Origin of the sequence: Rhizobium tumorigenes (genome assembly GCF_003240565.2) — a bacterium.
Taxonomy (GTDB): domain Bacteria; phylum Pseudomonadota; class Alphaproteobacteria; order Rhizobiales; family Rhizobiaceae; genus Rhizobium; species Rhizobium tumorigenes.
In genome coordinates, this window is sequence record NZ_CP117255.1 from 1578219 (window position 1) to 1633700 (window position 55482).

Below are 55482 nucleotides of genomic sequence, written 5' to 3' on the forward strand. Positions count from 1 at the left end.
CGGACATCAACCGGCTGCACCGGACGCAATTGCGTGAGGTAGCGCCAATCCCATGTTTTGCCGTTGCAATTCATCGCGGCAACCGAATACTGCCGCTAAGCAACATCGGAGCCGCGCATGCCCAACCTCCCGAACTTCTTTCACTCGCACTTCGATAAATCGTCGGACGACCTCGGCGTCATCGAGAAGCGGGTGCTCAAGCGGGCCCGCGAACGCAAGGTCATCTCGACGGACGTCAACGCTGCCTTTTCCGCAAACGCCTCCGTCGGGGAACGGCTCGCAGACGGGATCGCGCGCGTCGGCGGATCATGGGCGTTCATCGTCTCCTTCCTGCTATTCCTGGTCGCCTGGACGGTGCTGAACACCATCCTGCTGTCGTCGCGCGCCTTCGATCCCTACCCGTTCATCTTCCTCAACCTGATCCTCTCGATGATAGCAGCCATCCAGGCGCCGATCATCATGATGTCGCAGAACCGCCAGACCGAACGCGACCGCTTCGAGGCTGCCAAGGACTACGAAGTCAACCTCAAGGCCGAGCTGGAAGTCCTGTCGCTGCACGAGAAGATCGACCTGCAGGTGTTGACCGAGCTGTCCGCCCTCAGGGAGGAAGTGGGCCGCATTACGAGGCTGCTGGAGGCAAAGGCCTAGCGTCGACGGGACTGACGTTGAGGACGATGGCTAGTCGGATTGCGGGAACTGGGGCAGACCGTCGTGGAGGCCGTAGAAGCCTGCCTTGTCGGCGCAGTAGATGTGATGCCCCATCTTCAGGTCGTTCGGATCATCGAACAGGCCGGCCATGATCGAGATCTGGTCAGCATCGTCGGCAACCCAGAACAGCGCGGAACCGCAGGTCTTGCAGAACCCGCGGCTGGCAGCGGGGCTGGAGCGATACCAGCTGACATTCTCACCGCCGTCCACGGTGACGTGGTCGGTCGCCACGTTGGTGGCGGCGAAGTAGAGGCCGGTCTGCTTGCGGCATTGCGAGCAGTGACACCCGACGACATCCCTGAGCGGACCTGTCGTCCGTATTTTCACGGCGCCGCAAAGGCACGAACCGTTGTTCTCTTCTGTCATCATGCAGCCCCTCGATTAACCCCGGCCTGCAGCATCGGATGGCGACGGGATCGGGTCAAATTTAAAATCATCATCGCAGCATCAATCCAGCTCACAGGCGACCGGGAGACCTGACCGGCCTACAGGATTGGCGACACACCAAAACAAAACGGGCCGGTCTTGCGACCAGCCCGTTCCGATTGGGATGTCGACGCTGCTCAGCCGGCGGCAACGAGACGCTTTTCGTCCCGGCCGCCCTTCATGCGCTCGGCCAGCAGGAAGGCGAGCTCCAGCGCCTGGTCGGCGTTGAGACGCGGATCGCAATGGGTGTGATAGCGATCCTGCAGGTCGTCGGCGGTGACAGCGCGGGCGCCGCCAGTGCATTCGGTAACGTCCTTGCCGGTCATCTCGATGTGAATGCCGCCGGGATGCGTGCCTTCGGCGCGGTGGATCTGGAAGAAGCTCTCGACTTCCGACAGGATGCGCTCGAATGGCCGTGTCTTGTAGTTGTTGAGCGTGATCGTGTTGCCATGCATCGGATCGCAGGACCACACCACCTTGCGGCCCTCGCGCTCGACGGCGCGCACCAGCTTCGGCAGGTTGTCGGCGACCTTGTCGTGGCCGAAGCGGCAGATCAGCGTCAGGCGCCCGGCCTCGTTGGCAGGGTTGAGCACGTCGATCAGTTCCAGCAGGTTGTCGGCCGTCAGCGACGGGCCGCATTTCAGCCCGATAGGGTTCTTGATGCCACGAAAATACTCGACATGGGCGTGGTCGAGCTGGCGTGTGCGGTCGCCGATCCACAGCATGTGGCCCGAGGTCGCGTACCAGTCGCCCGACGTCGAATCGATGCGCGTCATCGCTTCTTCATAGCCCAGCAGCAATGCTTCGTGGCTGGTGAAGAAATCGGTTTCGCGAAGGCTCGGATTGTTTTCTGCCGAGATGCCGATCGCCTTCATGAATTGCATGGTTTCGCTGATACGGTCGGCAAGCTTGCGATAGCGCTCGCCCTGCGGACTGTCCTTGACGAAGCCGAGCATCCACTGATGGACGTTTTCGAGGTTGGCATAGCCACCCATGGCAAACGCGCGCAAAAGGTTCAGCGTCGCGGCGGACTGGCGATAAGCCATGATCTGCCGTTCCGGATCGGGAATGCGGGCCTTTTCAGTGAACTCGATGCCGTTGACGATGTCGCCGCGATAGGCCGGCAGTGTCACGTCGCCCTGCGTCTCGACATTCGACGAGCGCGGCTTGGCGAACTGCCCGGCGATGCGACCGACCTTGACGACAGGCAGTTGCGCACCGAAGGTCAGCACCACGGCCATTTCCAGAAAGGCGCGGAAGAAATCGCGGATGTTGTCGGCGCCGTGTTCGGCGAAGCTCTCGGCACAGTCTCCGCCCTGCAGCAGGAAGGCGTTGCCCTCGGCGACATTGGCAAGATGCTTCTTCAGGCGACGCGCCTCGCCGGCAAAGACCAGCGGAGGATAGGTCGCGAGCTGCGCTTCCATGACCGTCACGGCGTCCTTGTCCGGATATTCCGGAGCTTGGCTGATAGGCTTCTGCCGCCAGCTGCTGGGGGACCAATTCTGTACCATCGTGCTCACCTGTTTCCGCCCGGTCTCCGCCGGTTCTCCCGCTATTTGGAAATAAGCGCGGCTTATATCCCTTTGCGCGCGCCTTGCATAGCGGGACTACTCGATGCGCTTTTGGATGCAGATCTTAACCGAATGCAAACCACGGCAATTGCCGGATTGTTGATGAAACTACCCTATAAAGCGCGCACACGCCGCGACGATGATAGCCGCGACCGATCGCCATGACGGCAAAGCTGCGAGCGGGCTAGCGACAATGCGCATTCAAAACCTCTGGAAAGACAGATCCGGCAATTTCGGCATCATGACGGCGCTGCTGCTTGTGCCTATGGTCGGCACGGCAGGCATGGCCATGGACTTCGCCAATGCGCTGAATATCCGCAACCAGCTGTATGCTGCGGCTGACGCCGCCGCCGTCGGTTCACTTGCCGAGAAAGCGGCTGGCGTAAGCGCTGCCATGGCAATGACATCGGATGGCACTGTCACGGTTGCCCAGACCGATGCAAATTCGCTGTTCTTTGCCCAGAACAGCGCGGCGCTCACCAGCAGCAACGTCAAGGTGGCCATCGCCGTCACCAAGACCGGCAACACGCTTCAGTCGAACGTCAGCTTCACGGCAACAGTGCCGACGACGTTCCTGCATGTCATCGGCCAGGACACCATCTCCATCGCAGGCAAGGCCACAGCGCAAAACCAGACGCAGACCTACATGGATTTCTACATCCTCATAGACAACACCCCGTCCATGGGCGTCGGCGCGACGCCTACCGATGTGGCGCTCATGGAAAGTCATACCTCGGACAAGTGCGCCTTTGCCTGCCATGAGACGGGCGTGAATAAAGGCAACGACAATTATACGCTGGCAAAAAGCCTCAACGTGACGATGCGAATCGACGTCGTCCGTGAGGCAACGAAGAGCCTGACAACCACTGCAACGACGCAGCGCAGTACCTCCGACCAATACCGCATGGCGGTCTATACCTTCGGTAAGGCGGCGGAAACGGCGGCGCTGACGACGATCTCCCCCCTGACATCCGACTTGGCGCAGGTCCAGAGCTATACCAGCGCCGTCGACCTCATGACCATTCCTCAGCAGAACTACAACAGCGATGCTCAGACCAGTTTCGACACCGCCCTGACTGCGCTCAATACCACAATCCCGACACCGGGAAATGGCTACACCAGCAGCAGCCCCCAGAAGACCTTGTTCTTCGTGACGGATGGCGTCGGCGACAGCATCAAGCCGGTCGGCTGCACCGCACCGCTGAATGGTACCCGCTGCCAGGAGCCGATCGACACATCTTTCTGTACGCCCCTGAAGAACCGCGGCGTCAAGATCGCAATTCTATATACCACCTATCTGCCGTTGCCGAATAATCCCTGGTATATGGCGTGGATCAATCCGTTCAGCAAACAGATCCCTGCCAAGCTGCAAAGTTGCGCCTCGCCGGGCCTCTACTTCGAAGTCAGCCCAACGCAGGGCATCAGCGATGCCATGAATGCGCTGTTCATGCTCGTCGTCAACGGGTCCAGACTGACGAGCTGATAGCGCTGAGATCAAGGGCAAGGGGCGAAATCACGCCCCTTGCCCTCAAACGTTTCCCTGTCAGACACGCACGCCGTTCTTGATGAGATAGCTCGGCGTATACATCGTCACCAGCTCTTCGGATGCCGTCGGGTGGACGGCCATGGTGCGGTCGAAATCGTCCTTGGTGCAGCCCGCCTTCAATGTGATGCCGAGCAGCTGCGCCATCTCGCCGGCATCGTGGCCGAGGATATGGGCGCCGACCACCTTGCGGTCAGCCGCATTGACGATCAGCTTCATGATGCTCTTTTCGGCCCGCCCCGACAGCGTCGCCTTCATCGGCCGGAACTGGGCCCGATAGACCTCAAGCGCCTCATATTTTTTGGCGGCCTCCTCCTCGCTCAGGCCGACGGTGCCGATTTCCGGCTGCGAGAACACGGCGGTGGCGATCAGCTGGTGATCCGGCTTAGTTGGATTGTTCTTGTATTCGGTCTCGATGAAGCACATCGCCTCGTGAATGGCGACCGGCGTCAGCTGTACCCGATCGGTGACGTCGCCGAGTGCAAAGATGTTGGGCACCGAGGTGCGCGAGTAGTCGTCGACGACGATGGCGCCGCGACCGTCCACCTTGACGCCGGCGGCCTCCAGCCCGAGCCCCTTGGTATGGGGATCGCGACCGAGCGCCAGCATGACCGTGTCGACCGTCAGCGTATCGCCCTGCTTTGTGCGCGCCTGCAGGCCCTCCGCCGTCTTGGTGACTTCCTCGATGACGTCATGGCAGCGGATCTTGATGCCCTTGGCGACCATTGCCTCATGCAGGCCCTGGCGCATGTCGTTATCGAACCGTGACAGGATCTCGGCACCGCGATAGATCAGCGTCGTATCGACGCCGAGGCCGTGGAAGATATTGGCGAATTCAACGGCGATGTAGCCGCCGCCGGCAATCAGGATCGACTTCGGCAACGTCTTCAGGTCGAAGGCCTCGTTCGAGGAAATGCAGAATTCGTGGCCGGGAAGCGACTGGTGGGCATTCGGCATGCCGCCGACGGCAATGACGATGCGCTCCGCAGTCACCGTATCGCCGGTTTTGATGAGGCGCACGGTATGGGCATCGACAAGCTCGGCGCGGCTGTCGAAAATCTCGGCCTTGGCGTTATCGAGGCCCTTGCGATAGAGGCCTTCGAGCCGGGTGATTTCCCTGTCCTTGGCTTCGACCAGCTTGCTCCAGTCGAACGTGCTCTTGCCGACAGTCCAGCCGAACCCTTCGGCATCCTCGAAATGCTCGTGGAACTGCGAGGCATAGACGTACAGCTTTTTGGGAACGCAGCCGCGGATGACGCAGGTACCGCCATACCGGAATTCCTCGGCAATCCCGACTTTCTTGCCGAGCGACGCCGCCACGCGGGCGCTGCGCACGCCGCCGGAGCCTCCACCGATGACGAAAAGATCAAAATCGAATGACGGCATGGGAGCTCCTGGAATTTGGATGCCGGCGGGCCGGCTTGATCGATGCTGATATAGGAATACCGGCGACAAAAAGAAAAGCCCGGATGAACCGGGCTTTGGAATAGCAGATATGCGAAGCGATTAGGGCTTCGGAGCAGGTGCCGGCTTTGCGGCAGGCGCCTTTGCGGCCGGAGCCGGTGCGGCGTCGGCAATTGGCGGAGCCGGCGGAACCTTGACGATCTTCTCGAGTGCCTTGTTGCTCTGGTTGGCGAGGTCGCGGGATATGCCCTGGCCCCAGATGTCGGCAGCCTTGTAGAGTTCGCGGGTGGCAATCGGGCCATCCTTCAGCAGCTTCTTACCGGCTTCCGAATTGTAGAAGTCAGCCATCGCCTTGAGTTCGTCCGTCGTGAAGGATTTGGCATAGGTTGCAGCCGCTTCCTTCTCGAGGTCGGCGCGGCGGGCAGCCAGCGCGAGCGCCTGCTGGTCAACGGTCGAGCTGATAGCTTCCTGGAAATTCGGGTTGGCTTGGATCATCGTGCTTTTCAGCTGCTCGGCCAGCGTCGGCAGGATGGAATCGAACTGATTGGTGATGCCGAGCGCGTTGATCGCGGCCCGGGCGGCCTTCATCTGTTCTTCGGAGATTTCCTGCGCGCTGAGCGAACCGAACGCCATGCCGGAAAGAAGAACGGTTGCCGCGGCCAGGCGGCCGAAACCCGCTATTTTGATCATGTGTTCAATCTCCTGTATGATGCGCGTGAAGCGTGTGCGCGCCTGCCGGGCCGGCAATGACCGCAAGCGTCGCCAAGTTGATAAAGAGCCCGTGTTCGACAACACCGGGTATGGAATGGAGTGCGGCTGACAGCGCCTCTGCATCAGCAATGCGGCCAAAAGATGCATCGAGGATGTAGTGCCCGCCATCGGTCTTGAAAGTCTGGTCGCCCGCTTGGCGCAATGCTAGGGCGCCAGATAGCCCAAGTCTGGCCGCAGCCTTTTCGATCATCAGCCGCGTTGCGGTCAGCCCGAAAATGTTGACCTCGATGGGCAATGGAAATGCACCCAGCGTTTTGACAAGCTTGCTTTCGTCAGCAATGACGATCATCCGGCCGGATGCGGCAGCGACGATCTTTTCGCGCAGCAACGCGCCGCCACCGCCCTTGATCAGTCGCAAGCTGTGGTCGAGTTCGTCGGCGCCGTCGATGGTCAGGTCCAGCTCCGGGCACTCGTCCAGTGATTTGAGCGGCACGCCGAGCTCCATGCAGAGCCGCGCCGTCCGCTCGGATGTCGGAATGCCTTCGATCCGCAATCCGTCGGCGACTTTTTCGGCAAGCAGCCTGACGAATTCCTCGGCGGTGGTGCCGGTGCCGATGCCAAGCCGCATGCCGCTCTCGACATAATCGAGAGCCACTGCCGCAGCCTTGATCTTCATTTCGCGGGCGTCCATGCGCCACGTGCTCCCACCGTTTCGATGGAGTGCTGTTTACACGGCCCGCCTGGCAAACGGAAGCCAAAATTCGGCGGTACGGAAGAATTGCGGCAGCATCCTGAGAGGCGTTCACGAGGCAGCCGGAGATCGCCGGCGTTGCATTGGCGGACGTGATCTTTTACTGGAAAGGCTCGTTTTTCCCTCCCCGTTAGCCAAGGCGGTCTGCCCGTGAAAACTCCCACTGTAGTCTTCGATCTCGATGGAACGCTGGTCGATACCGCGCCGGATCTTGTCACTAGTCTTAACCATACGATCGCTGCCCTCAACCTCGAGCCGGTCGGTTATGATGACCTCACCTATCTTGTCGGCCACGGCGCCAAAACGATGATCGAGCGGGCCTGCAAGCTCGGCGGTTACGATCTCCAGGAAAAGGACATGCCGCCGCTGATGGAGCGGTTCATTGACTTCTACGGCAAGACCATGCCGGGCGACAGCAAACCTTATCCCGGTCTCGTCTCCGCCTTGGACCGCCTCAGGGCCGAAGGCTTCGGGCTTGCCGTCTGCACCAACAAGATGGAGGCTCTGGCTGTAACCCTGCTCCGGAAGCTGCAGCTCGACCACTACTTCGCAACCATCGTTGGCGGCGATACCTTCCCCGTCCGCAAGCCCGACGGCCAGCATATTCTCGGCACCATCGAGAAAGCCGGCGGAGATGCGACGCAGGCGATCATGGTTGGCGACAGCATCAACGACATCCTCGCCGCCCGCAACGCCGCAGTCCCGTCGATCGCCGTCCCCTTCGGCTACTCCGACGTCGAGATCGCAAACCTGTCGCCAGACCATATCATCCAGCACTACGACGAACTGACGCCCGAACTGGTCGCAAGGCTGCTCGCAGCACGCTGACGCATCCCCCGAAACGAAACAGGCGACCCGAGGGCCGCCTGTCGAAAGTCATTGTCCGGGGCAAGCGATCAGATCTGCGCTTCGCGAACCTTGGTCGTCGTAGCGAACGCCTTCTTGGTATAGCTGTCGCGATCGTAGACATCGTCGAAGTAGCGAACGACGCCATCTTTGTCCGGCCACGCCGTGAAGTAGGCGATGTAGACCGGGAAGCGCTGCGGCACCGGCACGGCCTTGTTCTCGCCGGTTGAGATCTGCTTGGCGACATCGGCAACGGTCGTGTTCAGCACTGCCGCTGCCATGGCGCGCGGATCGGCCAGGCGGACACAGCCGTGGCTGAGGGCGCGCATGTCCTTCTTGAAGAAGCTCTTCGACGGCGTGTCATGCATGTAGATCGCATGGCTGTTCGGGAACAGGATCTTCAGTTCGCCCAGCGCATTGTCGCTGCTCGGTGGCTGACGCACGGCGATGTTGGTGGTCGATCCGTACCAGTCGACGCTGGACGAAGGAACGGCGCGACCGTTGACCTCGACCTGGTAGCCGGTCTTGTCGAGATAGTTCGGATCGGCCCTGAGCTTCGGCAGCATCTCGTTGACGATGATCGACTGCGGCACGCCCCAGTAGGGGTTGAACTCGACGGTCTGGATCTGGTTCTCGAAGAAGTTCGTCTGGTGCCCCTTGGCGCCGACGACGACGCGCATCGACAACGCTTCCTTGTTGTCGTTGTAGTAGTAGACCATGAAGGCCGGCTGGTTGATGAAGACGTAGCGCGGACCGAGCTGGTCCGGCAGCCAGCGCAGCTGTTCCATGGCGATGGTCAGCTTCTGCAGCTTTGCATCGCTGTTTTCCCCGACGATCGCACGAACGGTGGACTGGCCGATGACGCCATCGGCCGTCAGGCCTTTTTCCTTCTGGAACGCTTCGACCAGCGAGACCAGTTCCGGCGTGTAAAGCGGCGTCTGCTGATAGGACGAGAACACGTCGGCATGCGATGTCGTCAGGGCGTCGGAGCCCTTCAGCTGGATACCCTTGACGATGTTGGCAATCTGCGGCGAGGTATCGCCGGGCTTGATGATACCGGTGAGGGTAATGGCCACGCGGTTGGCATCGTTGGCGCTCTCCCCCTTCAACCGTGCATATTCGGCCTTCAGCGCATCAAACTGCGGGTTCTGCGGGCTGCGACTGTTGAGATAGGCGGTGACGTCAGGGCTGAGCGACAGGTTGCCCAGCACGGGCATCAGGTTGACGTCCTTGCGCTTGAAGTCGTGATAGCCGGAGAGCTTGTTCGGGTCGATGCGGCCGCGCTGGTTGTCCTGCACGAAGGCAAGCACCTTGGCAGACAGCGCCAGTTCAAACTGTGTCAGGGCCCGGTCACGGTCGGCAGGATTGACGCTGCCCTCGTCGATGACGGGAACGGCAACCTTGTAGTCGTCGGGATCGAGACCGATGAGATCGGCCTGCGCCAGCACGGCCATGGCGGCCTTGGCCTTCTCGGACACCGCGTTATCGGCAACCCAGACCATCGGCTTCTTGCTGTCGGCGTAATAGTCTTCCAGAGCCCTGGCGACGTCGTTGGTCGCCGTCACCCGGGCTTCTGTGAGGTAGCGACGCTGGGCGCTGGACGGGTCGACGGCGACAGGAGCAGCAGACACATCTGCGACGGCACCGGTGACGACCGGATCTGCGAATTTGCTGGTGGCAACCAGGCGCATCGGCTCGGGCTTGTAGGTGTAGTAGGTCGGCGAGGAGACCTTGGGAGCCGGACCGCCGCTACCTGCACCTTCTCTCGGCACCGGAGCAATCGGCATGCTCGGTGGCAGGATCTGGTTGCTGTCAACCTGCTGCTGCGACCGACCCTTGCCGCCGCGAATAAAATCCATCAACGTCATGGCATGCGCAGACGTGCCAACGATCGTCAGGCCACAGGATAGGGCCAGGACGGATGCTGCTGCTTTCGTCAGAAATGTCGTTCTCAATTCAGTCCCCTGTCATGGGTGTGTCGGACAGCCCGAGCTCATGTCAAATAATTCAGCGATACTAGAAGATCGGGCAGTGAATTGGAAGAAAACCACCCGGTCGGAACGACACACAAAAACCCGCATCTTGCGTGGGATTCGGCCGCGTCGAACGGCCAGAAGTTCACACAAAATTATGAAATTATTGGTTAATTTTTTGTGGAATTTTGCGTTGCAATTGAGGCGTAAAAATCGGCCGGAAAACATTAGCAGTGCGCGTGATATAAATAGCACGGGAATTTCCGGCCTTGGAAGATCGTCTCGACTCAACTTTCGAGAGCCTTCTCTTTGCTGTTTTCTTACCGGTGGATCGGCCTTATAACAACGCGGATTTTCGAACGGAGCGTCAGCTCCACGGTCCCACGAAAGGCAGCAGAATGACTTCCACCCGCAAGGAAACCGACACGTTTGGCGCGATCGACGTGGCCAGCGACCGGTACTGGGGCGCACAGGCGCAGCGCTCGCTCGGCAACTTCAAGATCGGCTGGGAAAAGCAGCCGATGTCGATCGTCCGCGCCCTCGGCATCGTCAAGCAGGCAGCCGCCCGCGCCAATATGGATCTCGGCGGGCTCGACGCCGATCTCGGTAAAGTGATCGTCGCGGCTGCGCAGGAAGTCATCGACGGCAAGCTCGATGCGCATTTTCCGCTGGTCGTCTGGCAGACCGGCTCCGGCACCCAGTCGAACATGAATGCCAACGAAGTGGTTTCCAACCGGGCAATCGAAATGCTCGGCGGCGTCATGGGCTCGAAGAAGCCGGTGCACCCGAACGACCACGTCAACATGAGCCAGTCGTCGAACGACACCTACCCGACGGCAATGCATGTGGCCTGCGCCGAGCAGATCGTCCACCACCTGCTGCCGGCCTTGCGCCACCTGCACGAGGCACTGGAAGCGAAGGTCAAGGCCTTTGCCCACATCATCAAGATCGGTCGCACCCACACTCAGGATGCCACGCCACTGACGCTCGGCCAGGAATTCTCAGGCTACGCCGCGCAGGTCGGCTCGGCCATCAAGCGTATCGAGCTGACGCTGCCCGGCCTCTATGAGCTGGCCCAGGGCGGCACCGCCGTCGGCACCGGCCTCAATGCACCCATCGGCTTTGCCGAGAAGGTCGCAGAAGAGATCGCAGCCATCACCGGCCTGCCATTTGTCACCGCGCCCAACAAGTTCGAGGCACTGGCCGCCCATGACGCCATGGTCTTTGCCCACGGCGCCATCGCGGCTGCCGCCGCCGCCCTGTTCAAGATCGCCAACGACATCCGCTTCCTCGGCTCCGGCCCGCGCGCCGGTCTCGGCGAACTGTCGTTGCCGGAAAACGAACCGGGCTCCTCGATCATGCCGGGCAAGGTAAACCCCACGCAGTCGGAAGCGCTGACCCAGGTCTGCGCCCACATCTTCGGCAACAATGCCGCAATCACCTTTGCCGGCAGCCAGGGCCATTTCGAGCTCAACGTCTACAATCCGATGATGGCCTACAATTTCCTGCAGTCGGTGCAGTTGCTCGGTGACGCCGCAGTCTCCTTCACCGACAATTGCGTCGTCGGCATCGAGGCCCGCGAAGACAACATCCGCAAGGGTGTCGAGAACTCGCTGATGCTGGTCACCGCGCTGAACGGGCGCCTCGGCTACGACGCCTGCGCCAAGATCGCCAAGACCGCCCACAAGAACGGCACCACGCTGCGCGAGGAAGCCGTCGGCGGCGGATACCTTAGCAACGAGGAGTTCGACGCCCTGGTTAGGCCTGAAAACATGATCGGCCCGAAGTAACATTCGACCCTCGCATCCCGGCTTTGGCCGGGATGCCCAACGCAACCAAAACATTTAATTAGGTATATATAATATTAACTTCCGGTAGACATTTCTTACCAACAAGAACAAAATCTGCAACCGCACTTTGGGTAATTACAATTATATTCAATAACTTAACAGTATTCGCAGGTTTTCATTACTAATTTCCAGCAAGGTTACCCTTAATCTTTTCAAAAGAAATTTAGGCTACATAAACCATAGTCATTTAAATCCTTTAGGAGTTCGCCAATGAGCACGGTGATTGCGTCCAGGTCGCAAATTCCCGACGTGGCAGGACAGATCATCTATGCTATGCGAGCTATGGGCGTTGCTCCTATCCCGCGCAATTACGAGCTATTCTACGAAGCCTATATTGGCTCCAACCCCGCCCTCACCCGTGACCTGGCAGCTCTTGGCAGCAACGCCACGCAGGAAGAGATCGACCTTCTCGGCAGCCAGTATTTCTCCCATTCCACACGAATCTACGACGACGCCCATTCGCGAATAATAAATGAGCTGGATGGCGTCCTGCGCACTCTGAAGCAGGAACAAACATCGCTTTCCAGCTACAACAAGCTCCTCGGCGAAACCTTCGTCCGCATCACCTCGAAGACCGCCAACAGCGCCGACCTGCTTCGCAATGCCATCGACATGCTGACCGAAGCCACCGGCGACACGATGGCGCGCGGCGAAAAGACGGTTGAGGATGTTGCCCAGCGCTCTCAGGAGATGGATCAGGTTCGCAAGGAACTCGACGAATACAAGCGCATCGCCAACACCGATTCCCTGACGCGCCTCTCCAATCGCCGCGCCTTCGATGACCGCCTCGCGTCGGTGTTCGACAATCCGATGGCGAAGTCCGTCACGGCGCTGGTGCTGGCCGACATCGACAATTTCAAGAAGGTCAACGACAGCTTCGGCCATCCGGTCGGCGACAAGATCCTGGCGACAGTCGCCTCAGTAATCCGCGCCAATGTCCGTCGTGACGTCTTCGTTGCCCGCACCGGCGGCGAGGAATTCGCCCTGATCATCGATGGCAATACGGCTGACGAGGTTATGGCGATCTGCGAGCGGATCCGCCGCACCCTCGAATCGACCCCCTTCCGCAACTCTCGCACCCGCGTCGAATACGGTCCGATCACCATGTCGCTTGGCGTCTGCATGGCGTCGGAAGCAAAGGATCCGGGCGAACTCTACAGCAACACCGATATTGCGCTCTATCAGGCCAAAAATTCCGGACGCAACTGCACGTCACAATACCAGAGTGGCATGCAGAAGGATTTCAGCAAGAGCTGGCTGATTTACAAGAACTGAGCCTCGATACCGGGCCACTCAGGCTGCCGGAAGGTCTGTGAACTCCGCGACAGCGACACGAATTCCCGCAGCACCAAGCCGACAGGAATGCCGGTCGCAAGGATCGCGAGGCCGAAACCGTCAGCCCGCGACGCACGCAACATCGACACTACGAGAATGGCCGCACATTCTCATCCGCCTACGACCGGTCACGCTCTATTCCCCTGCCCGATGTTCTCAGCGCTGGGCGACCCTGTCGCGGCTCAGGCCTTTGTCGGCCAGTTCGTTCTCGTAGGCTGCCATCAGCGCCTGCCCATTCTCACCCAGCTCGCGCAGATAGGTCCATGTGAAAATGCCGGTATCGTGAAGGTCGTCGAAGCCGATGCGGACCGCATAATTTCCGGTCGGCGTAATCGTCATGATGCCGACATCGCGCTTGCCGGCAACCGTCACCTTCTGGCCGGGTCCGTGCCCCTGAACCTCGGCAGACGGGGATGTCACCCGCATCAGTTCGGCTGCAATGTCGAAACTGGCGCCATCGTTGAAGGTCACCAGCAACCGCTGCCGATCCTTCGATACCCGCAACTCGGTTGGCCAAATTCCGCTCATATGCGCCCCACTCTTTGTCACAACCGCAGGACTAGGCTGCGGCAGCGCGGTGCGCAAGACTCTTTTCTCGAGCATTTGCCTTGACGCAACAAGCCAGTCGTCCCAGTTATGTGCAATCACGGAGATATATTTGTGAACAGCATCGTCGGCGCTATCGCCAGCGCCTCTCCACTTTCGACAAGCCCTTCCTCCATGATCGACCCCTTCGGTCGGATGGTCAGCTATCTGCGCGTTTCCGTGACGGACCGCTGCGACTTCCGCTGCACCTATTGTATGGCGGAAAACATGACGTTCCTGCCAAAGAAGGATCTTCTGACGCTGGAAGAGCTGGACCGGCTCTGTTCCGCATTCATCGCCAAGGGCGTGCGCAAGATCCGGCTCACCGGCGGCGAACCACTCGTCCGCAAGAACATCATGCAGCTGATCCGCAGCCTCGGCGACAAGGTCAAGTCCGGCGCCCTCGAGGAGCTGACGCTGACCACCAACGGCTCGCAGCTTGCCCGTTTCGCAGACGAACTCTACGCCTGTGGCGTGCGCCGTATCAACGTCTCGCTCGACACGCTGGATGCCGACAAGTTCAAGGAAATCACCCGCTGGGGCGATATAGCCCGGGTGATGGAAGGCATCGATGCCGCCCTTGCCGCCGGCGTCAAGATCAAGCTCAATGCCGTCGCGCTGAAGGGCTTCAATGAAACCGAGATCCCCGACCTGCTGCGGTTTGCCCACGAACGCGGCATGGACCTCACCGTCATCGAGACGATGCCGATGGGCGAGATCGAGGAAGACCGTACCGATCGCTATCTTCCCTTGTCCAAGGTGAAGTCGGATCTGGAGCAGCAGTTTACCCTGACCGACATCGGCTACCGCACTGGCGGGCCTGCCCGCTATGTCACCGTCGAGGAAACCGGCGGACGGCTGGGCTTCATCACCCCGCTGACCCATAATTTCTGTGAAAGCTGCAACCGCGTCCGCCTGACCTGCACTGGCACGCTGTATATGTGTCTCGGCCAGGACGACGCCGCCGACCTGCGCGCCGCCCTTCGCGCTACCCCCGACGACGACCTTCTCGGCATGGCAATCGACGAGGCCATCCGCCGCAAGCCAAAAGGCCACGACTTTATCATCGACCGCACCCACAACCGCCCCGCCGTCGCCCGCCACATGAGCGTCACCGGCGGGTGACATTTCTCTTGACGGTCCTCCGTCAGGCTCCGGCCGTCTCCGGTTCTGGAAGCGAGCTTCGGATTTCATCGAGCGATACCGCATCGCACAAACGATTTTGCCGATAACCTTTCCGTCACAGATTCCCAACCGCCGCTTTCCCGCGTAGACACTGCCACGCAAACCGATGGAAGTGTCTATGGCTCGATCGAAGAATACGGAAGGTGCGCTCTATATGGCGGCTGCCATGGCGGCTTTTTCATGCAGTGATGCCCTGTCGAAATCGGTCATCTCGGTCATGAATGCCGGCGAGATCATGTTGCTGCGCGGCCTCCTCACCAGCATCATCGTCTACCTGCTCGCCAGACACCTGGGTGCGCTCCGTTCGTTCAAGGTCATTGCCCAGCCGATGATACTGCTGCGGGTCGTCTGCGAGGCGATGGCGGCCGCTACCTACATCTCGGCGCTCGGCATGATGCCGATCGCCAATGCCTCCGCGATCATCCAGGCCTTGCCGCTGGCCGTGACGCTCGGCGCCGCCCTGTTCCTGAAAGAGCCGGTCGGCTGGCGGCGCTGGTCGGCGATCACGGTCGGGTTTCTCGGTGTGCTCGTCATCGTCCGGCCCGGGCCGGAGGGGTTCACGCCGGCAGCACTTATCGTCATCGCCAGCGTCTTCATCACCGCCGCCCGCGATCTCGCCACCCGCTGCGTCGACAAGCAGGTGCCGTCGCTGATGGTCACCGTCTGCACGGCCATCGGCGTATCGCTGATCGGCGGGATCCTCGTCGTGCCGCTGGGCGGCTGGCATAACCCCGGCCCGGTCGCGCTGATGCATCTGGCGCTGGCGTCCGTGATGGTCCTTGCCGGCTACCAGACGGCGATCCTTGCGATGCGGACCGGAGACATCGCCGTCGTCGCGCCGATGCGCTATCTCAGCCTGATTTTCGCAGCCCTGCTCGGCATGATATTCTTCGGCGAAATGCCTGATCTGTGGACGGCTGTCGGCGCAGCCATTGTCATCGCCTCAGGCCTCTATACCTTCTACCGCGAAAGCCGGCGCAAACACGCCAGCCGGCTGGCACAAAGATCGGATCCGCGCGTTCCCGTCTGACAGAGGAACAAGATACGATGGTGTTCGCGACAGAAAAGCTGCCCTGCGTCATACTTGCGGGCGGCCGCTCGAGCAGGATGGGAAGCAACAAGGCATTGGCAACCGTCGGCGGCGTGCCGCTTATTGCGCACATCGTTGCCCGCATGATCCCCCAGTCGAGCGAGGTTGCCGTCAACGCGCCGCTGGACTTCGAAGGCGGCGACGGCCTGCGCCGCGTGCCAGACACCCTCCCCGGACAACTTGGCCCGCTCGCTGGCGTTCTGGCTGCCATGCGCGATACGGAGGCGAATCAACCCGGCGCCAGCCATGTGCTGACCGTGCCGACCGACGGTCCGTTCCTGCCGACAGATCTGATGGCACGGCTCGCCGATGCCCGCCACGATGGAAGGACCATCGCCATCGCCTCGTCGAGCGGCGAGCAGCACCCCATCGTCGCCCTCTGGCCGGTGTCTCTTGCCGACGAGCTCGAGAGCTGGATACTGACGGATCAAAAGCGTAGGGTCCGCGACTTCCAGCGACGCTATCCGCTGGCCGAAGTGATCTTCCCGCTGATCCAGACGGAAAGCGGCACCATCGATCCCTTCCTCAACATCAACACACCGGACGAACTTGCCGCTGCCGAACTCTGGCTTCAGGCTCTGCACCGATGACACCGCCGAAGATTTTTGGCATTGCCGGGTGGAAGAACTCCGGCAAGACGGGTCTCGCGGTCCGCCTCGTCACAGAGTTCACCCGTCGTGGCTACCGAATCTCGACGATCAAGCATGCCCACCACGACTTCGACATCGACAAGGTCGGCGCCGATAGCTTCCGTCACCGCGAGGCCGGCGCTCATGAAGTGGCGCTGGTGTCAGGCACGCGCTACGCCATCATGCACGAGATGCGCGGCGCACCGGAGCCGGGCTTCGACGAGATCCTCGCCCGCATCGCCCCTTGCGATCTGGTGCTGGTAGAGGGCTACAAGCGCGAGCCGATCCAGAAGATCGAAGCCCGCCGGTCGGCATCGGCCAACCGCGAACCACTGGCACCGCAGGACCCGTATATCGTCGCAATCGCCGCAGATCATCCGGTCCTCGACGGCAGATTGCCTTTGTTCGATCTCGACGACACGATGGCCATCGCCGACTTCATCTCCAAGATCGTCGGACTGGAAAAGTCCAACCCATAAAAAAAGCCGCCGAATTTCTCCGGCGGCTAATTTTCTCATCACGACAGGTGGTTACCGGACGGCGACAGGGCGAACCAGGGCCGTGACACGGCGGATGGTGACGCGTCGGTTTTCCTGCTCCGGTCCCGGCGTGTTGATCTTCAGGTACTGCTCGCCATAGCCTTGCGTCGCAAGGTTTTCCGGAGGGATGCCGTAGACGTCGGTCAGCACGTTTGCGACGGATTCAGCACGCTGGTCCGATAGGATCAGGTTGCTCTGGGGCGTACCCACGGCATCCGTATGACCCTCGATCAGGAAGGTCTCGGTCGGATCCTTCTTGACGATATTGCCGATGGCATCGGCAATCCCGCGCAAGGTCTTTGCCTGCTCCATCGGGATTTCGGCACTGCCCGTCGCGAAGGTGATCGTATCGAGATCGATACGGCGCACCTTGTCGCGTAGACGAGCCGAATAGCGCACCTCGTTCAGCGAGTAGACACGCTCGACAGGCTCGACTGGAGGCTTGCGCAGGAAGTCGTAGTAGTCCTGGTCCTGATCGGCACTGGTATCGATGATGTACTGGTTGAGCGGAATGCGCAGGCGCATCGGCGGCAGTTCATCACCGGGATCGCGGTAGTAGTCGTCCTGATCCGGCGTATTCTCCAGCTCGGGCGAATAGAACAGCACGTATTCGCGGCCGCGTGCATCGATACGCGAGCGCTGGATGATATCGCCGTAGCGATTGCGAACGGTGATGATGCGGTCGCCGTCGGGACGGTCGATCGTTTCGCGATAACGGTCGCGCGGCAACTGCTCGTAGACCGGGCGTTCGCCGTCGCGCACGAAGCGCTGCGTATCGTCGTGCCGGACGAAGACGTTGTCGCCGAAGTTGACGATGACGCGGTTGTCCTGGCGGTCGTCGATGCGCACGCCCTGGGGCGAGGCGTAGTCCGGCTGCCTGTCCATGCGACGACCCTGTTCGCTTGTGACGGCTTCCATCTTCACAGGTGGTGCCTGGTTGCCGCCGGCTGCGCGTTGCGCGTCAGCATCGGATGTCGGCGCACGGACGTTGGCAGGTGCAGGCGGAGCCGGCTGGCCCGGTGCGGCCGCTACCGGCTGACCGGGAGCCGGGGGCTGACCGGGAGCGCCTGGCTGACCGGCGCCGGGCTGGCCACGGTGACCACGACGCGCGGCATCCTTGTCGCTGTCGAGGACGGCAGTCCCGTTCTGGACGGGCAGGATGACCGGGCCGCTGCCTGCGCCGGCAGCAGCCGGGTTCTCGGCGATCTTCTGGCGACGCTGCAGTTCGGCTGGCGAAACCTGCTCGCCGGCAGTGCTGGGCGCTGCTGGCGCTACGGCTGCCGGTGCAGCACCGTTGGCTGCAGGGGCGACGGCTGCTCCGGGTGCGGGCTTGTCAGGGGCAACCGGCTCGGCGCCGGGGGCAACCGGTTCGGCGCCTGGGGCGACCCGGCGCTGGCCTGCTGCTGCAGGCGGCTGTTCGGCGGCGGGCTTGGCAGGCGCAGCGCCATCAGCGGCCGGTACCGGAGGCTTCTCGGCGTTCGGGGCGACCTTTTCGGCCGGCATGCCTGGCTTTACAGGCTTTTCACCCGGAGTTGCAGGCGCTGGTGCGGCTTCACCATTGGCCTCTGCAGGCTTCTGGTGCTTGCCCGCTGGCTGCTGTGCAGGCGCTGCGGGCTCTGCTGCGGGGGCTTCGGCTGCCTTGGAGCGCACAGCAGGCGCTTCGGCCGCAGGTTTCTTGGTTTCTGGCTGAGCCTCCGGCTCGGCTGCCGCAGGCTTCTCGGCCTTCGGAGGCTTTGGTGCTTCCAGTTCCTGTACCTTCGGCTTTGCGGGGGCAGCTTCCGGCTCGGCAGGCTTTTCAGCCTTTGGCGGCTTCGGTGCTTCCATCTCGACGGGCTTTTCAGCCTTTGGTGGCTTCGGCGCTTCCGGTTCAGCCGGCTTCTCGGCCTTCGGCTCTACTGGCTTCTCGGCCTTCGGCTCTGCGGGTTTTTCAGCCTTGGGAGCCTCGGGTTCTGCAGGCTTTTCAGCCTTCGGAGGGCGTGGGGCTTCTGGCTCGCCATGCTTTTCAGCTTTTGGCGGCTCCTTGCCGGGCTCCTCGGCGCCTGGCTTCTTTTTCTTCTTCGGGTCCTGCTCGTCTTCCGCAGGCTCGGCTGTCGCCTGCGCTACCTCGAACGATGCAGCGTTGTCCGCTTGCCGGACAGTGGTGTTGACGGTGCCGCCGACCAGCATCGCGGCGTGTACCGGCTGCAGCATCAGCGACAGGGACAGCAACGGAAAGGCAGCACTGGCAAACAATCTTGATCTGGTACCCACGGAATTTCCTCTTCGTTTCTTGTCGTTCTGGCGAACCGGACTTCTCGATCCAGCCGCCCTCGGGTGTCTTGTTCCGATACATTCGGGCCAATTTGCGGTCGGGCGCATCCAAAGGGTATCGGCCTTCATTTTGTTCCGCTTTTCTAAAGTCCGCGAAATGAATCCCCGATGAATGTCGCGTGCAGCCACCGTTCACATGGCCTCCGGGCTTCCAAACTGTGCACTGCATCATCGGGAGATGATTCCAGTTGCAATTCTTTCGAAAAGAGGAAAATTATCTCGGCAAGGCGGTCCTCGCGATTTCCGCCCCAGTCAAACCGCGCGCGGAAAACAAGAACACCCCGCGGTCACCAACAGAGAGGATCCACATGCGCAACTCCACCCGTCTCTTCGCCGCAGCGTCGCTCGCAGCGATGTCGCTCTTTTCCGGCGTGGCCATGGCGGCCGGCGACACGCTGACCATCGGCACCGATGCGACTTACCCGCCCTTCGAATCGCTGGACGCAGCCGGCAAGTTCCAGGGCTTCGACATCGACATCGCCAACGCCCTTTGCGACCAGATGAAAGTCAAGTGCACGATCGTAAACCAGGATTTCGACGGCATCATTCCTGCCCTGCAGGCGAAGAAGTTCGACATGATCGTCTCCTCAATGTCGATCACGCCTGAGCGCCTGAAGTCGATCGACTTCACCAACAAGATCTACAACACGCCACCGGCCATTGCCGTGCCTAAGGATTCGAAGGTCACGGAAGCGACCGACGCCGGCCTCAAGGGCAAGACCATCGGCGCCCAGTCGTCAACGACCCATGCCAACTATGCGACGGCGCACCTCAAGGACGTCGAACTGAAGCTCTATCCGACCGCTGACGAGTACAAGCTCGACATGACCAACGGCCGCATCGATGCCGTCATCGACGACGTCGTCGTCCTGTCGGAATGGGTGAAGTCGGACGCCGGCAGCTGCTGCAAGATGCTCGGCACCCTGCCGATCGATCCGGTCATCAATGGCGAAGGCGCCGGCATTGGCGTCCGCAAGGGCGACGACGCACTGAAGACCAAGCTCAACACTGCGCTTGCTGCCATCCGCGCCGACGGCACCTACAAGAAGATCCAGGACAAGTATTTCGATTTCGACGTTTACGGCAAGTAATCGCCGGGCTTAGATGCGATGCAAAATACTGGCGGCGGGAGGCTTGCTCTTCCGCCGTTTTTATTTGAGAACTGTCGGTAATAGTAAGCGACGAAACAGTCGCGAGGGGAAATAAAGGCATGAGCGGAGCGTTTTCCGCCCTCGGATCCCTGTGGGATCGGATGAGCACTATCTTCGATCCTTTATGCGGGCCGGTCGGCCTTTTCAGTCTGTTCGGTTCGGGAACGGTCATCGCCTGCGGCGATACAGGCTGGGGCGACGAGATTGCCCTCGGCATGAAGGTCACCATCGTCGTCGCGCTGTCGACCCTGCCGGTCGGCCTTGCCATCGGCTTCCTCGTGGCACTCGGCCAGCAGTCGGAAGAAAAATCCGTGCGTCTGGCGGCCAGCATCTACACGACGATCTTCCGCGGTCTGCCCGAACTGCTGACGCTGTTCATCGTCTATTACGGCATCCAGATCGCACTCCAGAGCCTGCTCGCCTCCCTCGGCTACGAGGGACGCGTCGAGATCAATGCATTTGTGGCCGGCATGCTGGCTCTCTCGGTGGTGTTTTCCGCCTATTGCGCCGAAGTCCTCCTGTCGGCATTCCGCGCCATCCCCAAGGGCCAGTACGAGGCCGGTGATTCTCTTGGGCTCGGGCAGTTTCGCACCATGCAGCTGATCGTCCTGCCGCAGTTGATCCGCATCGCACTGCCCGGCCTCGGGAATCTCTGGATGAACCTCCTGAAGGACACCTCCTACGTCTCGATCATCGGCCTGACCGACATCCTGCGCCAGACCGGCATCGCGGTGCGCGTCACCAAGGATGCCTTCGGCTTCTACCTGCTGGCCTGCGGCCTATACCTGTTCCTTGCCATTGTCTCGTCGGTCGGCCTCGGCTTTGTCGACCGGTGGACCAAGCGTTCGGAGGCATCGCGATGAGTTATTCGAAGGCCCTGATCCCGCCACGCGCGCCGCCACCGGAAGCCATGACCAGGATGCGACCGGCCCGGATGACGGGCTACATCGTCGTGACCCTCTGGGCGCTCCTCGGTGTTGCCCTGCTGGCGATGATGATTACCAACTGGGACAACGAGAAATTCTTCAAATACGGTCCGCGCTTCGTGCATGGCCTGATAACGACGCTCGAACTGGTGGCCTTCTCGATCGTCTTCGGCGCCTTGCTGTCCGTACCGCTGGCCTTTGCGCGCATGTCGAAGAACCGGCTGTTCAGCGGCTTTGCCTATGTCTACGTCTACGTCTTCCGTGGAACGCCGATCCTCGCCCAGCTTTTCCTCATCTACTACGGCCTCGGCAGCTTTCGGCCCGAATGGCAGTCGGTCGGCCTCTGGTGGTTCTTTCGCGAGGCCTGGTATTGCGGGCTGCTGTCGCTGACACTGAACACCGCCGCCTACCAGACTGAAATCCTGCGTGGCGCCATCATCAGCGTCTCCACGGGCCAGCACGAGGCAGCCTCCTCGCTCGGCATCCCGAAGCTGGTGGCCTTTTTCAAGATCATCCTGCCGCAGGCGCTGATCGTCGCGCTTCGTCCCTACGGCAACGAGATCATCCTGATGGTGAAGGGCTCGGCGGTCGTTGCCATCATCACCGTCTTCGACCTCATGGGTGAAACGCGCTACGCCTTCTCGCAAACCTACGATTACCAGAGCTACCTCTGGGCGGCGATCTTCTACCTCAGCATCGTCGAAATCCTGCGTCATTTCCTGGAATGGACCGAACGTCGGCTGACACGGCACCTCATCCGGTAGGGGCGAGGTCCGACCTGCTGGCAGCACTCCCCTCACAGAACTGCTAACCTGTTGATTATCGTCACAAAATTGTCTTGAAAGGACATTTCCGAAAGCTTCGGTTAAGCATCCCGTGTTTCCATATCTTTGTGACGACCGTCACGCTCAAGAGTTGGAACCGCAAGCGAGGGACCGATGCACAAGGAAATGGAATTGCAGCTGAAAGGCTACGGACTGACCACTGCCGAGATTTTCTACCGCCTTCCCGACCATCCTGCCATCCTCCAGACCTATCTCTGGCAAGACTACGATCTCTCCCCGGACTTTCCGGAAATGCGCAGCTTCCTGAAATTCTGGCAGGAGAAACTCGACGGCCCCCTCCACTCCGTCCGCTACGTCCACCGCAAGCTGATCTCGGCGACAGACTGGCGCGCCCTCAAGGGCGAATTCATCCTGAACTGAAATAGCGGTTGCAGCGGCTTTTGACCCGGCTTAAAAAGCCGGCATGAAAAACAAGATCGACGAAGACGCGCTGGCCGACGCCTATAACCGAGCCCTCGAGCTGGAGAAATCCGGCGACATCGACGCGGCGGTGGCCGCCTATAACGAGGTCCTGGCGATCGACCCCGACGATCACGGCGGCGCCTCCGTTCGCATCGCCTCGATGGGGCGCGGCGAGACACCGACGAGGGCGCCTGATGCCTATGTCGAGACGCTGTTCGACCAGCATGCCGAAGTCTTCGAGGACGTGCTTGTCGAGCAGCTCGGCTACCACGTGCCGATGCTGGTGCGCCAGCGCCTGCAGGCACTCGGCCTCGGACCCTTCAGACGGCTGCTCGATCTCGGCTGCGGCACCGGCCTCACAGGCGGCGTGCTCAGCGACATCGTCGACGACATGACCGGCATCGACCTGTCGGAAAACATGGTCGAGATCGCCGACGAGAAGGATATCTACGATTCGCTGTTCGTCGCCGAGGTCGAGGATTTTCTCGAGGACAACGACGAAGAGCCCTTCGACATCATAACCGCCACCGACGTGCTGCCCTATCTCGGTGCGCTCGAGCCGCTGTTCTTCGGAACCGCCGAAAACCTGACGCCCGGCGGCCTCTTCATATTCTCCTCGGAAACACTGCCCGAAGAAACACTCGCCGGCCGCCCCTACATGGTCGGCCCCCACCAGCGCTTTGCCCACGCCCAATCCTACGTCCGCGAACGCCTGACCGCCACCGGCTTCGACCTCATCGAAATCACCGACATCAACGTCCGCATGGAAGATGGGCAACCAACCCCAGGGCATCTGGTGGTGGCGCGGTTGAAGCAGCAGCACTGATAGCGTAGCGCGCTACCCGCTAGACGGCTACGGTCGCCGATGGGAAAGCGGACCGCTTTCCCAAGCGCCCTCAATGCCCCAGGATAGCGGCCAGCAGCTTGCCCTCCAGCTCCGCCAGTGCGGGATTGCCGTGGCGGCGGGGATGGGGATGCGGGATCGCCAAATCCAGGGCGATGCGGCCTTCCTCGAGCACGATGACGCGGTCGGCCAGATGCACGGCCTCGCTGACATCGTGGGTGACGAGAACGGCTGTGAAGCCAAGTTCGCGCCAGACGCGGTTCAGCAGTTCCTGCATGCTGATGCGGGTGAGCGCATCGAGGGCGCCGAGCGGCTCGTCCAGGGCAAGGATGCCGGGCTTGCTGACCAGCGCACGGGCGAGCGCCACGCGTTGACGCTGTCCACCGGACAGCTGCGCCGGCCAGTTGTCGGTCTTTTCAGCCAGTTGCACCTCGGCCAGAACCTGCGCCACGGCGGCCTTGCTCCGGGTTTTATTGACACCTTCACCGAGACCGACGGCGACATTGCCGGCGACACTGAGCCAAGGCAGAAGGCGTGGCTCCTGGAAGACGATGCGGGCGTTCGGTGCCGCCTCGCCCGAGGTCGTGCCGAAGGCAACGCTGCCGCCGGTCGGCGCATCCAGCCCCATCAGGATGCGCAGCAGCGTGCTCTTGCCGCAGCCGCTCTTGCCAATGACGGCGACGAACTGGCCGGCCGGAATATCGAGATCGATACCACGCAGGACCTGGTTGTCGCCAAAACGCTTTTCGAGGCCGCGGACGCGGATGGCACCGGCGCCCGGCGCAACGCTTGCCGCCTCGGGCTGTGTGATTTTGTTGTCGATCGGCTTAAATCTTGGGTGGGCGATGACGTTCATGTCTCTGTCCTCAGCGCTGCTGATAGGTGGGGTTCCAGCGGAGCGCCCTGCGCTCCATCGCCCGGGCGGCAACATCGGCCAGCTTGCCGAGCACCGCATAGATCACCAGCGACAGCACGACGACATCGGTCATCATGAATTCGCGGGCATTGTTGGCCATGTGGCCGATGCCGGATGAAGCAGCGATCGATTCCGAGACGATCAGCGTCAGCCACATGATACCGAGCGCATATCGCAGGCCGACGAAGATCGACGGCAGGGCGCCGGGAAAGATGACCTTGCGAAACAGCGTCCAGTTGCCCATGCCATAGACGCGCCCCATCTCGATCAGGTCGCGGTCGACATTGCGGACGCCATGATAGGTGTTCAGGTAGACCGGGAACAGCACGCCGAGCGAAGTCAGGAACAGCTTCGATTCCTCGCCGATGCCGAACCACAGGATGACCAGAGGGATCATCGCCAGATGCGGCACGGTGCGCATCATCTGCAAAGTCGTGTCGGTCAGCTTTTCAGACAGCCGCGACACGCCGTTGGCGAGACCGAGCAGGAACCCGATGCTGCCGCCGACAAACAAGCCTGCAAATGCACGGCCGGCGCTGACGGCAATGTCTTTCGGCAATTGACCGGAGGTCGTCGTCTGCCAGAAGGCCATCACCACATCGAGCGGCGATGGCATGATCCGCGACGAAATCCATCCGGCCGACGAGCCGAGCTGCCAGAGTGCGACGATGGCGACCGGAACCAGGTAAGGCAGCCAGGCCTCCAGGTTTTTGCGCGCGCGGCTGGCAATATCGTTGTTCGCCGTCCGCGCTGCCCTTACCTCGACGAAGTGTGTGTCGACTGCCGCCATGATCTTGTCCCTCTCTGCCGGATCAGGATCCGGACACGACCTTCAGGTTGCCACCGTGGCTGCCGCCGCCGAAAACCTGGCGCTTGCCGAACTCGACGTCGAAGCTGCCGCGCTGCAATTCGCGTCCGAGCCCCAGTTCCGGGAAGAGCAGCTCGGAAACGCGGTAAGCCTCTTCCAGATGAGGATAGCCGGAGCCGATCACCGTCTCGATGCCGATCTCCTGGTATTCGCGCAGGCGTGCGGCCACAGTCTTCGGCGATCCGACCAGGGCCGTGCCGGCTCCCGCACGCACCAGGCCGACACCGGCCCAGAGGTTGGGAGACACTTCGAGATTGTCGCGGCGTCCGCCATGCAGGGCGGCCATGCGCTTCTGACCGACAGAATCGGACTCCTTGACGAAGCGCTCCTGTGCTTCGCGGATCGTATCGTCGTCGAGCTGCGAGATCAGCCGGTCGGCGGCAGCCCAGGCCTCGTCGTCGGTTTCACGAACGATGAAGTGGAGGCGGATGCCGAAGCTGACTTCGCGGCCGGTGCGCTTTGCTGCAGCCCGCACCTTTTCGACCTTTTCGGCAACCTGCGCCGGCGGTTCGCCCCAGGTCAGGTACTTGTCGACGCGACCGACGGCAAAATCGATGCCGGCATCCGAAGAACCGCCGAAATACAGCGGCGGACGCGGCGATTGCACCGGCGGCAGGGCCAGCCGTGCACCGGTCGCCTTGATATACTTGCCATCCAGCGTCGACGTACCCTTGGCCATCAGCTCTTCGAAAACGTCGAAGAATTCATTGGCGTGATCGTAGCGCTCGTCATGCTTCAGGAAGATGCCGTCGCCCGCAAGCTCCGAGGGACTGCCGCCGACGACGATGTTGAGCAGCAGGCGTCCGTGCGAGATGCGATCGAGCGTCGAGGCCAGCCGGGCGTAATAGGCCGGCGACGCCGTGCCGGGACGCACCGCCACCAGGAATTTGAGCTTCTGTGTATGGGCTGCAAGCGCCGCCGCCGTGACGAAGGATTCCTCGCATGACACGCCTGTCGGCAGCAGCACGCCGGAATAGCCGAGGCGATCGACGGCCTGGGCGATCTGCGTCAGGTAGCCGATATCGGTATCACGGTTGAGGTCGGCGGAACCGAGATAGCTGCCGTCGCCCGAAGTCGGGATAAACCAGAGGAAGTCGATTGGCTTGGAAGTGTTTGTCATGTCTGTTTCCCTTGTTCCGTGGTCGCGGGGATCAATCAGCTGGCTTTCGGGTGCCAGACGATGTCGCTGACCTTGAGCTTCTTCGGCACGATGCCAAGGCTGTAGAAATCGTCCGCCAAAGCCTGCTGGTAGGCGAGCGCCGCGTCCGGCATCAGCGATACCTTGCCGAGGTCAGCCTTGCTGCGGGTGAGCGTGACGCGGGTGATCGGCTCCAGCACGCCGGTGATCTGGGCCAGCGCCGTCACCGTTGCATCGAGATTGGTTTGCGCCGCAGCGCCGACCTTGGCGAGTTCGTCGATGACGTCGGCAATCACCTCTGAGTTCTTGGCCGTGAAGCCGCCGTTGCCGAGGAAATAGCCCCAGTTGTCGATGATGCCTTCGGAGGTGGTCAGCACGCGCGTCTGCGGATCGGCTTCTGTGACGGCGAAATAGGGATCCCAGATCGCCCAGGCATCGATGCTGCCGTTTTTGAAAGCAGCAGCGGCGTCCGGTGGCGCCAGATCCACCTCGGTGATGTCAGCAACCGTCAAGCCGCCCTTGCGCAATACCTGGATGGCGAAGTTGTGGCCGCTGGAACCGCGCTTGTAGGCGAGTTTCTTGCCCTTCAGATCCTCAATCTTCTGGAACGGCGAATCCTTGTGCACCAGCAGGCCGTGGAAGGCGGCCGGCCCCTGATAGGCGCCGACATAGAGAAGGTCACGACCGGCCGCCTGGGCAAACAACGGCGGTACGTCGCCGGTGATCCCGAAATCGATGGCGCCCGCCCCGATGGCTTCGAGCAGCGGCGGCCCCGAGGTGAACTCGTTCCACTCGACGCTCACGCCCTTGCCGGCCAGGCGCTTCTCCAGCGCACCGCTTTTCTTGGCGAGCGGCACCACGCCGAACTTCTGCCATCCGATCCTGAGAGTCGTGCCGGTGGCGGCGCTCGCCCCCCTCACTTGCGGAAGGATGGCAGCAGAAGCGGCCGCACCGAAAAGCCCAAGCGTCTGTCTGCGGGTAATCATCGAAGTGCCTCATAAAAATTCGCAACCGGATCGCTATCCGGCAAGTTCATAGTGTCATGGTCGCGGCGCAAGATCGAAGCCGCGGTTTCCCAACCGCAGCAAGGTCTTAGAATAATTTTGCTTGAAGTCGGGCTCCGGCATTGTCAGGGAAGCGTCTGCATGAGGCTTGCAAACTCAACTCGCCTTCGGCCGCCAGACGATATCGCTGACATTGAGCTTCTTCGGCACGATGCCCAGACCATAGAATTCCTCGGCCAGCGATTGCTGGTAGGCAACCGCCGCATCTGTCATCGTCGAGACGCTGCCGAGATCCGCGCCGGGCCGCGTCAGCGTCACACGCGTCACGTCGGCCGGCACACCGGTGATGCCGGAGAGCGCCGCCACGGTGTCCTCGAGTTGCCCCTGTGCCGCAGCACCCACCTTTGCCAGTTCGTCGATGACGGCAGACACGAGCTGCGGGTTGCTCGTCGTGTAGTCGCCATTGGCGAGGAAAAACGAATAACTGTCGACGATACCCCGCGCCGTCGCCAGCACGCGGGTCTGGGGATCGGCCTCGGCAATCGCCAGATAGGGATCCCAGATCGACCAGGCATCGATGCTGCCGGTCTTGAAGGCGGCAGCCGCATCCGAGGGCGACAGGTCGATCGGCTCGACATCTGAAGGCGTCAGGCCTGCTTTTTGCAGGGCCTTGACAGCAACGTTGTGGGCGCTTGAGCCGCGTTTGAAGGCAAGCTTCTTGCCCTTGAGGTCGGCAAGCGACTTGATCGGCGAATCCGCCCGCACGAGGATCGCCGAGCCTTCCGGGCTACCACGATAGAGCCCGACATAAAGCAGATTGCCATTCGCCGCCTGGGCAAACAGCGGTGGGACATCACCCGTGGCGCCGAAATCCAGCGCGCCGGCACCGAGTGCTTCCAGCAGAGGCGGCCCTGAGGTGAACTCCGACCATTCGACCGAGACACCCTGCGCCGCCATCCGCTTCTCCAGCGCACCCTGGCGCTTGGCCAGCGCCAGCACACCGTTCTTCTGCCAGCCGATGCGCAGCTGTTTGGCGGCTACGGCGCGTGCGATGCCGCCGAACGGTAGAAGCGATGTAGCGGCGACGGCGCCCAAAAGCCCGAATGTCTGTCTGCGCGATATCATGTCACATCTCCTTGCGTCAGCATTCTGCTGCCATGGCCCTACACTGAAGAAGTCTAGTCAGCTTATCGACAAAGGATTTTGTGAAATTCACCGACTTCGTCGAAATTTGCTGCTGCCGAAAGCGACAATCACGAAATCAGCGCCCTCGCTCGTCCCGTGATGCCAAACGGCCTTTCCTGGTTTTCGGCTTTCGGCTAATGCTCTGGCGAAATCTGAGAAGGAATGCGCGCATGTCGAATGTCACTTTCATCGGCCTCGGGGTCATGGGCTATCCGATGGCCGGACATCTTGCCGTCAAGGGCGGCCACACCGTCACGGTCTACAACCGGACGGCTGCCAAGGCCAAAGCCTGGGTGAAGCAATATGGCGGCAAATCCGCCGCCACACCGGCAGATGCCGCAAGCGATGCGGACTTCGTCTTCACCTGCGTCGGCAATGACGACGACCTGCGCTCCGTCACAACAGGCGAGAATGGCGTATTCTCCGGCATGAAGCCCGGGGCAATCCTGATCGACAACACCACCGCCAGCGCCGAAGTCGCCCGCGAACTCGATGCCGCCGCAAAAGCCAAGGGCTGCCATTTCATCGACGCTCCGGTGTCCGGTGGCCAGGCGGGTGCGGAGAACGGCGTGCTCACAGTCATGTGCGGCGGCGAGACTGCGGTGTTCGAGAAGGCGAAGCCCGTGATCGACGCCTATGCCCGCATGGTCGGGCTTATGGGCGATGTCGGCGCCGGCCAGCTGACCAAGATGATCAACCAGATCTGCATCGCCGGCCTCGTGCAGGGCCTGGCCGAAGGCATCCATTTCGGCCAAAAGGCCGGGCTCGACATCGAGAAGGTGGTCGAGGTGATCTCCAAGGGCGCTGCCGGCTCCTGGCAGATGGAAAACCGCCACAAGACAATGATGGCCGGCAAATATGATTTCGGCTTCGCCGTCGACTGGATGCGCAAGGATCTCGACATCGTCCTCAGCGAAGGCCGCCGCAACGGTGCAACACTGCCGGTGACGGCGCTGGTGGATCAATTCTATGGAGAAGTCCAGGCGATGGGCGGCAAGCGCTGGGACACGTCGTCGCTGCTGGCCCGGCTGGAAAAGAAGTAGGCAGTACCGGAGGCCGGCGAAAAGCCCACTACCTTGACGCCACAATCCAAAGGGCAGCGTGCACAGGCACGCTGCCCTTTTCCATTATTCGTCGTTCGACTTGCTGGCGTCGAGCAGCATGTAGTCGAGCGGCAGCTGCGTCGAATACTTGATCTGTTCCATGGCAAACACCGACGACACGTCGCGGATTTCGATCTTGGCGATCATCCGCTTGTAGAACGCGTCATAGGCCGCAATATCGGGCACGACGACGCGCAGCAGGTAATCGACGTCACCGCTCATGCGGTAGAATTCCACCACTTCCGGAAATTCGGAAACCACCTCGGAAAAACGCTTCAGCCATTCGATCGAGTGGCTGGCCGTCCGGATCGAGACAAAGACGGTGACCTTGGTGTTGACCTTGACGGGGTCGAGCAGTGCGACGCGGCCACGGATGACGCCGTCTTCTTCCATCTTCTGGATACGCCGCCAGCAGGGTGTTGTCGACAACCCGACTTTCTTGGCGAGATCCGCGACGGCAAGCGTCGAATCTTCCTGCAGAAGCCGCAGGATCTTTCTGTCGAGACGATCCATTCACAATGTCCCTTATTCGAAATATATTCTGTCTATACCGCGATTCCGGCGGAAGAAAAGAACATGATTTCAGAAAGCGAGGGTTTTCACCCGATTTTGCAACACCGGCAGCAAATCGCTCTCGAACCAGGGATGGCGCTTCAGCCAGCCGCTGTTGCGCCAGCTTGGATGCGGAAGCGGCATCACGGCAGGCCCCTCGTTCGTCAAAACATAACGCTTCCATGCAGATACCGTCTCCGTCATCGACCCCATCCTCGAAGGTCCGAGATGAAAGGCCTGCGCATACTGGCCGATTGCCAGCACCAGCTCGATCTGCGGCATGGCATCCAGCACGGTCCGGCGCCACGCCGGCGCGCATTCACGCCGGGGCGCCAAGTCGCTGCCGGCAGCGTCGTAGCCGGGAAAGCAAAAGCCCATGGGGACAATCGCAAAGCGATCGCGATCGTAGAAAGCCGCCCGGTCCACCCCCAGCCATTGTCGCAGCCGGTCGCCGGATGCATCGTCGAACGGCAGGCCACTTTGGTGCACCCGCAGTCCCGGCGCCTGTCCGGCGATCAGGACGCGCGCATTCGACGAGACCACCACTACCGGGCGCGGCTCGTGCGGCAAACGATGTTCCATGCCTCGCGCCGGACTATCGCGACAGATGCGACATCCGGCGATCGATGTACGCAGGCCCTCGAGCCGCTCTTCCCTTCCTGACCCGAAATCCGTCATCGCCATCCCATGAGGTCGCGAACATAGTCGCCGATATCGGCCAGCGGATCGCGGCTCGGCTGCGCTGCACCGCCATCGCGCCGATAATCCCGCGGTCGCTCGAAACTGCCCGCCCACAGCCCCGCCTTGGCACCCCGCGCCTCTGCCTCCTCAGCCTCGTAGGCGCCATAGGCGACAGCCATGCCGCGCCGAACCATCTCGCCATTGACGTCGAGCCCGCCGACGCTGCAGGTGACCAGAAGCCGGTCGTAGCGGTCCCGTTGCCGGCCCCGGCACTCGACCGGGCTGCCGGACAGCATGCTCGCAAGCGCGTCGCGTGCCACCTGACCGCAATCCCAGAAGCCGGAAGCGCGTTTGCATTGCTGCCGCAATTCCGGCGCATCGATTCCGACCAGCCGAAACCGCCCGCCCTCGCGCTTCAGGCTATCGCCGTCGACGACTGAAAAATTACCTTTTGCAATCGTTTCCGCCTGAAGGTTCAACTTGAATGCGAGGAGGCACAGCAAGCCCAGAAACGCAAATGCCATGAGGCTGTCGCCCCACAGACCACGGGGCTTCGCCACCTTTCGGCCTCCTTGAAAAACAACTCGTTTGCGAAGATGGCAAACAAAACCTTGCATGGCAGCATCTTCTTAAGGATTCCGGCATACGCTTTGGCCATCTTCAGAGCAAGTATGTGCACATGAGTACCGGCGCCAGCATCTCCTCGGACAAGATCATTGTCGATCGGTCGCGAAGCCATCGCAACAAGGCGGTGTCCAAAGCCGTGCGCGAAACGCGCGAGCGCCTGCAATCCGGCCATATCGGCAGTTTCGACCGCGAATTGCTCTCCATGTATATCGGCAACATGCTGCAGGGCGCCACGCTCGTTCCGCTGTTCGTCATCGTCGTCTCGGCGCTCGGCCTTTACCTAACCCACGACATCGGCTTTCTCGCCTGGGCGCTGCTGACGCTAAGCGCCCATGCCATAAACCTCGTGCTCGGCCAGCGCGCCAGCCGCAAGCAACTGACCGTCGAGACTGCCAGGAAGTGGCGGCGGGTGCTTCTGACGGGGCAGGTACTGGTCGGCTGCTGCTGGGCTGCCTTCGCCATGAAGGGCTGTGACACCTGCGATGGCGACGGCTTTCTGCTCTACAAGGGCGCCACGCTGCTGGTTGCGCTCTGCGTCATGGCAATGTCCAATTTCCTGCTGCCACGCAGCGTCCTCTATGCCTTTGCACCAACAACGATAGCGCTTGCCCTGAGGGCCACGCTGACGCGGGACCTGCTCGATATCAGCCTTGCCTCCACCTTTGCCGCCGCCGTTCTGTTTTTTGTCTTCATCGGCGACCGGATGTTCCAGTTTAATGTCAGGATCCTCTTCTTCCAGTCAGAGAAGGACGACCTGATCGCGGAACTCGAAGTCGCCAAATCCATGTCTGATGAGGCAAGGCGCCGCGCCGAGGAGGCAAACCTTGCCAAGTCGCGCTTCCTCGCCTCGATGTCGCACGAATTGCGCACGCCGCTGAACGCCATCCTCGGGTTTTCCGAGGTCATGTCGGCCGAGGTCATGGGGCCGCTCAACAACCCGACCTACAAGGAATACACCGACGACATCCACCGCTCCGGCCAGCATCTGCTCAACCTTATCAACGAAATCCTCGACCTGTCGCGCATCGAGGCCGGCAAGTACGACCTGAGCGAAGAGGCAATCTCGCTGCTCGACGTCGCCGAGGATTGCATCGGCATGGTGCAACTGCGGGCCCGCGGCAAGAACATCTCGATCTCGCAGCAGTTCGAGGGCTCGCTGCCGTCCGTCTGGGCAGATGAAAAGTCTCTTCGCCAGGTGATCCTGAACCTGCTGTCGAATGCCGTGAAGTTCACGCCACAGGGCGGCGAAGTAGTGGTCAAGGTCGGCTGGACATTGAGCGGCGGCCAGTATGTCTCGATCAAGGACAATGGCCCGGGCATTCCCGAAGAAGAGATTCCGATCGTGCTTTCGGCTTTTGGCCAGGGCTCCATCGCCATCAAGAGCGCCGAACAGGGCACCGGCCTCGGCCTTCCCATCGTCCAGGCCATTCTCGCCAAGCACGACGGTCAGTTCATTCTGAAATCGAAACTGCGCGAAGGCACCGAAGTCATCGCCATCCTGCCCGCCAAGCGCGTCCTCCAGACCCTCCCCGCCGAAGAAACTCCCTCTATCGACAAAAAGCGCCGCAGCTTCGCCTGACTATCCCAGCCAGTAGTGGCTGAACACTGTGAAGGCGAGATGCAGGCCGCAGGCGACGAGCATGCAGAAGACGGCGAAGGAGCCTAGATCCTTTGCGTGTTTGCCGACGTTTGAAAGTTCCGGCGAGATGCGGTCGATGACCTCTTCGACCGCCGTATTCAGCGCTTCGGCCGCGAACAGTCCGAGAAACAGGAAGATCGAGACCAGGATATCCGAAAGCCGCGTGCCGGTCGCAACGAGAATGATTTGCGCCACGACGAAGAACAGCAGTTCCTGGCGGAAGGCCGCTTCCTTCAGCAGGCGGCGAAAACCTCCCCAGGAATAGCCGGCGGCGGCGAAGAAGTGTCGAACGCCGGTCTCCTTGGTCACTGCTGATTTCGACAAGTGCGCGTTCTCCGGCCATCGCGTTCAGAAGCGTTGCGCATACAGAACACGCAACTGCAATTCAAGATGCCACAGCCCGCCGATCCCATCAGTCGATGCCACCGCTCAAAGCTGCCGGTCAGTGGGTGTGGCTGTTTCCGTCGCTGACGCCGGCCGCTGCAAATGTCGCCATGCCGGAGTGGCAGGCGGCGGCGGCCTTGACGATGCCGGCGGCAAGGGCTGCGCCGGTGCCCTCGCCGAGCCGCATGCCGAGCGCCAGAAGCGGTGTCTTGCCGAGCTTCTCGATTGCCCTCATATGGCCCGGCTCGCCGGAGACATGGCCGATCAGGCAGTGGTCGAGGGCAGCGGGATTGGCAGCCTTGAGGATCGCGCCCGCCGCCGTCGCTACATAGCCGTCGAGGATGACGGGAATGCGCTCGACGCGCGCGGCCAGGATGGCGCCCGCCATCGCCGCGATCTCGCGACCGCCGAGGCGACGCAGGATTTCCAGCGGATCGGACAAATGGTCGCGGTGCAGCGCCACAGCCTTTTCGACGGCTGCGGTCTTGCGCTGCAGCATCTCACCCTCAGACCCCGTGCCGGGCCCCACCCAGTCGGCAGCGGTGCCGCCGTAGAGTGCGTAGTTGATTGCCGCCGCGATGGTCGTGTTGCCGATCCCCATTTCGCCGATGCAGAGAAGATCCGTGCCGCCGGCGATGGCTTCCATGCCGAAAGCCATGGTCGCCGCACAGTCGCGCTCGGACAGCGCCGCCTCCTCGGTGATATCGCCGGTCGGATATTCCAGCGCCAGGTCGAAAACCTTCAGGCCAAGGTCGTAGGCGACGCAGATCTGATTGATCGCCGCGCCGCCGGCCGCGAAATTCTCGACCATCTGTTGCGTGACCTTAGGCGGAAATGGCGTGATTCCCTGGCGCGTGACGCCGTGATTGCCGGCAAAGATCGCCACCAGCGGCCGTGTGACGGAGGGTTTGCGGCCGCTCCAGGCTGCCAGCCAGAAGGCGATTTCCTCGAGCCGGCCGAGAGAGCCGCGCGGCTTGGTCAACTGCGCATCGCGCTCGCGCGCATCGACAAGCGCCCGCTGGTCGGGACCCGGCAGATCGCGCAGCAGCGCACGGAAATCGTCGAAGGGAAGGCCGCTGACGCTCATCGTTTTGGTTCCTTGTCTTTTGGTCGCAAATCGGCTTTTTTTGCTGGCCACTCTCTTAATCACGGAAGCCGGCGCGAACAACTGCAAAAGCGTCGCGGCCCCCGCCTTCACAAGGACCGACCACCATCGCCAGGCTGCAAGCCATCACCGCCTACGCCGCCGATATTGCCCGCGCGATCGGCTTTCTGAGCCGCATTCGCATGCCGAATGCCGTCTTCCATGGCCATGACGGCAATCTCGGGCAAGTCGCCCGCGCCTTCCCCGTTGCCGGCGCGCTGATTGCGCTCCCCGCAGCCCTGCTGTTCGGCGTGCTCGCAGCCGGCGATGTCGATCCGCTGCTGGCATCGCTTCTGGCGCTCGGCCTGCAGACGCTGCTGACGGGCGCGCTCCACGAAGATGGCCTCAGCGACACAGCCGACGGGCTCGGCGGCGGACGCGATGCGACGCGGGCGCTCGCCATCATGAAGGACAGCCGCATCGGCACTTATGGCGCCGTGGCGCTGATCCTCTCCTTCGCCCTGCGTGCCGCAGCCCTTGCAGCCATCGCACGCGGCCTATTTCCTCTCGCAGCAGCCCTGACGCTGCCCGCCACCGCCGCCCTCAGCCGCGCCGCGCTGGTCTGGCATTGGCACCGGCTTCCGGTCGCAAGGCCAGATGGCGTCGCTGCCGCCGCCGGCCAGCCGGACCGCGAGGCTACCCTCGTAGCGGTCATAAGCGGCTTGCTGCTCGGCGCGCTGCTCCTCTGGCAGAGCCTGACGACGATAGCCCTCCTCGACGTCATAGGCCTTGGCGTCGTCGCCACCCTGGCATTCACCGCCTATGTCCGGCGCAGGCTTTCCGGCCACACCGGCGACACCATCGGCGCAACGCAGCAGATTTGCGAGATCGCCATTCTCTGCGCCCTTGCCATGGCCGTCTGAAACCCCGATATGAGGCCCATGCAAACACCCTGCGTTCTCATCTGCAACATCGACGCCGACAGCGGCTTGTGCGTCGGCTGCGGCCGCACCCTTGCGGAAATCGGCGGTTGGTCGACCTACGACGATGCCGGGCGCCATGAAATCATGACGCAATTGCCGGACCGGCTGGCGGATCTCGTGCCCCGCCAGGACGCTGCCGAATGAACCGTGTCACCGTCTTCCTCGGCATCCTTGCCATCGGACTGGCACTTTTGGTTTTCAACCATGACAGCGGCACTACCTTCGGCATCGACAACGACGATTTCGGCCGGATCGTCTACCTCCTGCCGATCAGCCTGATGCTGGCGGCCGGCATCTGGGCCAGCCGGCGCACAGTCAGCGAGACCCTTCGCAACCTGTTCATCTGGCTGGTCATCCTTCTGGCGCTGGCCACCGCCTATCTCTACCGCTACGACGCGCTGGATGCCGGAAACCGGCTGATGGCCGGCCTGATCCCCGGCCGCGCCTTCGTCGTCACCACCAGCGAAGGCGGTCAGGAAGTCATCCTGCACAAGCTCCTGAACGGCCACTTCTCGGCAGACGTGATGATCGATGGCCACCGCATCAACATGCTCGTCGATACCGGCGCCAGCCTGCTGGCCCTCAACCAGGCCGACGCAAGGCGCATCGGCCTCGACCCGAAGACCATGAACTACTCGATGACCATCATGACCGCCAACGGGCGCGGCCGTGCGGCACCCGTGACGCTCAAATCGGTCGGCATCGGCCCCATCGCCCGCCACGACGTTGCCGCCGCCGTCTCCGAGGACGGAAAGCTGGACCAGAGCCTGCTCGGCATGAGCTTCCTCGAAACCCTCGGCTCTATGCAGATGCAGACGGACGAACTGCGGCTTCGGGACTGACTGCTCCGCCACTAAGTCGCCACGGCTGGATGAGCATCGAGATGAAATTCTGGCGGAAATTGCAGCAGTGATTCCCGAAAATTGATGGTTTGCTTTTTGTGCCTATTGGTGGATTTTCTACCGCCTTGTGCCTTCCTCTGTATGTTTTAAGGTGCGCGGGCCACCCCCTGTCGACACTTAGGAGAAATGTTATGAAGCTGCCCGTCGCCGCCTTTGTTCTTGCTCTCACGCTTGGTTCTGGCGCATTTGCGCAAGAGGCCGTTGTGGGTGTTGCCGGTCCCGATCAGCTGTTTACCAGCAAAGATCCAGCGCTGAACCACAACAAACAAGTGACCTACAAGATCATCAAGGAACTGCTCGAGGCCAATCAATGGGATCGCGCTGATCAGTATTTGACCGCGCGGTATATTCAGCACAATCCCAATGCTGCGTCAGGGCGTCAGGGTGTGATTGATTATTTCACAAAGGTCCTCAACAAGAAGCCAAGTCCTGTTCCTGAAAAGATGAGCACCAAGATTGTCTCCGTGGTGGCCGAAGGTGATATTGTCACCGTCGCCTATCCGCGCGAGGTCAAGGATGCCAAAGATCCGACAAAGACCTATACCACCACCTGGTTTGACAGCTGGCGTTTTAAGGATGGCAAAGCGGATGAACATTGGGATTCGGCATTGAAACCCTGAGGATCAAGGGGATATCGCATGAATGGGCGATCCACGCTGATTGGTCCACAGCAACCGCGGATCGTCGAGCATGATCGCATCCGGGGCCAGCTTGCGCAGTTTCTCCAGCCCCTCCGCATCCACCAGTCCGACCGCGAATTGCGGATATTCGGGTAACGGCACGTTGCGCGGTTGGCCGACCATGATGGCGACCTGCAGGCCTGCTTTGCGGGCCGTGGCGATGCGGTCGGGGCTGGCCTCGCCCTGCCACAGGCGAAACCAGTCCGCTCCGAGGTCAGCGGCTTCCTCGGACGAATCGGCATCGGGCAACAGTCCGAGGATCGCCATCTCGCAGCCAATGCTGCGGACCTCGGCAATCAGACCCATGTTGCGCAGCCCGAGGATGGCGCGCCGGGATGCACCTGTCGCCTCGACGGTGCGAATGATCTCGACCAAGTGCGTGCCATCCGTCAATTTGACGTCGAGCAGGATGCCGAGCGGTGCAGATGCGGCAATCGCCGCTTCGAGAGTGAGAAGGTCCGGGACGAGGTCTTTCAGCGTCTTGAGATCGAGCGCGGAGACCTCCCGGGGATCACCGGCGATCCGCTGCATGTCGGCATCGTGCAGGCAGACGAGCATGCCGTCGGCACTGACGCGGACATCCGTTTCCACAGCATCGGCACCGGCCTCGCCGGCAAGAGAAAACGCCAGCGCCGAATTTTCAGGGCCGAGGGCCGCGCCGCCGCGATGGGCAATGATCAGCGCCTTGTCGCGCGCCGTTTCGAGCCAGGATACGAATGCCATTATGTTTTCCACGCGCCATGCCGTTGCCCGGCCGCTTTAGACGGCTTTTGTATCGGCTTTGCGACGGAGGGCGCGTGGGCGATAGAAGGGCCTAGTTGCGCAGCCGGTAGCCTGTTCGGAAGATCCAGTAGACGGTGGCCAGACAGATCGCCAGGAAGAACAGTACCATGCCGAGGCTGACCAGCGGATTGACGTCGGCGATCCCGTAGAAACTCCAGCGGAAACCGCTGACGAGGTAGAGCACTGGATTGAAGTGGCTGACCGCCTGCCAGAAGGGCGGCAGCATGCCGATCGAATAGAAGCTGCCTCCGAGAAAGGTCAGTGGTGGCACGACCAGCATCGGAATGAGGTTGAGTTGTTCGAAATTCTTCGCCCAGATCCCGATGATGAAGCCGAAGAGGCTGAACGTCACCGCCGTCAGCACGAAGAACAGCACCATCATCAACGGATGCTGGATGGTGACGTGCACGAAGAAATTGGCCGTCAGCAGGATGATAGCGCCGATCAGCATTCCCTTGGTGGCCGCCGCCCCGACGTAGCCGAGCACGATCTCGGTCATCGCCACCGGCGCCGACAGCACCTCGTAGATGGTGCCGACGAATTTCGGGAAGTAGATGCCGAACGAGCCGTTGGTGATGCACTGGCTGAGCAGCGTCAGCATGATCAGGCCGGGCGTGATGAAGGCGCCATAGGAGATGCCCTCGACCTCCTGGATGCGCGAGCCGACGGCCGCCCCGAAGACGATGAAGTAGAGCGACGTCGAGATGACCGGCGACACCACGCTTTGCAGCAGCGTGCGACGCGTGCGGGCCATTTCGAACATGTAGATGGCTTTGACGGCCTCGAAATTCATTGATCGTCTCCGACGAGCTGGACGAAAATATCCTCGAGCGAGCTTTGCCGCGTCGAGAGGTCCTTGAAGGCAATGCCGGCAGCGGCAAGGTCGGTCAGCAGCGCGGCGATGTTGCCGTGCCCGTGCTCGGCATCGAGCTCGTGGATCAGCGACAAGCCACCCTCCCCGAGTGTCAGGCCGCGGCCTTCCAGGCTGGCCGGAAGGACGGCCAGCGGCGTGCTGAGGTCGAGGATGAGCTGCTTGCGGCCGAGCTTGGCCATCAGCGCCGTCTTGTCCTCGACGAGCAGCAGCTTGCCGCCATTGATGACGCCGACGCGATCGGCGATCTCCTCGGCTTCCTCGATGTAGTGAGTGGTCAGGATGATGGTGACGCCCGTCTGGCGGAGCTTTTCGACTACATGCCACATGTCCTTGCGCAGCGTCACGTCGACGCCGGCGGTGGGCTCGTCGAGAAACAGGATCTGCGGCTCGTGGCTCAGCGCCTTGGCGATCAGTACCCGTCGCTTCATGCCGCCGGAGAGCTCCCGCAGCATGTTGTCGCGCTTGTCCCACAGCGACAGGTCGCGCAGCACCTTTTCGATATGGCCGGGGTTGGCCTTCTTGCCGTAGAGCCCGCGCGAAAAGCTGACCGTGTTGAAGACGGTCTCGAACTGGTCGGTCGTCAGTTCCTGCGGCACAAGTCCGATCAGCGACCGCGTCGCGCGAAAATCCTTGACGACATCGTGGCCGTCGACGAGGACCGTCCCGCCGCTTGGGTTGGCAATGCCGCAGACGATGGAAATCATCGTCGTCTTGCCGGCGCCGTTCGGTCCGAGCAATGCCAGGATCTCGCCCTTCTGGATATCGAGATCGATCCCCTTCAGTGCTTGAAATCCGTTGTCATAGACTTTGGTGAGATTGCGGATGGAGACGATCGGGGGCATGGGCGAGATGGGGCTCTTTGATTATTTTTGCGGCAACAGCCCGCTATATAACCTCGAACCGGAGTTTTGCCAGAGCGCCCCCGGCGAACAATCTATTCGGCAGCAGAGATGACCCGTTACAGGGCTGAGTTGCCAGTCGCTGCCATTCGAGCCGCGTACCCTCAGTTGCAGTACCGCCGGCCGCCCTTCCTTTCGCGAAGGTCGAAGTGGAAATGGTTCCAGTGCTCCGGATTGCTGCCCGGGCCCATGACGGTGTCGAAATAGTTGCAGCTGTCGGTGCGCACCGCCTTCAGCAGCGCGCCTTCACGGAAGGAGAACAGCCCTTTTTTCCGGATATCGATGGCGTGGCCGTTCTTCAGCACGAATTTGCCGACATCGATGGCGTTCCCGTGCGCATGCTCCGACATCGGGTTGTAGCGTTGCGCGCTGTTGTTCATCCGCCGGCAGGAATAACCGCCGAGCGGGATGATGGTGCCGATCCCCGAAAGATAGCGAAGCCGCGCCGAGGGAGCCAGTTCGTTCTTCACCCATTTGGCAAAGGCCAGCGTCACCTGGCAGTTCAACGTCACCGCAGGCCGGACGGCGATGTTGCCGGAGAGGCCGCGCAGCGACACCGGATAGGGAACCTGGCAGGCCGGTCCTTGCGAGATAGCCGGCTTGTCCTGGAAGACGACGCCCATCTGGCGCAGCTGCTGACGGCACTGCAATTCGGAATTGGGCATGCCGGCCGACATCGGCGGTGGCGCTTGCGGCGCCTCGTACTGCGGCTCCGTGGTGGTCATCGGATTTTCCACGCGCGGCAACATCGCCACCTGCTGCCCCTGCAGCCGCGGCGCGGTCGATTGCGAGATCTGGCCCTGGGCGCTGGTGCGCAGCACAGGCCGGTTCGCCTGGACGGGATTGTCCGTGCCGATGCCGCTGACGACCGGCTCCTCGGACTGGCCCTCGGCGATGTTCTGCTCTTCCTCCTCGGCCAGCCCGACGACCCGTTGCGAGGTGCCACCGACACCGAGTTCGGCGTCCATGTTGATACCTTCCGCCGGGACCGGCGAGGAATTCTGGACGGAACGCTGCGATGCCAAGCCAGTGGATTGCGGCGCCACCATCGCATCCGGCGACTGGACCGCAGACTGCCTGCCGCTGACATGGCCGACATCGGCAAGGTTTGGCGTGTCGAGGTAATCGACGGAGGCCGAGCTAACCGGCGTCGTCGTGCTCTGGTAGGTGTATTGGCTCGGTGCATTCGTCGGCACGGAGCGGCGCGGCTGGATCGAACCGACACGTGTCTTGTTGTCGATGCCCGACGGCGGCACGAGGCTGTCGGCAGAACAGGCAATCAGTGTCGACGACAGCAAAACGGGCAGCACTGCCCGCCGCAGAAAGGGAAAATACGCCATACACACACCACTTCCGACGCCGCAATCGATCGGCAATCGTTTACAAATTTAGGCAAAATTGGTGAATGAAAGCTTAGCGACCTGAAAGCCGGCGAAATGGGAGGGAAAACTCGCCCCCGGCCCTTTTGCAAACGGCGGCGTTTGCCTTACGGTGCATCATATATCAGGCCCGACAGGAGAAGCCGACATGAACGACACTGCCAAGCCGCTGGGCGAACTGACGCTGCGCACCCTGGCAATGCCCGCCGACGCCAATCCGGCCGGCGACATCTTCGGCGGCTGGGTCATGGCGCAGATGGATTTGGCAAGCGGCATCCGCGCCGCAGAGCGCGCCAAGGGCCGCGTCGTCACCGCCGCCGTCAAGGAAATGGCCTTCCAGCTGCCGGTGAAGATCGGCGATACGCTGAGCATCTACACCCACATCACCCGCGTCGGAACAACCTCCATCACCCTGCTGATCGAGGCCTGGGCACAACGGTCGCGCTATCAGAAGATGGAAAAAGTAACCGAAGGCACATTCATCATGGTGGCACTCGCCGACGACGGAAAGCCGAAAGCCGTTCCGCCGGCGGAGGAATGACGGCCGGCAACATCAGGCCAGGGGCAACTGCGTCGGAAAAACAGGGGTGGACCTGGCCTTCAACAGCCGGGTTAGTTGACGCTGGACCTCGTAAAGCGCAAGGCAACAGGCAATGGTCGCCACCACGATCAAAAAGAACGAACCGGTGTCGAGCCCGAAATTTCGCATCCACCAATAGGCAAAGGCGATCAACACCGTCTGGTGCAGCACGTAGCAGGTCAGCACCGACCTGTTCAGGTAGGTGATCACCGGATGCGGCCCAGTGATCAGGGCGCGACCGTAGCCGAGTATCGCGACCATCGCCGACCACTGGAACATCGACCGCCCGACGCGGTGCAGCACGGTGACACCGAGACTGCGGGCCCCCGGCGGATAGACAACCAGCAGGCATGCCAGGATCGCCAGCGAAACGACGGCGACAAGCGCCGCGTGCCTGCGGTAGCCGACGGCGGTCGCCCAGAATTTCTCGTCCTCGGCAATGACATAGCCAAATGTGAAAAGCGAAAAATAGAGGATGTGGGCGTACCAGTCCGAGCCGACCTCCATCGTCTCGCCGAAGATCGGAAAGAGGACAAGACGCAGAACCGCGAGATATAGGATTGGCCAGACAAGCAGGCCACGGCCCTGTAGCAGGTGCTTGAGACCTGCTGTGAAAGGCGAAAGCCAGCCGCGCAGAAATGCCAGGCCCAGGGTCAGGACGACCGTGTAGAGCCAGAGATAGCCTATGAACCAGAGGTGCTGCAGGCTGACCAGCGAGACCGCCTTGCCATCCTGGGCCGTGATGGTGCCAAACCGGAGATAGATCTCCCAGAAATCCAGATACGGAAGGTCGGTCGCCGACACAGCCTTGAGCGCGAGGTAGAGCTGCGGCGGCACCAGCACGAAGATGCCGAGCAGCAAGGGCGGAATGAGCTGGAGCGAGCGCTTTTTTCGGATATCGGCAGGCGCCAGCCGCTTGGCGAGCGCTGCTGTCGAAATCCCGGACACGAGAAACAGCAGGCCGAGGCGCCACGGATGCAAGGCAAGCAGCAGCAGATCGAAGGCCCGGTTCGGACTGCTGGCCTGCAGCAGCCAAGACCTCGTCCCGAAGATAAGTGCGGTATGATAGACCATCAGGAGCGCGAAAAGCACGACGCGGATCACGTCGATGTCGTGCCGGCGCTCTGCCTGCCCATCCCGCCCCATGCCGGCCCCCAAGCGCCAAAAAGATTGACACAACTGCGTGCGTCCAGGCACCCGGCAATTCACAATCCAAGGTAAGCATGAGAAGTTAATTAAATCGTAACAGGTACCGTCCCGGACGGCGTCCGGGCGGCAGCAACACGGCCTCCGAGCCGTGCAGTCGGAGGCAAACTCACACCCTCAGGAACTGCGAGCCCTTGCCGAAATCCAGCCCGTGAAAGATCTTGGCGTTCAGGTCGCCGGGCGGCACGTCGAACTGCTTGTAGAGCATGGCGGCAGCAACCTCGCGGACGTCGGCCGTCGGCATCAGGTCCCGGTCGTCGAGCAGTTGCTGGTCGCCGATGCCCGGCCATTTGCCGAGCACCTTGCCGCCTTCGATCGCGCCCCCGGCAAGCAGGCAGCAGCCCCCGGTGCCGTGGTCCGTTCCCCCGGAGCCGTTCTGGCGGACGGTGCGGCCGAATTCGGTCATCGCCAGCACCACCGTCGTTTTCCAGACGTCCGGCCCCATCGTATCTTTCAGCGTCACGATCGCTTGTGTCAGGTCTCCGGCCGCCTTCTTGAACTGGCCTGCCTGCTGGACATGCGTGTCCCAGCCGTTGATCGAGAAGCTGGCGATCCGATAGTCGCCGCGCAGCATCTTGGCCGCCAGCCCGGCGATATCGGCGATCTGTTCGCCCCGCTTGGCGCCGGGCGGCATGCCCATCTCGGCCGACTGGTCTGCCCGCGTCGCCTCCTCCATGGCCTTGGCGAAGGCCGGGTCGTTGGCATAGAGGCGCTTCAGGAACTGCACCTCGTCGCCCCCCGTCCCGAGCGTCGAATCCGATGCCCAAACATCTGCGACGTTCGGCCCGGAGAGAATGAGTTCCGTCGAGGTATTGATGTCGATCGCCTTGCGCGCCGTCGAGCGCGGTATCACTGCGAGCGCCCGGTTCAGCCAGCCGGTCTTTTCCTCCGCCACATGGTCGCCGCCCGATTCCAGCATGTCCTGGCCATCGAAATGACTGCGCGCATTGCGGTACGGGGTCGAGACGGCGTGGACGAACGCCAGTTCCCTCGCCTTCCACATCGGCATCAGCCCGGCGGCTGCGGGGTGAAGCCCGAAAAACCCGTCGAGGTCGAGAAGGCCCTGGTCCGGCCTGATGGCGATATCCGGTCGCAGTCCCGCAAAGGCAGGCTCGCCATAGGGCTGGACAAGATCAAGACCATCCATGGCACCGCGCAGGACGATGGTGACAAACCGGTTGTCGCCCGGCATCGCGGCAAAGCTTATCGGCGTGAACACGGGCGCTGCGGCGAGGCAGCAGGCGGAGGCGAGAAAGCTGCGGCGGGAAAGGGCCATGATCCTGCTCCTAGCGTCGGTTGAAGTCGGGCGAGGCGAGCACCAGTGTCAGCCCCGTCATCCGGTTGGGTGCCTGCGAAACGACACGGATGGTGTCGTCTCGCGCCGCATCGGCGAGCGTCGCCTTGAGGAATTCGCGCGGATCGTCCTGCTTGCCATACCGACCGGCGGCACGGCGGGACCAGGCCAGCCGCTCGGACAGGGCGCTGGCATTGATCCAGGCATCGAAACTGTCGGGAAAGCCTGCAGGGCTCGGCGGCTCCCACACCGGCTCCCCCATGCGGCGAAGGGCATAGAGCCCGAGGCCGCGCGGCACATAGAGGGTCGCGTCGAAGGCCGCCTGCTCCTGCTTGCGCCGCTGCACCTCGTCATCGGCCGCCATATCGCCGGGCGGTGACATCTGTGCGCCCGTGGTGCCGCCGCTCATGGCATTGGCCATGGTCGCCGCACCGGTTGTAGCGACCGGCGCGCCTGCCTTGGCTGCCACAGGCGCCATGGCCGGGGTGCCCGCCGGCGACATCGTCGCGGCGGCTGCTGCCGGTGGCGTTGCATCGGCGACTTCGAGGCTTTGCGGCGGCGGGCTGACGGCCACTGGATTACGCGGCATATTGAGGGCGCGCAGGCCGGCGACGACGAAATCGAACGGCGCACGCGCCTTGGCGCCCTCGCCGCTCCAGGCATCGGGATGGTCGAGCATGGTGGCATAGACGGCGGTCAGGTCGCCCTTGGTGTTCTTCCAGCAATCGACCATCACGTCGATCATCGCTTGCGGCGGCTGGTCGGCGATAAAATGCGCGACCAGCTTGCGACAGATATGCTGGGCGGTCTTCGGATGAAGCGCGAGATCATCGAGCATGGCCAGATAGTCGCCCTCGCGACGGACCTTGTCGCCGTAGGTCACGCCCAGCACGTCATGGCTGCCGGGCTCCGACATGCCCGGCTTGAAATCCACCGACACCGCCTGCCGGTCGAGCGCGATACCGGTCAATACCATGGCGGCCGAGCGCACGTCTGCCTGGGTGTAGCCGCTACCCGCACCGAGCGTGTGCAGTTCGATCAGTTCACGCGCGAGATTTTCGTTAAGGCCCTTTTTCTGTTTCAGGCCGGCAGGCGAGTTTGGTCCCAGCGATTGCGACTGATCGAGATAGATCAGCATCGCCGGATGGCGCGTCACCGCTTTCAAAAGGACGGGAAACGGGGCACCGATATTCGGACGGATCGCCTCTGCCTCAAAGAGAGGCACGATCAACCGCATCTGCTGGCTCTTCTGGACGCTGACGGAAAAATGGTTGACCCAGAAGCTCGCCAGTCGCTCGTAAAAGCCATTCGGCGAGAACACCGCCTGAGCGATGCGCGCGTCGGCGTCGCGCTGATAGATGGCATCGAGGCGGCGATAGACGGCGTTCTCCCGCGCCCGTTTTGTTTCATCGGGATCGTTACCCTTGCGGATCGCCTGCAGCTGGTCGGCAACGCCGGCCACCGCCTTGCGGCGGGCATCGAACCCGCCGACGGGAAACAGCGGCGGGCTGGCTATACCGTCCCTGATCTGCGCAAGAAGGGCTTGCTTGTCGGCAGGTGGCGTTTCGCCCGGCCGGAGACCGGTACCAAACCGCAACGCTGCCATCGTCTGGAAAGAAATGCTCATGCCTGCCACCGCTATCGTTCGTTCGGGGATCAAGAACGAGTGACAGGCTGACAGCCAATTGCGTCCGGAATGTTCGGAAAATGCGGCTTTTTCCAGACATGGACAAGATGTAACCGGACGTGGACGAACCAGTCTGGATGTTAATGCAGGGCAATCAAGGCGAGCAGCGACAGAAGCAGCGCCGGCACCATCACCACGACGCCGAGTTTCAGGAATGCAAAGGCACCGACCTGCAGCCCTTCGCGCCGGAGTGCCGTTAGCCACAGGATGGTCGCCAGCGAGCCGGTCACCGACAGGTTGGGGCCGAGATCGATGCCGATCAGGATTGCGCCTGATATGGTATCGGAGGCATGCGCCGCCTGGACCGCACCGCCCGCCACAAGACCTGCCGGCAGGTTGTTGACGAGATTGGCGAGGAAGGCGACGGCAACGCCGGCAACCGCCGCCGTCTGTCCCGGTGCCGAGGCAGCACCGGCCGAAAGCTGGTCGGCCAGCATCTTGGTCAGCCCGGTCTTCTCCAGCGCCTGGACGACAACGAAAAGCCCACCCACCAGCGGCAACACGCTCCACGACATCGCGCGCAAGGTCTCCATCGGGCTTTCCCGGCCGACGACCACGATCAGCGCTGCCGTCACGAGACCGCAAACGAAAGTCGGCAGCCCGAGGTCGAGGCCGAATGCAGAGGCGCCGATCAGGATCAGCGCGGTGACGACGAGGCCGGCACCGGCAAGCTTTGCCGTCGGCGTCAGATGCGGCGCCTCGACGTCGCTGGCAACGCTGTCCTGCAACAACACGCGGCGCTGCGTCCAATAGAGTAGCACGTATGTGGAGACGACGGCAGCGATCGACGGCAGCGCGAAGGTCGCAAGCCAGCGCCCGAGCGGCGGCATGTGACCGCCCCCGAAAATCACCAGATTGGCAGGATTGGAGATCGGCAGCACGAAGCTCGCGGCGTTGGCGATGAACGCGCAGATAAACAGGTAGGGCAGCGGCTCCTTGACCTTGGCGGCCTTGGTCGCAGCATAGACGGCCGGCGTCAGCACCACGGCCGTCGCATCGTTGGACAGGAACACGGTGACGACGGTGCCGACGATATAGATCAGCGCGAACAGCCGGACCGGCGAACCCTTCGCGCGACTGGTGGCGATCGCGGCCAGCCAGTCGAACAGCCCCTCGCGACGGGCGAGCTCGGAGAGCAGCATCATGCCGACGAGGAAAAGGTAGACGTCCAGCCCCTTGCCGACGCCCTGCCATGCTTCAGGCAGCGTCAGCAGCCCCAGGGCAACCAGCAGCACGGCGCCAGCCACGGCCCATACGGCTTCAGGCCAGCGAAACGGTCGCGTGATGACGCCAAGTGCTGTCAGGGCGGCGATGCCCCAAGTCAAGGGAACGGCATGGCTCATCATAGGCTCGGGCCCGTCCTCAGAGCTGCCTGCATGTCTTGCCTCCTGGTTTCACGATCAATCATTGTGCTGAATGTCATAGTCAGCATTGGGCCGGACAGCGAACCCGGCAACGCCGACCCTCTACGTTGCGCGCCCTCAGCGGATCACCTCGGCATCGGGATGAAGACTGCCGGACACCGGATTCACTCAGGTATGTGGGAGGTGCCGGCTGGGTCCAAGAGTTGGTTGCCCACAGCTCATCCGCAATGAACGTACGGCCGCTTGGTCGACCACACGGCTGATCGGCGCCAAAGGCTTTCACCCGCGATCAAACAAAAGGGCCTGGCCCTGGATAAGGCGATTACTCCGCAGCTTTTTTCTTTGCCGGCTTTTTCTTGGGCGCCGCTGCGGCTGCAGCCTTGGCGTCCTCTTCTTCCTTGGCAAGGCGAAGGGCGCGCAGTCGGGTGGTCTTGGCTTCGCGGGCGCTGTCGCGTGCGTCGATCAGCGTGTAGGCCGCCTCGTTGGTCGCGTCGATCTTTGTGATTGCGGTTGGTCTTTTTGTCGGCGCGTCGGTCATGGGGTCGGTCTCCGCGTTCTGCTCACAGCCAAACCGGGGCATGAAAATCATCACCCCGGCCGCTATCCAATTGACTCGTCTGCCGTTCCGTGCGGTAACGGACAGACCTTACTATATAAGCGCAATCAACACTAAGCGGCCTCCAAGGTCAATCGATGGCGCCGCGGATAATCATTCATGGACAAGAACCGGCTGGCAATCCCGTTGCCATCTTTTATACTCTGCGGCATGGAGACTGTCGTTTGCGTTGAACTGGAACTGAGCTGACGATGAGCGATGACACACCCATCCGTACGCCGTTCGATGCGATCGACCTGGACCATCTTCGCCGTCTGGAAGCGCTCGAGGCCTACGACATCCTGGATACCGCGCCGGAGCCGGAATTCGACGATATCGTCTATATCGCCTCCACCGTCTGCAACACCCCGGTATCGCTCATCAGCCTCGTCGAGGCCGACAGGCAATGGTTCAAGGCACGCATCGGTTTTCAGCCCGGCGAGACGCCGATCGACCAGTCGGTGTGCGCCCACGCGCTGACGTCGCCCGAACTGCTGATCATTCCCGACCTCACCGTCGATCCCCGCACCCGCCACAATACGCTCGTCACCCAATCGCCGTTCATCCGCTTTTATGCGGGAGCACCGCTCATCGTTCCCGGTGGCGCGGTGATCGGCACGCTTTGCGTCATCGATACGATGCCACGCCCGGAAGGGCTGGACGAAAACCAACAGAACCTCCTGCGGGCGCTGGCGCGACAGGTGGTGGCCTTCATGGAAACGCGGCGCGTATCCCACCGCAAGGACGAACTCTTCCAGCGGCAGAAACGTCTCGCCGCCAGCATCCGCAACAGCGCCAACAAGAACGTCGCCGCCCAGCAGGCCGGACGCATCGGCACCTTTGAAATCGATATTGCCGCAAGCCAGTTGCGCGCCTCCGACGAATTTTGCCGCATCTTCGACGTCCCCCCGGCCGACACCCATCCGACCGCGCTGTTCGAGTCCATGGTCGTGCCGGAAGATCGCCATATACAGTCGAACGAAGCCACCCGCAGGAATGGCGAAGCCCCGGTAGAAGTCGAATACCGGATCCAGACGGCAAACCATGGCACGCGTTGGATCTCCCGCCACGCCAAATACCAGTACGACGCCGATGGCAAGCCGATCACCATGTTCGGCATGGTTCAGGACGTCACGTCGCTAAAGCGGGATGCGGCACGCGTCCAGGCTCTGCTCGATCTCGGCGACCGCCTGCGCGAACTCGACGATATCGAGTCCATGGCACTGGCAGCCTCCGACCTGATGGCCAAGGCGCTGGACGCCAGCCGTGCCGGTTTCGGGCTCGTCGATGTTGACGCCGAAACCCTGATGATACAGCCGGAATGGCGTGCGCCCGGCGTCGCAAGCATCGCTGGCCTTCACCACTTCCGCGACTACGGTGATTTCGTCGATGAGCTGAAGGCCGGCCAGACGGTCATCATCACCGACGTCGCGACCGACCCGCGCACTCGCCACAGGGCAGAGGCGCTGCTCGCTATCGGCATCCACGTCCTCGTCAACCTCCCGGTCTTCGACCACGGGCAATTCAAGCTCGCGGTCTTCGTCCACCACGACAGACCGCATGAGTGGACGCAGCAGGAAATCGACTTCGTGCGCAGCTTCGGCGACCGCATGCATCTGGCCATCGCCAGGCTCCAGGCGGAAGCCGACCAGGATGTACTGAACCGGGAAATCGGCCATCGCCTGAAGAACACCTTTGCGATGGTCCAGGCAATCGCCTCGCAGACATTGCGGCCGATCATCGAGCAGGAGCACGTGCGCAATTTCGAGCGCCGGCTGTACGCGCTGAGTTCCGCCCACGATTCGCTGCTCACACAGGACAGTGACGAGGCGGATATCGGCGCGGTCCTCAAGCGGACTGCCGAAACCCTCGGTGTCACCGAGCGCATCGACGCCCACGGGCCGTCCATCAATTTCGGTCCGCGCAGCGCCCTGTCGGTATCGTTGCTGTTCCACGAGCTGATGACCAACGCCATGAAGTACGGTGCCCTTTCGAACGAGGACGGGCGTGTCGCGGTCGAGTGGCAGGTGCTCGAAAGCAACGGCAACCGCGTTCTGACGATGCGCTGGACGGAGAGTGGCGGCCCGCCGGTAGCCGAGCCTACACGCACTGGTTTTGGCTCAAGGCTGATTAAACGCGGTTTTATGGGAACAGGCGGCGTTACTCAGAGTTATTCAAGCCTGGGCTACTCGGTCGAAATGACCGCCGCGCTTTCACAGCTCCAAAGGGCGAATTGACAGATGGCATCGACATTGCCGACCAAGAAAATCGTTCTCGTCGTCGAGGATGAACCGCTTTTGCGGATGATGGCGGCAGATCTGGTCGAGCGGGCCGGGTTCGATGTGGTCGAAGCGACCGACGCGGACGAGGCTGTGCACATCCTTGAAACCAGAACCGACATCCGCATCGTCTTTACGGATATCGATATGCCGGGCAGCATGAATGGTATGTTTCTTGCTGCCGCGATCCGCGACCGCTGGCCGCCGATCGACATCATCATCACCTCCGGCCATGCCACCGCCGAAGAGGTCGTGATGCCGGAGCGCAGCATCTTCTTCTCCAAGCCTTACGACTCAACCAAGCTTACGGCTACGCTGCACGCGCTGGCGGCACGCGCTTACTAGCGTCATCGACGGGCAAGTTAGCTGGACTGGAGCCATCCCAGCAGCGGGGTGGTGTCACAAACCAGCAACGGGCTCTTGCAGCAGGCATTGCGCCTTCATACCTTAAGGCAAGAGATCTGACCGACGTGGCATCGTCGTCGTGCTCTCCCGACCATCAGACCGCCGTGAGGATAATCCAGTGCCGATTGAAAAACTCCTGCCATCCATTGTCGCCCTGCGTTCCAGCATCGCAGAGGATGCCTTCACCGCCTCGACGCTTGGAACCATCCGCGAGGGCAGCGGCGTCGTCATTCGCGACAACGGCCTGGTGCTGACGATCGGCTATCTCATCACGGAGGCTGAAGAGGTCTGGTTGACGCGCAGGGATGGCAAGGTCGTCCCGGCACATGCTCTCGCCTTCGATCAAGAGACCGGCTTCGGGCTGGTCCAGGCGCTCGGCCCTCTCGACGTGCCGGCGCTGCCGATCGGCGATGCGACAGCAACCCAGCTCGGCGACGCCGTCGTGCTCGCGGATGGCCTCGGCAATGCGGTGTCGTCGAAAATCGTCGCCAAGCAGGAATTTGCCGGCTACTGGGAATATCTTCTCGACGAAGCGATCTTCATCTCGCCGGCCCACCCATCCTGGGGCGGCGCGGCGCTGATCGACGAACACGGCAAGCTGCTCGGCATCGGCTCGCTGCGCCTGCAGATGAGCCAGGGCGGCAAGGTCGCCGATATCAACATGGTCGTGCCGATCAACCTCCTGGAACCGATTCTCGACGACCTGCTGCACCGAGGTCAGATCGACAAGCCGCCACGTCCATGGTTGGGCGCGTTTTCGGCCGAGAACAACGGTGAGGTCGTGGTGATGAATGTGGCTGCAGGCGGCCCGGCGGCAGAAGCAGGTCTGCGTCCCGGCGACATCATCTCGGAAATCCGCGATGCGGAAGTCGATGGGCTCGCAGATTTCTACCGTCAGGTCTGGAAGAGCGGACCGGCTGGCGCCGAGATCCCGATGCGCGTGCTGCGCGATGGCCGAGAAGCATGGCTGCGCGTCAAATCCGCGGATCGCGGCAGCTTCCTGAAGAAGCCGCAAATGCAATAGGCACATCAAAATCGGCAGCGATCACAAGACCGCTGCCGACATTTTTCTTCAGTTGAATTTTCCGCGCCTGGATTTTTTGGCAAGCCGCAGGACGTGGTCGTCGGCGATGTCGGCAAGTATGACCGCAACTTCCATCTCACGCCAGCCTGCAGCGGTCGCCTCGGCAACGAGGCGCGCAAAAGCGATTTCCATCGCGCTCGCGCAATCGCCATCGAGTTCGTGATCTTCTTCTGTGGTCTTGGGCGAAATTTGACTATCCATAATTCTACCATGGCGTGAATGGGACCGGATGTGAAGTCCGGAGTGATTTGATATCCGCGTGTATCAGTTATCCCTGTGTCAATCTGGGGCCCATTTTTGGGTTCACATTTGTGTCGCCCCACTGGCCCTGCGGCGAGGGCCAGCGCTAAAATGAAAACTGCGGGGAACGATTGTTCGCACGGTGTGTTGGTTGCCGCTTTACAAGACACAGCAAATATATAATTCGCTGGAACTCATGAGCAATCAACGCCATCGGCTGGTGCAGCCGCGGCCCATCCGGAGATGCGAATGCAGCCATCATCGAAAACCGGCCTGTCCGGCCGCTCGCTCGTCGCGCTGGCGTTTCTCAACTTCTTCCTGGCGGATGCACGCGATGGGCTCGGTCCGTTTCTCGACGGGTTCCTCGCGACAAACGGCTGGAGCCCGATGACGCTGGGCTTCATCGCTACGCTCGGCGGTATACTTGGCATGGTAGCAACGCCGCTATTCGGCGCCTGGGTTGATGCGTCCAGCCACAAGCGGATGCTGATCATCCTCCCCGTGGTACTGGTCAATGCCGCCGCCGTCTGGACGCTTGTCAGTCCCGATGATTTCTCGGTGTTCGGCGGCCAGTCGGCAACAGCCATCGTCGGCGCCGTCGTCGGCCCGGCGCTGATGGGGCTAACGCTCGGCCTGGTCGGCCAGAGAGCGTTTTCACGCCAGGTCTCACGCAACGAATTCTGGAACCACGCCGGCAATGTGGTATCGCTCGCCGGCGTCTACGCGGCCTCGGTGTTCTTCGGCCTCACAGGCATCATTGTCCTGATGATCGTCACGGCCGTTGCCACGATCATTGCCGTGCTGGCGATCGACCCGGATAAGATCGACAACAGAGTGGCCCGCGGCCTCGGCTCGGAAGACGGCGACGGCAAGGACCAGCCCTCCGGCTACAACGTTCTCATCGGCACCAAGGGGCTAGTGCTGCTGGCCGTGACATTGCTGGTCTTCCACTTCGGCAATGCGCCGATCAGCCGCCTGATTGCCCAGGACTTCTCATTGCAGCTCGGCACCCCATTCCGGACCACTGCCATCACCACGGGCGTATCGCAGCTGTCGATGATCGTCATGGCGCTCGCCGCACCGTTTCTGATCCGTCGCTTCGGCCTTGCCACGGTGTTCATCCTTGCTCTCTGTGCCCTCCCCATTCGCGGCGCCATTGCCGGCAGCTTCCACGAATTCGGCGTCATCTTCCCGGTGCAGGTGCTCGACGGCATCGGCGCCGGGCTGATCGGCATCGCCACGCCCATCGCAGCCGAGCGCATCCTGTCGGGTAGCGGGCGCTTCAATGTCGGCCTTGCCGCCGTCATGACGGTCCAGGGCATCGGCGCCTCTCTCAGCAACGTCGTCGCCGGCTGGCTGACATCAGAGGGCGGCTATCCCCTGGCCTACTGGGTGCATGGCGGCGTTGCGGCGATTGCCCTCGCGATCTTCATCTACGGCCGTCACAGCATCGCGCCGGAAACACGGGACCGCCCGGGCGCAGACGATGGCGCCACCGCATAGCCCTCGCCCTTGACTTCGCAGGCCAACAAGAACATTTTGAGAACAAATTAAAGGGCATACATCATGGCGGCGGAAAAATTCATCATCATTCCATACAAAAAGGTCCGCAATGGCCTGGCTCCCGGCGAAATGCGCCAGGCGTCCAACGCAGCCAGCGCGGAAAAGATCGCAGCTGCCATGTCTGAGCGATTCGTCGGTGTTGCCGCCTATGCGGTCACCGTCGACGAGGAGACCGGCGACATGACCTCGCCGCGCCTGCTGGCAAAGCACGGGGACATCGCCGAACTCAATCCGTAATCTGGAGCATTGTCAGGACGCGTCGTCTCGCGCGGCGCACCTTTGGCGTTCAGCGCTTGCCGATCGTCGGGCTCGAAACCGTGTCGCCGACGGCAAGGCCCAGCTTCTTCACGATGCCGCCGTTCAATTCGATGACATATTTCACCGGCCCGCCGGAATCGATGATCGTCTGCGAATAGGGCACGGCATTTTCGACGACATGCGTCACGCCACCCGCCGTGTCGACGAACAGCATGTCGAGCGGCAGGACTGTATTTTCCATCCACATCTGCACGTGCTGCGCTGTATCGAAATCGAACAGCATGCCATGATCGGCAGCCATCTGGCGACGGAACATGAGGCCGTATTCGCGCTGGGGACCGCTGACAGCGACCTCGACGATGAATGTATGCACTGTTCCCATCTTGCTGGTGATCGTCAGTGTCTCGCTCGCGAAATGCGGCGCCTGCTTGACCGCATCTGCGGCATCGGCCGTCACGGCATGGCTGGAGACAGCCAAAAAAAGCGCCAGAGGGGCGCTTTTCAGGAGAGATGCGAGACGCCCGGCCATCAGTGCGACCTGCCCACCGGGCTTGGCGTATCCGGATGGATTTCAGCCGCCATCATGCCCTTGTCGCCCGGTCCGAAGCGCACCAGCACCACCTGCCCCGGACGAAGCTCGGTAAGGCCGAAACGGCGCAATGTTTCCATGTGAACGAAGATGTCCTCCGTACCCTCGCCGCGCGTCAGGAAGCCAAAACCCTTGGTGCGGTTGAACCATTTGACAATCGCGCGCTCAAGACCGCTGGTGGCGGTAACCTGCACATGCGTGCGGGCTGCCGGCATCTGCGAAGGATGCACCGCGGTCGACTGATCCATCGAAAGGATCTTGAAGGCCTGGTAGCCGCGCTCGCGGCGCTGGATCAGCGCGACGATCCGCGTTCCCTCGAGGATCGTCTGGTAGCCGTCGCGGCGCAGGCACGTTACGTGCAGCAGCACGTCCTGCATGCCATTGTCCGGAATGATGAAACCGAAGCCCTTGGCAACGTCGAACCACTTGACCAGCCCGGTGATCTCGATGAGATCGACGGCTTCACCCGCCAGCTCCTCAAAGTCGGCAATTTCAGTCGATGAAGTTCTGTCACCCATCTTCGCCAGCCCCTTGGATACACGTTACGCTGTTACGGTTAACTGATTCTCGAAATCAAGATTAACATCTTGGTAACGGAAAAGCGCAAGTCCTGTTTTGTTTATTCCCTGACGCTGATTTGAGCCGCTACACTTGCCTGGGGCTGGCGTTGGTACAGATAAGACTGGACCCATTCACATTAGAAAGGAAATAGAATGCGTTATCTCCACACGATGGTCCGGGTGAAGGATCTCGACGCCGCGCTGCACTTTTACACGACGCTGTTCGGCATGACGGAAATCCGTCGCTACGAGAACGAGAAGGGGCGCTTCACCCTGGTGTTTCTCGCAGCCCGCGACGATCTCGACCATGCCGGCACGCATATGTCGCCCTGCCTCGAACTCACCTACAACTGGGACACCGAGGACTATGACGGCGGCCGCAACTTCGGTCACCTCGCCTATGAGGTCGACGACATCTATGCGACGTGCCAGACCCTGATGGATGCGGGTGTCATCATCAACCGCCCGCCCCG

57 protein-coding genes (1 of these 57 cut by a window edge) are annotated in these 55482 nt (G+C 61.8%); 27 read left to right on the plus strand and 30 right to left on the minus strand.

The genetic code is table 11. The features are described 5' to 3' along the window. Positions 1–117: 117 nt before the first annotated feature. Positions 118–648, plus strand: a complete 531-nt coding sequence (locus tag PR017_RS07840) for a DUF1003 domain-containing protein (RefSeq protein WP_111221825.1) — start codon at positions 118–120, stop codon at positions 646–648. A gap of 30 nt (positions 649–678) precedes the next feature. On the opposite strand, the gene PR017_RS07845 is transcribed toward PR017_RS07840, so the two are convergent. Together PR017_RS07845 and PR017_RS07850 are read right to left on the minus strand one after the other, a co-directional pair. After that, positions 679–1074: a GFA family protein gene (locus PR017_RS07845; RefSeq protein ID WP_111221988.1), complete on the minus strand. Its 396-nt coding sequence runs from the start codon at positions 1072–1074 to the stop codon at positions 679–681. A 197-nt stretch (positions 1075–1271) separates the two neighbouring features. Further along, positions 1272–2645: a class II 3-deoxy-7-phosphoheptulonate synthase gene (locus tag PR017_RS07850; RefSeq protein ID WP_111221824.1), complete on the minus strand. Its 1374-nt coding sequence runs from the start codon at positions 2643–2645 to the stop codon at positions 1272–1274. A gap of 253 nt (positions 2646–2898) precedes the next feature. Between PR017_RS07850 and PR017_RS07855 the strand changes: the two genes are divergently transcribed. After that, complete coding sequence (locus tag PR017_RS07855; protein ID WP_111221987.1) at positions 2899–4188, plus strand: TadE/TadG family type IV pilus assembly protein; 1290 nt, start codon at positions 2899–2901, stop codon at positions 4186–4188. Positions 4189–4248: 60 nt separating this feature from the next. On the opposite strand, the gene gor is transcribed toward PR017_RS07855, so the two are convergent. The 3 genes from gor to rpiA all read right to left on the minus strand — a co-directional run bounded on the left by gor (position 4249) and on the right by rpiA (position 7054). Continuing rightward, positions 4249–5634 carry a glutathione-disulfide reductase gene (gene gor / locus PR017_RS07860; protein WP_111221823.1) on the minus strand — a complete coding sequence of 462 codons (1386 nt, stop codon included), beginning with the start codon at positions 5632–5634 and terminating at the stop codon, positions 4249–4251. Positions 5635–5754: 120 nt separating this feature from the next. Next, positions 5755–6342 carry a DUF2059 domain-containing protein gene (locus tag PR017_RS07865; RefSeq protein ID WP_111221822.1) on the minus strand — a complete coding sequence of 196 codons (588 nt, stop codon included), beginning with the start codon at positions 6340–6342 and terminating at the stop codon, positions 5755–5757. Positions 6343–6346: 4 nt separating this feature from the next. Then, a complete protein-coding gene (rpiA, locus tag PR017_RS07870; protein ID WP_111221821.1) occupies positions 6347–7054 on the minus strand; it encodes a ribose-5-phosphate isomerase RpiA in 708 nt (235 codons plus the stop codon). A gap of 210 nt (positions 7055–7264) precedes the next feature. On the opposite strand from rpiA, the gene PR017_RS07875 reads away from it, so the two are divergent. Continuing rightward, positions 7265–7942 (plus strand): HAD family hydrolase, encoded by a 678-nt coding sequence (locus PR017_RS07875; protein ID WP_111221820.1) that lies wholly within the window; start codon positions 7265–7267, stop codon positions 7940–7942. Positions 7943–8010: 68 nt separating this feature from the next. On the opposite strand, the gene PR017_RS07880 is transcribed toward PR017_RS07875, so the two are convergent. Continuing rightward, positions 8011–9915 (minus strand): L,D-transpeptidase family protein, encoded by a 1905-nt coding sequence (locus PR017_RS07880; protein WP_481900266.1) that lies wholly within the window; start codon positions 9913–9915, stop codon positions 8011–8013. Between the two features lie 416 nt (positions 9916–10331). Between PR017_RS07880 and fumC the strand changes: the two genes are divergently transcribed. Then, positions 10332–11723 (plus strand): class II fumarate hydratase, encoded by a 1392-nt coding sequence (gene fumC / locus PR017_RS07885; RefSeq protein ID WP_111221819.1) that lies wholly within the window; start codon positions 10332–10334, stop codon positions 11721–11723. A gap of 270 nt (positions 11724–11993) precedes the next feature. Continuing rightward, positions 11994–13058 (plus strand): GGDEF domain-containing protein, encoded by a 1065-nt coding sequence (locus tag PR017_RS07890; RefSeq protein ID WP_111221818.1) that lies wholly within the window; start codon positions 11994–11996, stop codon positions 13056–13058. Positions 13059–13274: 216 nt separating this feature from the next. Here PR017_RS07890 and PR017_RS07895 read toward each other — a convergent pair whose 3' ends face one another. Further along, positions 13275–13646, minus strand: a complete 372-nt coding sequence (locus tag PR017_RS07895) for a gamma-butyrobetaine hydroxylase family protein (RefSeq protein ID WP_111221817.1) — start codon at positions 13644–13646, stop codon at positions 13275–13277. Positions 13647–13754: 108 nt separating this feature from the next. Between PR017_RS07895 and moaA the strand changes: the two genes are divergently transcribed. From moaA to mobB, 4 genes are all read left to right on the plus strand, one after another. Continuing rightward, positions 13755–14828, plus strand: a complete 1074-nt coding sequence (gene moaA / locus PR017_RS07900; protein ID WP_425070020.1) for a GTP 3',8-cyclase MoaA — start codon at positions 13755–13757, stop codon at positions 14826–14828. A gap of 178 nt (positions 14829–15006) precedes the next feature. Further along, the gene (locus tag PR017_RS07905; protein WP_111221815.1) at positions 15007–15918 is read left to right on the plus strand and encodes a DMT family transporter; all 912 of its coding nucleotides are present in this window, start codon (positions 15007–15009) and stop codon (positions 15916–15918) included. Between the two features lie 17 nt (positions 15919–15935). After that, positions 15936–16568, plus strand: coding sequence for a molybdenum cofactor guanylyltransferase MobA (gene mobA, locus PR017_RS07910; RefSeq protein WP_111221814.1), 633 nt, complete (start codon positions 15936–15938; stop codon positions 16566–16568). Then, positions 16565–17086, plus strand: coding sequence for a molybdopterin-guanine dinucleotide biosynthesis protein B (mobB, locus tag PR017_RS07915; RefSeq protein ID WP_111221813.1), 522 nt, complete (start codon positions 16565–16567; stop codon positions 17084–17086). The genes mobA and mobB overlap by 4 nt, the downstream gene beginning before the upstream one ends. A 51-nt stretch (positions 17087–17137) precedes the next feature. Here the strand turns inward: mobB and PR017_RS07920 are convergent, their stop codons facing one another. Next, the gene (locus PR017_RS07920) at positions 17138–19396 is read right to left on the minus strand and encodes an OmpA family protein (RefSeq protein ID WP_111221812.1); all 2259 of its coding nucleotides are present in this window, start codon (positions 19394–19396) and stop codon (positions 17138–17140) included. Positions 19397–19764: 368 nt separating this feature from the next. On the opposite strand from PR017_RS07920, the gene PR017_RS07925 reads away from it, so the two are divergent. The 5 genes from PR017_RS07925 (at position 19765) to PR017_RS07945 (ending at position 23606) form a co-directional block, all read left to right on the plus strand. Further along, complete coding sequence (locus PR017_RS07925; RefSeq protein ID WP_111221985.1) at positions 19765–20547, plus strand: ABC transporter substrate-binding protein; 783 nt, start codon at positions 19765–19767, stop codon at positions 20545–20547. A 119-nt stretch (positions 20548–20666) separates the two neighbouring features. Beyond that, positions 20667–21470, plus strand: coding sequence for an ABC transporter permease (locus PR017_RS07930; RefSeq protein ID WP_111221811.1), 804 nt, complete (start codon positions 20667–20669; stop codon positions 21468–21470). Then, a complete protein-coding gene (locus PR017_RS07935; RefSeq protein WP_111221810.1) occupies positions 21467–22297 on the plus strand; it encodes an ABC transporter permease in 831 nt (276 codons plus the stop codon). Before PR017_RS07930 ends, PR017_RS07935 begins: the two co-directional genes overlap by 4 nt. Positions 22298–22471: 174 nt before the next feature. Then, a complete protein-coding gene (locus PR017_RS07940; protein WP_111221809.1) occupies positions 22472–22738 on the plus strand; it encodes an usg protein in 267 nt (88 codons plus the stop codon). A gap of 43 nt (positions 22739–22781) precedes the next feature. Next, on the plus strand, positions 22782–23606 hold the full coding sequence (locus PR017_RS07945; RefSeq protein ID WP_111221808.1) for a class I SAM-dependent methyltransferase: 825 nt from the start codon (positions 22782–22784) through the stop codon (positions 23604–23606). Between the two features lie 70 nt (positions 23607–23676). Here PR017_RS07945 and PR017_RS07950 read toward each other — a convergent pair whose 3' ends face one another. From PR017_RS07950 to PR017_RS07970, 5 genes are all read right to left on the minus strand, one after another. Beyond that, a complete protein-coding gene (locus PR017_RS07950; RefSeq protein ID WP_111221807.1) occupies positions 23677–24480 on the minus strand; it encodes an ABC transporter ATP-binding protein in 804 nt (267 codons plus the stop codon). A gap of 10 nt (positions 24481–24490) precedes the next feature. After that, positions 24491–25330, minus strand: coding sequence for an aliphatic sulfonate ABC transporter permease SsuC (gene ssuC / locus PR017_RS07955; RefSeq protein ID WP_111221806.1), 840 nt, complete (start codon positions 25328–25330; stop codon positions 24491–24493). Positions 25331–25352: 22 nt separating this feature from the next. Beyond that, complete coding sequence (ssuD, locus tag PR017_RS07960) at positions 25353–26528, minus strand: FMNH2-dependent alkanesulfonate monooxygenase (RefSeq protein ID WP_111221805.1); 1176 nt, start codon at positions 26526–26528, stop codon at positions 25353–25355. 35 nt (positions 26529–26563) lie between these two features. After that, positions 26564–27532, minus strand: coding sequence for an aliphatic sulfonate ABC transporter substrate-binding protein (locus tag PR017_RS07965; protein ID WP_111221804.1), 969 nt, complete (start codon positions 27530–27532; stop codon positions 26564–26566). A gap of 174 nt (positions 27533–27706) precedes the next feature. Further along, positions 27707–28675: an aliphatic sulfonate ABC transporter substrate-binding protein gene (locus tag PR017_RS07970; protein WP_111221803.1), complete on the minus strand. Its 969-nt coding sequence runs from the start codon at positions 28673–28675 to the stop codon at positions 27707–27709. A gap of 230 nt (positions 28676–28905) precedes the next feature. Between PR017_RS07970 and PR017_RS07975 the strand changes: the two genes are divergently transcribed. After that, complete coding sequence (locus PR017_RS07975; RefSeq protein WP_111221802.1) at positions 28906–29778, plus strand: NAD(P)-dependent oxidoreductase; 873 nt, start codon at positions 28906–28908, stop codon at positions 29776–29778. An 84-nt stretch (positions 29779–29862) separates the two neighbouring features. Here the strand turns inward: PR017_RS07975 and PR017_RS07980 are convergent, their stop codons facing one another. The 3 genes from PR017_RS07980 to PR017_RS07990 all read right to left on the minus strand — a co-directional run bounded on the left by PR017_RS07980 (position 29863) and on the right by PR017_RS07990 (position 31631). Then, complete coding sequence (locus tag PR017_RS07980; RefSeq protein WP_111221801.1) at positions 29863–30351, minus strand: Lrp/AsnC family transcriptional regulator; 489 nt, start codon at positions 30349–30351, stop codon at positions 29863–29865. A gap of 69 nt (positions 30352–30420) precedes the next feature. Further along, positions 30421–31068 (minus strand): uracil-DNA glycosylase family protein, encoded by a 648-nt coding sequence (locus PR017_RS07985; protein WP_111221984.1) that lies wholly within the window; start codon positions 31066–31068, stop codon positions 30421–30423. Next, positions 31065–31631: a thermonuclease family protein gene (locus PR017_RS07990; RefSeq protein WP_240539102.1), complete on the minus strand. Its 567-nt coding sequence runs from the start codon at positions 31629–31631 to the stop codon at positions 31065–31067. The genes PR017_RS07985 and PR017_RS07990 overlap by 4 nt, the downstream gene beginning before the upstream one ends. 119 nt (positions 31632–31750) lie before the next feature. On the opposite strand from PR017_RS07990, the gene PR017_RS07995 reads away from it, so the two are divergent. Beyond that, positions 31751–33277, plus strand: coding sequence for a sensor histidine kinase (locus PR017_RS07995; RefSeq protein WP_111221799.1), 1527 nt, complete (start codon positions 31751–31753; stop codon positions 33275–33277). Here the strand turns inward: PR017_RS07995 and PR017_RS08000 are convergent, their stop codons facing one another. Beyond that, positions 33278–33661 carry a diacylglycerol kinase gene (locus PR017_RS08000; RefSeq protein ID WP_111221798.1) on the minus strand — a complete coding sequence of 128 codons (384 nt, stop codon included), beginning with the start codon at positions 33659–33661 and terminating at the stop codon, positions 33278–33280. It abuts the gene before it with no gap. Positions 33662–33779: 118 nt separating this feature from the next. Then, positions 33780–34808 carry a nicotinate-nucleotide--dimethylbenzimidazole phosphoribosyltransferase gene (gene cobT, locus PR017_RS08005; protein ID WP_111221797.1) on the minus strand — a complete coding sequence of 343 codons (1029 nt, stop codon included), beginning with the start codon at positions 34806–34808 and terminating at the stop codon, positions 33780–33782. 143 nt (positions 34809–34951) lie between these two features. Here cobT and PR017_RS08010 point away from each other — a divergent pair, with 143 nt between their 5' ends. The 4 genes from PR017_RS08010 to PR017_RS08025 all read left to right on the plus strand — a co-directional run bounded on the left by PR017_RS08010 (position 34952) and on the right by PR017_RS08025 (position 37310). Next, on the plus strand, positions 34952–35728 hold the full coding sequence (locus PR017_RS08010; RefSeq protein ID WP_111221796.1) for an adenosylcobinamide-GDP ribazoletransferase: 777 nt from the start codon (positions 34952–34954) through the stop codon (positions 35726–35728). Between the two features lie 18 nt (positions 35729–35746). After that, positions 35747–35932, plus strand: a complete 186-nt coding sequence (locus tag PR017_RS08015) for a DUF1289 domain-containing protein (protein ID WP_111221983.1) — start codon at positions 35747–35749, stop codon at positions 35930–35932. Next, positions 35929–36630, plus strand: a complete 702-nt coding sequence (locus PR017_RS08020; RefSeq protein ID WP_111221795.1) for a retropepsin-like aspartic protease family protein — start codon at positions 35929–35931, stop codon at positions 36628–36630. The genes PR017_RS08015 and PR017_RS08020 overlap by 4 nt, the downstream gene beginning before the upstream one ends. A gap of 191 nt (positions 36631–36821) precedes the next feature. After that, a complete protein-coding gene (locus PR017_RS08025) occupies positions 36822–37310 on the plus strand; it encodes a nuclear transport factor 2 family protein (RefSeq protein ID WP_111221794.1) in 489 nt (162 codons plus the stop codon). Positions 37311–37313: 3 nt separating this feature from the next. Here the strand turns inward: PR017_RS08025 and PR017_RS08030 are convergent, their stop codons facing one another. From PR017_RS08030 to PR017_RS08045, 4 genes are all read right to left on the minus strand, one after another. Continuing rightward, positions 37314–38093, minus strand: coding sequence for a glycerophosphodiester phosphodiesterase (locus PR017_RS08030; RefSeq protein ID WP_111221793.1), 780 nt, complete (start codon positions 38091–38093; stop codon positions 37314–37316). A gap of 91 nt (positions 38094–38184) precedes the next feature. Further along, positions 38185–38946, minus strand: a complete 762-nt coding sequence (locus tag PR017_RS08035; RefSeq protein ID WP_111221792.1) for an ABC transporter permease — start codon at positions 38944–38946, stop codon at positions 38185–38187. Further along, positions 38943–39869, minus strand: a complete 927-nt coding sequence (locus tag PR017_RS08040) for an ABC transporter ATP-binding protein (RefSeq protein WP_111221791.1) — start codon at positions 39867–39869, stop codon at positions 38943–38945. Before PR017_RS08040 ends, PR017_RS08035 begins: the two co-directional genes overlap by 4 nt. A gap of 161 nt (positions 39870–40030) precedes the next feature. Then, positions 40031–41266 (minus strand): extensin-like domain-containing protein, encoded by a 1236-nt coding sequence (locus PR017_RS08045; protein ID WP_111221790.1) that lies wholly within the window; start codon positions 41264–41266, stop codon positions 40031–40033. Between the two features lie 187 nt (positions 41267–41453). Here PR017_RS08045 and PR017_RS08050 point away from each other — a divergent pair, with 187 nt between their 5' ends. Continuing rightward, complete coding sequence (locus PR017_RS08050) at positions 41454–41846, plus strand: acyl-CoA thioesterase (RefSeq protein ID WP_111221789.1); 393 nt, start codon at positions 41454–41456, stop codon at positions 41844–41846. A 12-nt stretch (positions 41847–41858) separates the two neighbouring features. On the opposite strand, the gene PR017_RS08055 is transcribed toward PR017_RS08050, so the two are convergent. From PR017_RS08055 to PR017_RS08075, 5 genes are all read right to left on the minus strand, one after another. Then, complete coding sequence (locus PR017_RS08055; protein ID WP_111221788.1) at positions 41859–43031, minus strand: acyltransferase family protein; 1173 nt, start codon at positions 43029–43031, stop codon at positions 41859–41861. A gap of 169 nt (positions 43032–43200) precedes the next feature. After that, on the minus strand, positions 43201–44367 hold the full coding sequence (locus PR017_RS08060; protein WP_111221787.1) for a DUF1501 domain-containing protein: 1167 nt from the start codon (positions 44365–44367) through the stop codon (positions 43201–43203). Positions 44368–44377: 10 nt separating this feature from the next. Next, entirely contained in the window at positions 44378–46012 is a 1635-nt protein-coding gene (locus PR017_RS08065; RefSeq protein WP_111221786.1) for a DUF1800 domain-containing protein, read from the minus strand. A gap of 140 nt (positions 46013–46152) precedes the next feature. Further along, positions 46153–47418, minus strand: coding sequence for an arsenic transporter (locus PR017_RS08070; RefSeq protein ID WP_425070021.1), 1266 nt, complete (start codon positions 47416–47418; stop codon positions 46153–46155). Between the two features lie 340 nt (positions 47419–47758). Further along, the gene (locus PR017_RS08075; RefSeq protein ID WP_133255649.1) at positions 47759–47974 is read right to left on the minus strand and encodes a hypothetical protein; all 216 of its coding nucleotides are present in this window, start codon (positions 47972–47974) and stop codon (positions 47759–47761) included. A gap of 269 nt (positions 47975–48243) precedes the next feature. Here PR017_RS08075 and PR017_RS08080 point away from each other — a divergent pair, with 269 nt between their 5' ends. The 3 genes from PR017_RS08080 to PR017_RS08090 all read left to right on the plus strand — a co-directional run bounded on the left by PR017_RS08080 (position 48244) and on the right by PR017_RS08090 (position 51739). Further along, positions 48244–50268, plus strand: coding sequence for a GAF domain-containing protein (locus PR017_RS08080; protein ID WP_111221784.1), 2025 nt, complete (start codon positions 48244–48246; stop codon positions 50266–50268). Positions 50269–50271: 3 nt separating this feature from the next. Beyond that, positions 50272–50655, plus strand: coding sequence for a response regulator (locus tag PR017_RS08085; RefSeq protein WP_111221783.1), 384 nt, complete (start codon positions 50272–50274; stop codon positions 50653–50655). A gap of 178 nt (positions 50656–50833) precedes the next feature. Beyond that, positions 50834–51739, plus strand: a complete 906-nt coding sequence (locus tag PR017_RS08090) for a S1C family serine protease (RefSeq protein ID WP_111221782.1) — start codon at positions 50834–50836, stop codon at positions 51737–51739. A 48-nt stretch (positions 51740–51787) separates the two neighbouring features. Here the strand turns inward: PR017_RS08090 and PR017_RS08095 are convergent, their stop codons facing one another. Next, positions 51788–52000 carry a hypothetical protein gene (locus tag PR017_RS08095; RefSeq protein WP_111221781.1) on the minus strand — a complete coding sequence of 71 codons (213 nt, stop codon included), beginning with the start codon at positions 51998–52000 and terminating at the stop codon, positions 51788–51790. Positions 52001–52288: 288 nt separating this feature from the next. Here PR017_RS08095 and PR017_RS08100 point away from each other — a divergent pair, with 288 nt between their 5' ends. Together PR017_RS08100 and PR017_RS08105 are read left to right on the plus strand one after the other, a co-directional pair. After that, positions 52289–53542, plus strand: coding sequence for an MFS transporter (locus tag PR017_RS08100; protein WP_111221780.1), 1254 nt, complete (start codon positions 52289–52291; stop codon positions 53540–53542). A gap of 60 nt (positions 53543–53602) precedes the next feature. Next, a complete protein-coding gene (locus PR017_RS08105) occupies positions 53603–53839 on the plus strand; it encodes a hypothetical protein (RefSeq protein WP_111221779.1) in 237 nt (78 codons plus the stop codon). Between the two features lie 49 nt (positions 53840–53888). Here PR017_RS08105 and PR017_RS08110 read toward each other — a convergent pair whose 3' ends face one another. Both PR017_RS08110 and PR017_RS08115 read right to left on the minus strand, forming a co-directional pair. After that, entirely contained in the window at positions 53889–54389 is a 501-nt protein-coding gene (locus tag PR017_RS08110) for a DUF192 domain-containing protein (RefSeq protein WP_111221778.1), read from the minus strand. Continuing rightward, entirely contained in the window at positions 54389–54967 is a 579-nt protein-coding gene (locus PR017_RS08115; RefSeq protein ID WP_111221777.1) for a cold-shock protein, read from the minus strand. Before PR017_RS08115 ends, PR017_RS08110 begins: the two co-directional genes overlap by 1 nt. A 195-nt stretch (positions 54968–55162) precedes the next feature. Here PR017_RS08115 and gloA point away from each other — a divergent pair, with 195 nt between their 5' ends. Then, positions 55163–55482, plus strand: the 5' portion of a protein-coding gene (gloA, locus tag PR017_RS08120) for a lactoylglutathione lyase (RefSeq protein ID WP_111221776.1). 121 nt of this gene lie beyond the right edge of the window; 320 of the gene's 441 nt are visible here — the first part of the coding sequence; the start codon lies at positions 55163–55165; its stop codon lies beyond the right edge, outside the window.

Coding starts and splice junctions, on each gene's coding strand:
- PR017_RS07850 (WP_111221824.1), bottom strand. CDS start 2,645: ATGGTACAGAATTGGTCCCCCAGCAGCTGGCGGCAGAAGCCTATCAGC.
- moaA (WP_425070020.1), top strand. CDS start 13,755: ATGTGCAATCACGGAGATATATTTGTGAACAGCATCGTCGGCGCTATC.
- PR017_RS07985 (WP_111221984.1), bottom strand. CDS start 31,068: ATGACGGATTTCGGGTCAGGAAGGGAAGAGCGGCTCGAGGGCCTGCGT.
- PR017_RS07930 (WP_111221811.1), top strand. CDS start 20,667: ATGAGCGGAGCGTTTTCCGCCCTCGGATCCCTGTGGGATCGGATGAGC.
- cobT (WP_111221797.1), bottom strand. CDS start 34,808: ATGAGCGTCAGCGGCCTTCCCTTCGACGATTTCCGTGCGCTGCTGCGC.
- PR017_RS08055 (WP_111221788.1), bottom strand. CDS start 43,031: ATGGGGCGGGATGGGCAGGCAGAGCGCCGGCACGACATCGACGTGATC.
- PR017_RS08085 (WP_111221783.1), top strand. CDS start 50,272: ATGGCATCGACATTGCCGACCAAGAAAATCGTTCTCGTCGTCGAGGAT.
- PR017_RS07865 (WP_111221822.1), bottom strand. CDS start 6,342: ATGATCAAAATAGCGGGTTTCGGCCGCCTGGCCGCGGCAACCGTTCTT.
- PR017_RS08115 (WP_111221777.1), bottom strand. CDS start 54,967: ATGGGTGACAGAACTTCATCGACTGAAATTGCCGACTTTGAGGAGCTG.
- PR017_RS08015 (WP_111221983.1), top strand. CDS start 35,747: ATGCAAACACCCTGCGTTCTCATCTGCAACATCGACGCCGACAGCGGC.
- ssuD (WP_111221805.1), bottom strand. CDS start 26,528: ATGACAAACACTTCCAAGCCAATCGACTTCCTCTGGTTTATCCCGACT.
- ssuC (WP_111221806.1), bottom strand. CDS start 25,330: ATGGCGGCAGTCGACACACACTTCGTCGAGGTAAGGGCAGCGCGGACG.
- PR017_RS07845 (WP_111221988.1), bottom strand. CDS start 1,074: ATGACAGAAGAGAACAACGGTTCGTGCCTTTGCGGCGCCGTGAAAATA.
- PR017_RS08070 (WP_425070021.1), bottom strand. CDS start 47,418: ATGATGAGCCATGCCGTTCCCTTGACTTGGGGCATCGCCGCCCTGACA.
- PR017_RS07905 (WP_111221815.1), top strand. CDS start 15,007: ATGGCTCGATCGAAGAATACGGAAGGTGCGCTCTATATGGCGGCTGCC.
- PR017_RS07890 (WP_111221818.1), top strand. CDS start 11,994: ATGAGCACGGTGATTGCGTCCAGGTCGCAAATTCCCGACGTGGCAGGA.
- PR017_RS08060 (WP_111221787.1), bottom strand. CDS start 44,367: ATGGCCCTTTCCCGCCGCAGCTTTCTCGCCTCCGCCTGCTGCCTCGCC.
- PR017_RS07855 (WP_111221987.1), top strand. CDS start 2,899: ATGCGCATTCAAAACCTCTGGAAAGACAGATCCGGCAATTTCGGCATC.
- PR017_RS07950 (WP_111221807.1), bottom strand. CDS start 24,480: ATGAACGTCATCGCCCACCCAAGATTTAAGCCGATCGACAACAAAATC.
- gor (WP_111221823.1), bottom strand. CDS start 5,634: ATGCCGTCATTCGATTTTGATCTTTTCGTCATCGGTGGAGGCTCCGGC.
- fumC (WP_111221819.1), top strand. CDS start 10,332: ATGACTTCCACCCGCAAGGAAACCGACACGTTTGGCGCGATCGACGTG.
- PR017_RS07945 (WP_111221808.1), top strand. CDS start 22,782: ATGAAAAACAAGATCGACGAAGACGCGCTGGCCGACGCCTATAACCGA.
- PR017_RS08080 (WP_111221784.1), top strand. CDS start 48,244: ATGAGCGATGACACACCCATCCGTACGCCGTTCGATGCGATCGACCTG.
- PR017_RS08110 (WP_111221778.1), bottom strand. CDS start 54,389: ATGGCCGGGCGTCTCGCATCTCTCCTGAAAAGCGCCCCTCTGGCGCTT.
- PR017_RS08040 (WP_111221791.1), bottom strand. CDS start 39,869: ATGCCCCCGATCGTCTCCATCCGCAATCTCACCAAAGTCTATGACAAC.
- PR017_RS07895 (WP_111221817.1), bottom strand. CDS start 13,646: ATGAGCGGAATTTGGCCAACCGAGTTGCGGGTATCGAAGGATCGGCAG.
- PR017_RS08025 (WP_111221794.1), top strand. CDS start 36,822: ATGAAGCTGCCCGTCGCCGCCTTTGTTCTTGCTCTCACGCTTGGTTCT.
- PR017_RS07935 (WP_111221810.1), top strand. CDS start 21,467: ATGAGTTATTCGAAGGCCCTGATCCCGCCACGCGCGCCGCCACCGGAA.
- PR017_RS07980 (WP_111221801.1), bottom strand. CDS start 30,351: ATGGATCGTCTCGACAGAAAGATCCTGCGGCTTCTGCAGGAAGATTCG.
- PR017_RS07940 (WP_111221809.1), top strand. CDS start 22,472: ATGCACAAGGAAATGGAATTGCAGCTGAAAGGCTACGGACTGACCACT.
- mobB (WP_111221813.1), top strand. CDS start 16,565: ATGACACCGCCGAAGATTTTTGGCATTGCCGGGTGGAAGAACTCCGGC.
- PR017_RS07965 (WP_111221804.1), bottom strand. CDS start 27,532: ATGATTACCCGCAGACAGACGCTTGGGCTTTTCGGTGCGGCCGCTTCT.
- PR017_RS08030 (WP_111221793.1), bottom strand. CDS start 38,093: ATGGCATTCGTATCCTGGCTCGAAACGGCGCGCGACAAGGCGCTGATC.
- PR017_RS08095 (WP_111221781.1), bottom strand. CDS start 52,000: ATGGATAGTCAAATTTCGCCCAAGACCACAGAAGAAGATCACGAACTC.
- PR017_RS08100 (WP_111221780.1), top strand. CDS start 52,289: ATGCAGCCATCATCGAAAACCGGCCTGTCCGGCCGCTCGCTCGTCGCG.
- PR017_RS07925 (WP_111221985.1), top strand. CDS start 19,765: ATGCGCAACTCCACCCGTCTCTTCGCCGCAGCGTCGCTCGCAGCGATG.
- PR017_RS07970 (WP_111221803.1), bottom strand. CDS start 28,675: ATGATATCGCGCAGACAGACATTCGGGCTTTTGGGCGCCGTCGCCGCT.
- PR017_RS08035 (WP_111221792.1), bottom strand. CDS start 38,946: ATGAATTTCGAGGCCGTCAAAGCCATCTACATGTTCGAAATGGCCCGC.
- PR017_RS07840 (WP_111221825.1), top strand. CDS start 118: ATGCCCAACCTCCCGAACTTCTTTCACTCGCACTTCGATAAATCGTCG.
- PR017_RS08050 (WP_111221789.1), top strand. CDS start 41,454: ATGAACGACACTGCCAAGCCGCTGGGCGAACTGACGCTGCGCACCCTG.
- rpiA (WP_111221821.1), bottom strand. CDS start 7,054: ATGGACGCCCGCGAAATGAAGATCAAGGCTGCGGCAGTGGCTCTCGAT.
- PR017_RS08065 (WP_111221786.1), bottom strand. CDS start 46,012: ATGAGCATTTCTTTCCAGACGATGGCAGCGTTGCGGTTTGGTACCGGT.
- PR017_RS08075 (WP_133255649.1), bottom strand. CDS start 47,974: ATGACCGACGCGCCGACAAAAAGACCAACCGCAATCACAAAGATCGAC.
- PR017_RS08020 (WP_111221795.1), top strand. CDS start 35,929: ATGAACCGTGTCACCGTCTTCCTCGGCATCCTTGCCATCGGACTGGCA.
- PR017_RS08045 (WP_111221790.1), bottom strand. CDS start 41,266: ATGGCGTATTTTCCCTTTCTGCGGCGGGCAGTGCTGCCCGTTTTGCTG.
- mobA (WP_111221814.1), top strand. CDS start 15,936: ATGGTGTTCGCGACAGAAAAGCTGCCCTGCGTCATACTTGCGGGCGGC.
- PR017_RS07995 (WP_111221799.1), top strand. CDS start 31,751: ATGAGTACCGGCGCCAGCATCTCCTCGGACAAGATCATTGTCGATCGG.
- PR017_RS07975 (WP_111221802.1), top strand. CDS start 28,906: ATGTCGAATGTCACTTTCATCGGCCTCGGGGTCATGGGCTATCCGATG.